This is a genomic window from Streptomyces sp. NPDC026575, from assembly GCF_055567415.1.
Genome location: NZ_JBVHQM010000004.1, coordinates 342702 through 395772, shown reverse-complemented (window position 1 = coordinate 395772; position 53071 = coordinate 342702). Strand labels below are relative to the sequence as shown.

The following is a 53071-nucleotide window of genomic DNA, read 5'->3' as shown; positions in this document are numbered from 1 at the left end:
CGGGGAATGCTTTCCCGGAGGGGCATCGGGGTTGGGGGGGGGGGGGCCGGGGGCCGCCCGCCCCCACCACCGGGACAGGTCTTCGGTCGGGGCTCGGCGGGCTCAGCCGCGGATGATCGCCAGGGCCTCGTCGCGGGCCCGTTCGGCGGTCGCGGCATCGCGGGCCTCGACGTTCAGGCGGAGCAGCGGTTCGGTGTTCGAGGGCCGTACGTTGAACCACCAGTCGTCGGCGGTGACGGTCAGGCCGTCCAGCTCGTCGAGGGTGACGCCGGGGCGGCCTTCGTAGGCTGCCTTGATCGCGGCGAGGCGGCCGGCCTGGTCGTCGACGGTGCTGTTGATCTCGCCGGAGGCCGCGTACCGGTCGTACTGGGCGACCAGCTGGGAGAGCGGCCCGTCCTGGCCGCCGAGGGCCGCCAGGACGTGCAGGGCGGCGAGCATGCCGGTGTCGGCGTTCCAGAAGTCGCGGAAGTAGTAGTGCGCGGAGTGCTCGCCGCCGAAGATCGCGCCGGTCTTGGCCATCTCCTCCTTGATGAAGGAGTGTCCGACGCGGGTGCGGACCGGTGCGCCGCCGTTCTCCTTGACGACCTCGGGGACGGACCAGGAGGTGATGCAGTTGTGGATGATCGTCCCGCCGGGGTGCTTGGCCAGTTCGCGGGCGGCGACCAGGGCGGTGATCGCGGACGGGGAGACGGGGTCGCCGTTCTCGTCGATGACGAAGCAGCGGTCCGCGTCGCCGTCGAAGGCCAGGCCCAGGTCGGCACCGACCTCGCGGACCCGCGCCTGGAGGTCGACGATGTTCGCGGGGTCCAGCGGGTTGGCCTCGTGGTGGGGGAACGAGCCGTCCAACTCGAAGTACATGGCGTCGAGTTCGAGGGGCAGCCCGTCGAAGACGGTGGGGACGGTGTGGCCGCCCATGCCGTTGCCGGCGTCGACCACGACCTTCAGGGGGCGGATGCCGGACAGGTCGACGAGGGTGCGCAGATGGGCCGCGTAGTCGCCGAGGACGTCGCGCCGGGTGACCGTGCCGGGCGTCGCGGCCGGCTCGGGGGCGCCCGCGGCGGACCAGCGCTCGACCAGTGCGCGGATGTCGGCGAGGCCGGAGTCCTGGCCGACGGGGGCGGCGCCGGCCCGGCACATCTTGATGCCGTTGTACTGGGCCGGGTTGTGCGAGGCGGTGAACATCGCGCCGGGGAGGTTCAGGGCGCCGCTGGCGAAGTACAGCTCGTCGGTCGAGCACAGGCCGATCTCGGTGACGTCGGCGCCGCGGGCCGCCGCGCCGCGGGCGAAGGCGCCCGACAGGCCGGGCGAGGAGGGCCGCATGTCGTGCCCGGTCACGATCGCGTCCGCGCCGGTGACCTCGACGAAGGCCGCGCCGAACAGCTCCGCGAGCGCTTCGTCCCACTGGTCGGGGACCACACCGCGCACGTCGTACGCCTTCACGATCTGCGACAGATCAGTCACAGCCAACCCTCCTGTGGAGTCTTTGGGGTGGCTCCAACCTACCGGGCGGGCCGGTGCGGGGGCCGGGGATCCCCTCGCGTGACGCGGGGGCGGCCGGGCGGCTCAGGAGTCCGGTGAGCGCAGCACCCGCAGATGGCCGCGGCGGGCGACCTCCATGGGGCGGCCGTCGCGGTCGCCGGGGGGCGGTGAGCCGTCGCCGGCGGCGCGTTCCTGGGGGCGGGCCGCCTCGCGGACGGCGTTGGCCAGGGCTTCGAGGTCGTCGCCGCTGGGGCGGGCCGGGCCGGAGTCGATGGCGAGGCGGACGACCTCCCAGCCACGGGGCGCGGTCAGCCGCTCGGAGTGCTCGGCGCACAGGTCATAGCAGTGCGGTTCGGCGTAGGTGGCGAGCGGTCCGAGCACGGCGGTCGAGTCCGCATAGACGTACGTCAGCGTTGCGACGGCGGGGCGGCCGCACGCAGTGCGCGAACAGCGACGTACAGGGCTCACGACGTTGGACGGTACCGCACTCTTGAGCGGGCCGCGACGACTCTCCCCCGGCTCACCCAACCGTGTCGTCCCGCTTCGTCCGATGCGTCTGACCTGCACCCGCTCGACCTGACCTGGGTCGGGCGGGCCGCGGTGGGCGGCAGGCGGCGATGAAAGCCGTCACCACTCCATGCATTTCCGGCCATTCCGGGCGAGTTCCGCGATCCGATGCGGGGACGTAAACGAAACCGACACGCATCGGTCCGGTCAGTGGACGACGGCAGCTTCTTGCCGCGGATCGTCGCGCTCTGCCGTGCCGTCAGGCCCGTGACGGCTACGCTCGATGCTGATGGACAGCCCCGTACCTCACCGACCGTCGGAGCCGCGGCTCCGCCGCCGCGACCGCCACGGCCGTGGCATGCGCGGCCCCATCGCGCCGCCCCAGGTGCCGCTGTCGGTGACCCGCGCCGACGCCTTCGTGGATCTTGTGTACGACTCCCGGGACCGGCTGGAGCGGCGCTGGCCGCAGCTCTCCCAGGTCGACTTCATGATCTTGGAGGTGCCCGGTTTCGGCCCGGACGACGGGCCGGACGCGGACGACGGCGAGCTGACCGTCCCGCTGGGGCGGGTGCTGCCCGCGGCCGGCGGACATCGCGACCGGATCGTGATCTACCGCAGACCGGTGGAGATCCGCACGAAGAACCGCGACGAGCGCGCGCTGCTGGTCCACGAGGTGGTGGTCGAGCAGGTCGCCGAGCTGCTGGGGCTCGCGCCGGAGTCGGTGGATCCGCGCTATGGCCAGGAGTAGCTGGTACGTCGTGGATACCCGGGGCGGAGCCGTTGTCGGTTGCGGTTCACGTTGTGCCCATGGTGGGACCTTCAGCGGAATCGGCCCAGGCCCTAGCTGGTACGTCGTGGTTACCCGGGGCGGAGCCGTTGTCGGTTGCGGTTCACGTTGTGCCCACGGTGGGGCCTTCGGCGGAATCGGGGGCCCGGGCCGTAGCCAGTACGTCGTGGATACCCGGGGCGGAGCCGTTGTCGGTTGCGGTTCACGTTGTGCCAACGGTGAGACCTTCGGCGGAATCGCGGGCCCAGGCCGTAGCCAGTACGTCGTGGATACCCGGGGCGGAGCCGTTGTCGGTTGCGGTTCACGTTGTGCCAACGGTGAGACCTGCGGCGGAATCGGCCCAGGCCCTAGCTGGTACGTCGTGGATACCCGGGGCGGAGCCGTTGTCGGTTGCGGTTCACGTTGTGCCCACGGTGGGGCCTTCGGCGGAATCGGGGGCCCGGGCCCGCGCCGTAGGGCCTGTCCCGGGTCGGCGGGACAGGCTCCCTGGCGCGGATCGGGTGACGCCGGTCAGTCCGTGAGCACCGACAGGTCCTGGCCGGCGGTCGGGACGAGGACCGAGCCCCGGTCGTCGGGCATCGGCTGGATGGTGAAGGCCGGCAGCCCGCCCTGGGGCCGGGCCAGCATCCGGGCCGCGTAGACGGGTCCGCTGTCCGCTTCGGGCTCCACGGTCAGCGCGTAGGTGCCCTTGAGGCCCTGGGGGCGGGGCGGATCGACGTCCAGGGCGGTGCCGCCCTTGACCGTGTAGGTCTTCGTGACGGGGATGCCGCCGCCGCTGCCCGCCGACGCGGTGACCTTCACCTTGGCGTCCTTGCCCTTCTCGGGCGCGACCAGCGACAGGGTGCCGCCCTTGTCGCGGTTGTCGGCGACGGTGGCGCGCTTGTCGACCGGGCGGGTCGCGGGGACGAACGCCATCTCCTGTGCGGCGCCCTTGCCGCGGGTCACCCGCAGGGCTGCCGCGACCGGGGCCTTGGAGCCGCCGTCGGCGGGCGTGAGGACCAGCGAGCCGGCCTCGCCCTTGGTGACGTCCTTGAGGTCCACCGCCGTGGTCATCCCGCTCTTGACGTGCAGGGTCTCCAGGCCGGCCGGGGTGATCAGCCCGGTCGGGGTGGCCAGCTGCACCTTCAGGTCGGCGTCGGACTCGCCGGGGGCGATGGCGACCAGCCGGACGGAGGTGGCGTCCTTCGGGATGCCGGGCAGCACCGCGCTCGGCGACGGGTCGGCGGCGGCCGGCAGCCAGTCGCTGCCCAGCTTGCCGTCGCTTGCCTGGACGGCGGCGCCGACCCGGCCCTCCCGGGCGACGACGTGCAGGGAGGCGTTGGTGGTGGGGGTGGTGGTCAGGGTGGAGAGCAGCACCGCGACGGTGGCGTGCGGGGGGACGGTGATGTCCTCGCCGGCGGCGCCGCCCAGCGAGCCGTCCTTGCCGTGCAGTTCGAGGTCGACGACGGCCGGGGTGGCGTCGGGGTTGGTGAGGTGGACGTAGTCCCGGCGGTCGGTGTCGGTGCTGACGCCGGGGAACCAGAACGTGGTGTCGGGGGTGGTGCAACTCAGGCCGAGCAGACCGCGCCCGGAGCCGGCCGCGACGGCGGTGGTCTGCTGCACGGTCCAGCCGGGGGCGAGGGTGCCGTCCGCGGCACCCACGAGGGCGGGGGCGTCGGCGCGGTCGGTGGTGGTGGTGACCGGCTTCCCGGCCTCCTGAAGGGGGAGGACGGGCTTGGTGTCGCGGGGCGGGACGGTGAGGCTGCCGGAGCCTGCCGCGGCGGTCTTGTCGCCGGCCCCGCCCCCCTTGCCGTCCTTCTTGCCCTTGCCGCCGCCGCGGTCGTCGCTGCCGGCGTCCTTGACGGTCGCGGCGGGCACCAGCCGGGCGGTGCCCTTCTTGGTGCCGGCGCCGGCGGCGGCACCCTTGGGGGCGAAGGCGGTGTAGGCGGTCTCGCCGACCTCGGAGGAGGTCGGGGCGGGGCACAGCAGCGCGGAGCGCTGGACGGGCAGCCGGGTGCCGCTGCCGGCGGTGTCCTGGCTGCCGCCCCCGGGGGCCGCGACGGCGGCGACGCCGGTGACGGCGGCCAGCGCGACGGCCACGCCGGCCAGGGACATCATGGTGCGCTTCACTGCGGGTCGCTCCCGTCACGGCGCGGCTCGCGGTAGGAGCCGGAGTACCCGGGGTACTCGGTGCCGTCGTCGTAGGGCTGCTGCTGGGGCTGCGGCGGTGGGTCGGCGTACTGCTGACCGCCGTAGCCGTACGGGTCGTAGGCGCCGGTCTGGTAGGGGTCGGCGGCGTAGTTTCCGGCGTTTCCGGCCCCGTAGAGGTCGGCGGCGCTCTGCCCCTGCTGCGCGTACTGCTGGCCGTAGGGGTCCGCCTGGTAGGGGTCGGCGGCCGGGTAGGGCTGCTGCTCGCCGGCCTGCGCCGGTGGGGCGGCCGGTGCGAGCGGGGCGCCCTGCTGGGCGGTCTGCCAGTCCTCGTAGGGCTGCTGCTGCGGCGCCGCCGCATACGGGTCGCCGGTCCCGGCGGCGTCGTGGACCGGGGCCGGCCCCGCCATCGGGTCCGCCATCGGGTCCGCCATCGGGTCCGCCATCGGGTCCGCCATCGGGTCCGCCGTCTGCTCGCCGGTCCGCGCGGCCGGGATGGTGGGCCCGGCCTGCTCGGCGGTGCCCGCGGCCTCGGCCTGGGCGCGCAGGCGGCGGGCCCGGCGGCCCTCGCCGGTGGCCGCGGCGGTCTGCTCGGGGACGGCGTCCTCGGGGAGGTCGTCGTCGATCTCCCGGCGGCGGCCGGGCAGCGCGAGGACGACCAGGACGACGGCGAGCAGGCCCTGCGCCCACAGCCAGAGGGTGTGGCTGAAGGGGTTGTGGTGGGTGAGGTCGAGCCGGCCGCCGTTCGAGGGCAGCGTGAAGCCCTGCGCCCAGCCGTCGACCGTGACGGGCTTGAGCGGGGTGCCGTCGAGGGTGGCCTGCCAGCCCTCGTCGGCGGTGTCGGCGAGGCGCAGCACCCGCCCGGCGGGCCCGGCGGGGATCTTGGTGTGCGCCTCCACGGGTCCGGACGCGACCGCGACGGGCGCGGCGGCCTCCCCGGCGGCGGTGCCGTCCGCGGCCTGCCCGGACACGATCGAGACCCGCGAGACCCGGCGGTCGACCCGCCACAGGGCGCTGCCGTCCTCCTGGCTGAGCCTGGTCAGGCCCGGGGTGGAGTCCAGCACCCGGCCCATTTCGCGCGGTGCGCCGTCCCTGACCAGGACGTAGCGGACCGCGTAGCCGCCGAGCTGGTTGGTCTGGTCGGCGCCCGATCCGGCGACGAGGTGGGCGACGACGGTGCCGAGCCGCTTGTCCTCGCCCGCCTGGGCGGCCAGGTCGGCGTCACCGAGCCGGGCGCCGGAGCCGCGGACCAGGGTGTAGTCGACGCGGCCGGGCCGGCCGTCGAGGACGAGGGTGCGGGCCCGGTCGGCGCTGCCGGACTCCTCGGCGACGAAGGCCGGGACCTGCTCGGGGTTGCGGCGCTCCAGCGGGCCGGCCGCGCCGGTGATCATCCAGCTGACGGCGGCGTAGAGCGGGGCGAGGACGGACGCCAGCGCGATCAGCACGGCGACCGGTTGCTTCCAGCCGAAGCCGAGGCTGGCCATGCGGGTGCGGATGCCCTCCGCGCCGATCGCGGCGGCGCACAGCAGCGCCAGCCCGTAGACGAGCATCGCGGGCCCGGTCCAGCCGGAGCCGTTGCCGAGCGCCGCACACAGCAGCCCGGTCAGGGCCACGGCCCAGGCGACGCGGATGGCGAGCTGCCGTGCGTCGCGCAGGGTGGCGGCGAGCGCGGCCAGCACGATGCCGAAGAGCAGCACTCCGCCAGCGGCCTTGGGGCCGCCGGGGCTGAGGCCGATGAGGTCGAGGACGGAGGCGGAGCCGGCGCCGTAGCCGAGTCCGACCTCCTGGAAGAAGCGGGAGGGGCTGGTCAGCAGCGACAGCGACCAGGGGGCGAGCACCACGAGCGGGGCGAGCACCACGGCCAGGAAGCGCAGCACGTAGGCGAACAGCTGGTCGCGGTTGCCGCTCCGCTTCGCTCCGCCTCCGCTCGCTTTCGCGTCTTCGGGTGCGGAGCCCAGGAAGCGCAGTACCAGCAGGCCGGCGCCCAGGAGTGCAGCGAGCGGCCAGACGACGGGGGTGAAGGCCGCGGTGAAGGTGATCAGCAGGGCGTAGGCCCAGGTGGCGCGCCAGCTGGGCCGGGTGCCCGCCGGCAGCCGCAGTCCGCTCGCGGCGATCGCGGCGCGCGCGATGAGGGGCAGCAGGATGGCGAGCACCGCGGTGCCCAGGCGGCCGCCCGCCAGCGCGCCGGCGGCCGCGGGCAGGAAGGCGTAGGCGATGCTGCCCCAGGCCCGCAGCAGCCGGGAGGCGACCAGCGGGCGGGAGGCGAAGTAGGCGGTGAAGCCGGCCAGCGGGACGGAGCAGACCAGCAGCAGGGTGAGGGCGAAGCCGGTGGAGCCCGCGAAGACGCTGGAGACCAGGGCGACGACGGCCAGGTAGGGGGGTGCGAAGCCGCTGTCGCCGACGCCGACGGCGTGCCAGCTGTCGAGGTAGGCCGACCACAGGTCGGAGACGCTGCCGGGCGCGGGCAGCAGGGCGCCGCCGGTCAGCGCGCCGGAGCCGAGCAGTCCGCGGCAGGCGACCAGCGAGACCAGCAGCAGGACGAGGAAGAGCACCGGCCCGGGTTTGCGGGCGATCCGCTTGAGCCGGGCGAACTGCTCGATCTCCAGGAAGTCGGCGTCGTCGCCGCCGGGCCCGGACTCGACGGCGCCGTGCCGGCCGGCGGAGGCCACGTCGGGTGCGGCCCGCCCGGCGAGGTTGCCGGCGACCTGTTCGACGGTGGCCCGTACGGTCGCGCCGGGCGGTGGGAAGAGCGACCGCAGTTCGCTCGCTTCCACCGCGGGGCGGCCTCTGCGTTTGCGGGCGGCGAGGATCTTGCCGGGGCGCAGCAGGGTGCCGAAGAGTCCGGCGAGTTCGTCCAGTGCCTGGCCGGGGACCTTGCCGACGAGGTAGGCCAGCACTCTGAGGAAGGTGCCGATCACCAGCCGCAGCAGGACGTACGGGAGGGTCGCGCCGCGGGTGTTGGTGAGCAGGGTGTAGACGGCGCCGGCCTTGTCGACGCGGTGCGGGTTGGCCACCGAGCGGCCGACGCAGTCGATGGGGCGGCGCTCGCGGGCGGCGGCCTCGGCGTGCCGCAGGATGGCGTCCGGCGCGACGAGGACCTGGTGGCCGGCGGCCTGGGCGCGCCAGCACAGGTCGACGTCGTCGCGCATCAGGGGCAGCCGGCGGTCGAAGCCGCCCAACTCCTCGTAGACGTCGCGGCGGATGAGCATGCCGGCGCTGGAGACGGAGAGCACGGGCCGTACCTGGTCGTGCTGGCCCTGGTCCTGCTCGCGGCGGTCCAGGCCGGTCCAACGGCGGCCGCTGCGGGCGATGCTGACCCCGGCTTCGAGCAGCTGGCGGCGGTCGTACCAGCTGCGCAGCTTGGGGCCGACGATGACGGTGGAGGGGCTGGCGTCGGCGACCCGCAGCAGCTCGGCGAGGGCGTCCGGCTCCGGTGCGCAGTCGTCGTGCAGCAGCCACAGCCACTGGACCGGTTCGCCGTGCGGCAACTCCGGCATGTCGTAGGCATCGTCGCGCCAGGTGCGGCTGACCGGGTCCCAGCCGCTGGGGCGGCGCAGGTAGGGCAGGTCGTCGGGGGTGAGCACGGGGGCGGTGCGGACGGCCTCGTCGACGGCGGTGCCGAATCCGGAGCGGCGGGCGAGGTGGAGCACCCGTTGGTCGCCGATCGCTTCGGCGAGGAGCTGGGCGGAGTTGTCCGCGCTGCCGGTGTCGGCGCCGACGACGTTCTGCACCGGGCGCTCCTGGCCGAGCAGGCCGGTGAGCGCGTCGGGCAGCCAGCGGGCACCGTCATGGGAGACGATCACGGCGGTGACCACGTGCCGTGGGAACTCTGGGGTGGCGGCTGCGTGTGAGGCGGCCTGGGCCGCCGACTGGCTGTGCAAGGACATCGAGGTACGGGCCCTCCGGACCCGGGAGTTCGAAGGCCCGCGGCGAAGTCGCTCAAGGCCCCCGCCCCCGGAAGACACTGCGACGGACTACGAGGCGACGCGCGCGCCCGGCGGGGCGGCGGCGCATCTCGGACGGGGCCCCACACTAATGGTTCGTGCCACCGCCCCGGCCGGATCCCCGCACAGCAGTCCGCCTCCGGCGGCCGGGGCGCTGGAGGCGGAGTGTTCGCTATAGGGGGATATGGGGAGTTGGGGCGGTACGGCGGCGTGGTCCACGGGGCCGCGCGCCGTCGGTCCGGACGGCTGCCTGGTCATGGTCAGACGGCGGCCTTCTTGAGCCGGCGCCGCTCGCGCTCGGACAGGCCGCCCCAAATACCGAAGCGCTCGTCGTTGGCGAGTGCGTATTCGAGGCATTCGGACCGGACTTCACAGGCGAGGCAGACCTTCTTGGCCTCGCGGGTGGACCCACCCTTCTCCGGGAAGAAGGACTCGGGGTCGGTCTGGGCGCACAGTGCGCGCTCCTGCCAGCCGAGCTCCTCGTCCGCCTCCTCGACCAGCAATTCCTGGAACAGCTCGGTCATGTGCGCCCCTCGTCTGTCTTTACGTCCCCGTGATCAAGCCGTGATCGATTTCGGCTGAACGACACGAGTGAAATTACAAGTGTGGTGATCCGGGCCAGTCAAGCCGAGATCTGCTATTGAGCCTCTTATTCACTCGGCGGAACCAAGCGGATGCAGAAAGTGTTCAAATCAGTAAAAACCAGGACACTTCCTCGGGCGTACCGCCTGGCACGTCCGCGTCGTCCAGCAAGACGCGATCAGGCGGCGTTCGCGTTGCACCCCGCGCGCCGAAGCGGGGAAGATCACAGACGGATCACAGAGCCGCAACGGCGTTTGTGGGTGCGGATACCGGCCGATGTCTCCGGGGCCGGGACTGCACAAACCTTTCTCCGACCGGAGCAACCGGATGTGGTGAAAGATTCGCGGCAAACCAGACGTCTGGTTGACATCGCGCCCTGAACCCGGTCTCCTTGTCCCCATGCCAGCGACTCCCGCGCCCCGACTGACCCGTGCCTACGGGTCGCTCTGCGCTGCGCAGGCCCGCTGTCGCTGTTCCAGCTGTCGTAGCCACTGAGCTCCAGCTTCTTCGCTCGCACCACCCCCGCAGCACTGCATCGCGACCACCGCGCCGTGCCCCCCACAGGGAACGCCCGCGCCGTGCCGCACCCCTCCCGCGCCGCCCCGGGCGCGCCACCCCAGCACTTGCGCCGAGGAACCCGACACCGATGAACAGCGACGTCCAGATCGCCGGCGACCCCCTCGCCATCCCCCACCTGCTGCCGCCCGTCCCCGCGCACCCGGCCACCGTCGCCGGCTTCGCCGGGCTGGCCCGCTCGATCGCCGCCGACCGCGCCGCGTGGGCCCCGCTGGTCCGCTACGACGCCACCACCCGCTGGTACCACCGGCTGCGCACCGGGCCCGGCTACGAGGTCTGGCTGCTGAGCTGGGTGCCCGGCCAGGGCAGCGGCCGGCACGACCACGGGGCGTCCTCCGGCGTACTGACCGTCCTGGAAGGCGAGTTGACCGAGCGCGTCGGGACCGGGCCGCGCACGCTGGCGGCCGGCGCCCAGCGGGTGTTCGCCCCCGGCTATGTGCACGAGGTCGTCAACGACTCGCTCACCCCGGCCGTCAGCCTGCACGTCTACTTCCCGGGCCTGACCGATATGCCGATGCACCCGAGCCAGGCCGGCGCCGACCGGGCCGCGGCCGCCTCGCCCGAGGTACCGGCCCCCTGACGCACGGTCGCGGGCCCCTGACATCCTGGGGTCATGCGAATCGTGGTTCTGGCCGGCGGTATCGGCGGCGCCCGCTTTCTGCGGGGACTGAAGGCAGCGGCTCCGGACGCGGACATCACCGTCATCGGCAACACCGGCGACGACATCCATCTGTTCGGGCTCAAGGTGTGTCCCGACCTCGACACCGTCATGTACACCCTCGGCGGCGGCATCAACGAGGAGCAGGGCTGGGGCCGTGCCGACGAAACCTTCCGGGTGAAGGAGGAGTTGGCCGCCTACGGCGTCGGCCCCGAGTGGTTCGGGCTCGGCGACCGGGACTTCGCCACCCACATCGTGCGCACCCAGATGCTGGGCGCCGGCTATCCGCTCAGCGCCGTCACCGAGGCGCTGTGCGACCGCTGGCAGCCCGGGGTGCGGCTGCTGCCGATGTCCGACGACCGGATCGAGACCCATGTCGCGGTCGACGAGGGGGGCGAGCGCAGGGCGATCCATTTCCAGGAGTACTGGGTGCGGCTGCGCGCCTCGGTGCCCGCGCACGCCGTGGTGCCGGTCGGCGCCGACCAGGCCAAGCCGGCGCCGGGCGTGCTGGAGGCGATCGCCGAGGCGGACGTGGTGCTCTTCCCGCCGTCCAACCCCGTCGTCAGCGTCGGCACGATCCTGGCGGTGCCGGGCATCCGCGAGGCGATCGCCGAGGCCGGGGTGCCGGTGATCGGCCTCTCCCCGATCGTCGGGGACGCCCCCGTGCGCGGTATGGCCGACAAGGTGCTGGCCGCGGTGGGGGTGGAGTCGACGGCGGCGGCCGTGGCCCGGCATTACGGCGCGGCGCGGCCGCTCCCGGCGCAGGACGGCGGGGAGCGGGGCGCGGGCGGTGCGGGGCTGCTGCACGGCTGGCTGGTCGACTCCGTCGACGCGGGCGCGGTGGAGGAGGTGGCGGCCGCCGGGATCCGCTGCCGCGCCGTACCGCTGATGATGACGGACCTGGACGCCACCGCCGCGATGGCCCGCGAGGCGCTGGCGCTGGCCGAGGAGGTCCGCGCGTCGTGAGCGAGCGAGCCATGGGCGGCCGCGCGCCGCACGCGCGGGGGGCCGGGCGGGGCGAGGTGGCGGTATGAGCGCGGCACGGGTGCCCGGGTATCGGGTGTGGGCGCTGCCGGGGATCCCCGAGGTCCGGCCCGGTGACGACCTGGTCAAGCTGATCGCCGCCGCGGCGACCGCCGACGGACTGCCGCAACTCGCCGACGGCGATGTGCTGTTGGTGACCTCGAAGATCGTCAGCAAGGCCGAGGGCCGGGTGCTGGAGGCCACCGACCGCGAGGCGGCGATCGACCGGGAGACGGTGCGGGTGGTGGCCCGCCGGGGCACGCTGCGGATCGTGCAGAACCGGCAGGGCCTGGTGATGGCGGCGGCCGGCGTCGACGCCTCCAACACGCAGGCCGGGACGGTGCTGTTGCTGCCCGAGGATCCGGACGCCTCGGCCCGCGCCATCCGGGCGGGCCTGCGCACCGCGCTCGGCGTGGACGTCGGGGTGGTCGTCAGCGACACCTCCGGGCGGCCCTGGCGCGCCGGCCTGACCGACATCGCCATCGGGGCGGCCGGTGTGCGGGTGCTGGACGACCTGCGCGGCGGCACGGACGCGTACGGCAATCCGCTCAGCGTGACGGTGGTGGCCACCGCGGACGAACTGGCCGCGGCGGGCGACCTGGTCAAGGGCAAGGCGACCGGGCTGCCGGTCGCGGTGGTGCGGGGGCTGGGGCACGTCGTCGAGGCGGGGGGCGACGGGGCGCGTGCGCTGGTGCGCGGCGCCGAGAGCGACATGTTCCGGCTGGGCACCTCGGAGGCCGTACGTCAGGCGGTGACGCTGCGGCGCACGGTCCGGGCGTTCACCGACGACCCGGTCGATCCCGGGGCGGTGCGCCGGGCGGTGGCGGCGGCGATCACCGCCCCGGCGCCGCACCACACCACGCCGTGGCGGTTCGTGCTGCTGGAGTCGGCCGAGGCGCGGCGGGAGCTGCTGGACGCGATGCGGGAGGCGTGGATCGCCGATCTGCGCGCCGACGGCAAGTCGCCGCAGTCCATCGCCAAGCGGGTGCGGCGCGGCGATGTGCTGCGCAACGCCCCGTATCTGGCGGTGCCGTGCGTGGTCGCGGACGGCGCGCACAGCTACCCCGACGCGCGGCGCGGTGCGGCGGAGCGGGAGATGTTCCTCGTCGCCGGCGGCGCCGGGATCCAGAACTTCCTCGTGGCGCTGGCGGGCGAGCAGCTGGGCTCCGCCTGGGTGTCGTCGACGATGTTCTGCCGGGACGTCGTACGGGACGTCCTCGGGCTGCCGGAGAACTGGGAGCCGATGGGTGCGGTGGCCATCGGGCGCGCGGCCGGGGCGCCGAAGGAGCGGCCGCCGCGCACCGCCGACGACTTCGTCGTGGTGCGCTGAGCCGCACCGTCACAGGCGGGCGATGTCCCCGACCGGGAAGCGCGGCGCCCGCCGCGGCGGGGTGATGCCGCAGAGCAGGATCAGCCGGGCGGCGCGGTGCCGCTGGCCCTCGTAGGGCGCGAGGAGTTCGAGCATCTGCTCGTCGGTGGTGCCGCGGCGGCCGGTGAGCGCATAGCCGATGATCTTCGGCAGATGGAGGTCGCCGACCGTGATCGCGTCCGGGGCACCCAGGGTCCGCTGGAGGGTCTCGGCAGCGGTCCACGGGCCGATGCCCGGTATCGCCGTCAGCCGGCGGGTGGCGTCGGCGAGGTCCATCCGCGCGGCCTCCTCCATCCTGCGCGCGGCCCGTACCGCGCGCAGGATCGCCGAGGAGCGCTTGGCGTCGACGCCGGCGCGGTGCCACTCCCAGGAGGGGATCAGTGCCCAGGCGCGCGGGTCGGGCATCACCCGCATCCGCTCCCAGGGGCCGGGGGCCGGCTCGCCGTGCCGCTGGAGCAGCAGCCGCCAGGCGCGGTATGCCTCGTCGCTGGTGACCTTCTGCTCCAGGACCGAGGGGATCAGCGACTCCAGGACCAGGCCGGTCCGGGCGAGCCGGACGCCGGGGTGGCGGCGGCGCGCCTCGTGCACGATGCGGTGACGGGCGGTCAGCCGCGCGGGGTCGTCGCGCTCGCCCAGCAGGTCGGGCAGCTGCTCCAGCAGCCAGTCGGCGCCCGGGCCCCAGGACTCCACCTCGATCTCGCCGGCGGCCGGGCGGGCGGCCAGGCGCAGGGTGCCGGCCCCCTCGGGGGTGCGGCAGGCCCGCCACAGCTCGCCGCCGCGCACCGCGAACGCGGGGTCGCCCGGGCCGCGCCGCAGCACCCCCAGCGTGCGGTGCAGGTCGAACGGGCCGGTCGGGACCCAGGTACGGGCGGGCATGCGGCCAGCGTAGGCGACGCGCCGGCCGCATGGCGGGGCCGCGGTGGGCTACTGGTCGGAGGAGAACCGCACCGAGCCGGCCGGGATGTCGGCGTCGCACCAGATCCGGATGCCGCCGCGCAGCTCGTTGTCGGCGCCGATCGTCGCGCCGTCGCCGATGACCGCGCCGTCGAGGACCGTGCGGGCGCCGATCCGCGCCCCGGCGCCGATCAGCGAGTCGTGGATCCGGGCGCCCTCTTCGACGACCGCCCCTTCGAGGACGGCGCTGCCGTGGATCCGGGCGCCGGCGCCGACGACGGTGCGCGGGCCGACGACCGTGCCGCCGCTGAGCTTGGCGTCCGCGGCGACCTCGGCGGTCTCCAGGGCCAGGGCCTCGCCGCGGCGGCCGGGCACCGCCGGGGACGGGGCGCGGCCCAGGACCAGGTCGGCGGAGCCGCGGACGAACGCCTGCGGGGTGCCGAGGTCGAGCCAGTAGGTGGAGTCGACCATGCCCTGGAGGTGGGCGCCGTCGGCGAGCAGTCCGGGGAAGGTCTCGCGTTCGACGGAGACCGGGCGGCCGGCCGGGATGGTGTCGATGACCGACCGGTTGAAGACGTAGGCGCCGGCGTTGATCTGGTCGGTGACGATCTCCTCGGGGGTCTGCGGCTTCTCCAGGAAGGCGGTGACCCGGCCGGTGTCGTCGGTGGGCACCAGGCCGAAGGCGCGCGGGTCCTCGACCCGGGTCAGGTGCAGGGAGACGTCGGCGCCGCAGGTGCGGTGGGTGTCGACGAGGGCGGCGATGTCCAGGCCGGTGAGGATGTCGCCGTTGAAGATCAGCACGGGGTCGCCGGGGGCGGAGTGCAGCCGCTCGGCGACGTTGCGGATGGCGCCGCCGGTGCCCAGCGGCTCCTGTTCGGTGACGTACTCCAGGTGCAGGCCGAGCGACGATCCGTCACCGAAGTACGGCTCGAAGACCTCGGCGAGGTAGGAGGTGGCGAGGACGATGTGCTCGACGCCGGCGGCCCGGGCGCGGGCCAGCTGGTGGGTCAGGAACGGCACGCCGGCCGCCGGGACCATGGGCTTGGGCGTGTGCACCGTCAGCGGGCGCAGCCGGGTGCCCTTGCCGCCGACCAGGAGGATCGCTTCTGTCAATGTGTCCTCTGTTCGCTTCGCCGCCCGCTGGGCCCCTCCTGCCCGATGGCGGGCAAGGAGGGAGCGGCGGTACGGCTCTCGTCGTCGACTGCGGCCCGGCGGCCGCACGTGCGACGCTCACCTTGTCTTCTCTGCTTCCTGCCGGGGTCGGCCGGTCGGCCGACCAGTGTAGGCAGACGGCTTTCCGGTCGCCGGAGGCGGGACGCGCAGGGCCGCGGGGCACCTACGTCGTGGTCGTTAAGACGTGCCCACGGCAGAAACGGTTCAGTGGTGACTGAGCAGGTACCTCGGTAGACCCGTGCAAACCCCCGGGTGCCGCCTCGACCGGCTGAAAACGGGTCAGCGGCCCTGAAGGTGCGCGGCGGCGACGCGGGTGGTGGCGAGTTTGTTGTAGAGGTGGGCGCCGGGGCAGTCGGTGTGGAAGCCGTCCCGGTGGCCGGCGATGGTGTGCATCTGGACCTTGGCGCCCTTGGGGTAGCGGTTGCCGCCGCCGGACAGCATCTGGACGGTGCCGCGCGGATCGACGCCGTGGAGGCCGAGTTTCCAGGCCGCCAGCTTGGAGACCGCGTCGACGGCGGGCTTGGGCGGCTCGGTGCCGGTGAACGCGCCGAGGATGGCGATGCCGGTGCTGTCGGTGTTGAAGCCGAGGGTGTGGGCGCCCATGACGGGCTTGGCGACGCCGCCCGCGCGGCCCTCGTAGACCGTGCCGCACTTGTCGACCAGGAAGTTGTAGCCGATGTCGCGCCAGTGGTTGCTCTTGACGTGGAAGCGGTACATGGCGCGGATCAGCGAAGGGGCCTGTGCGCAGGTGTAGTTGTTGCCCGATCCGCTGTGGTGGATGAAGGCGGCGCGCACGGTGCGGGTGTGGATGAAGGTCTTCTCGCGCAGCCGCTCGTCGGCGCCCCAGCCGGCCCGGGTGACGATCCGCGGGCGCGGTCCGACGTGGGTGGGCCCCGGCGGGGAGCCTTCCACGGCGGCGGCGTCGGCCTGGGAGGCGGCCTGGTCGAGGGCGGGGATCTCGGTGGCGCCGAGGGGGGCGAGCGGGGCGTTGGCGGCGGAGGCCGCGGTGGCTTCGGGGGTGAGCGGGGTCGGGGGGTCGGCCTGGGCGCCGCGGTCGGTGCCCGGCCGGGAGCCGGGGTCGACGAGTTCCAGCCGGAGTCCGGCCGGGGCCGCGGACGGCGCGCGGTCACCGGACTCGGGGGCGATGCGCAGTTGGACGCCGTCGGAGTCGCCGACCCACAGGGGCGCGGTGCTGCCCCGTACGCCGCTGTCCCGGCGTTCGGCGGCGCCGGGGTCGGGGACGTCGTCGTTGTGGGTCTGGACGTCCTGCCAGCCGGACCAGGCGCCGCTGCCGGTGGCGCGGGTACGGACCTGGACCCGGCCGTGCAGCGCGGCGCCGGCGTCGTCCCAGACGACCCCGAGGAGGGAGAACGGCCGTACGGTGCGGGCCGGCAGACCGAGTGTCCGGGACGCGGCGGCGGTGTCGCGGTCGGTGCTCTGCGGGGCCACCGCGCCGAGCGCCGCCACCGGTAGGGACTGGGTGCTGCCCGGCAGATCGCCGGCGCGCACCGCGGTCGGGGAGGGCGGCCGGCCGGCGGCGGCTCCGGCGTCCGGCGCGAAGGGCAGGGCGATGGCGGCGGTGCACGCCGCGCCGAGGCAGCTCGCGAGGAAGGGGCGCATGGGCACCATCGTGAACACGGCCGGACAGAACGCGCCAACGGGGATCTGACGGCGCATCGGCCGATCCGGTGGCCCGCGCCCGCGGCGCCCGGCCCGTCGCCGGCGGTGTGCCGCGCGTACTCTGGCGGCGATGAACGCCACCGATCGCACCCCCGCCGACCTGCTGGGTTCCGCGCTCGCCGCGGACCCGGCCCGCCCGCTGGTGACCTTCTACGACGACGCCACCGGCGAGCGCGTGGAACTGTCCGTCGCGACCTTCGCCAATTGGGTGGCCAAGACCGCCAACTACCTCCAGGGCGATCTGGCCGCCGAGCCCGGCGACCGGCTCGCGCTGCTGCTGCCCGCGCACTGGCAGACCGCCGTATGGCTGCTGGCCTGTTCGTCGGTGGGCGTGGTCGCGGACGTGGGCGGCGACCCGGCGGCCGCCGACCTCGTCGTCGCCGGACCCGACCGGCTCGACGCCGCACGGGCGTGCTCCGGGGAGCGGGTGGCGCTGGCGCTGCGCCCGCTGGGCGGCCGCTTCCCCCAGCCTCCCGAGGGCTTCGCCGACTACGCGGTGGAGGTGCCCGGCCAGGGCGACCGCTTCACGCCGTTCGTGCCGGTGGACCCGGGCGCGGTGGCGCTGTCCGTCGGCGGCGAGGAGCTGACCGGCGCCGGGATCGGGGCGCGCGCGCTGGCCGACGCGGGCGCGGCCGGGCTGCCGGAGGCGCCGCGGGTGCTGTCGGGGCTGGGGTACGACACCTGGCAGGGCCTGTCGTACGGGCTGTACGCGCCGCTGGCGACCGGCGGCTCGGTGGTGCTGTGCCGCCATCTCGACCGGCTGGGCGCCGAGGCCGCGGCGACCCGCGAGGCCAGCGAGAAGATCACGTTCAGGGCGCCGCTCCCGGCGGCCTGAGGGCTCCCCCTTCCTCCCCCGCGCCCCCTCCCGCGTCCTCCGGACGGGGGAGGGACCCCGCACCTTGCGGGACGGTACGGCCGTTTCGGTCCATGATCTTAAGTTACGTACCACCATGCGGGGTTTGTCCGTCTGCTGTTCCGCCCGAGCCCCGCGGGCGGGCGCGATGCCGACTCCGTGAGGGATGGACGCCAGGTGACCGACACCCCCGAGCCCCCCAGGTTCGACGGCCGGGCCCGGCACCCGGCCGGGGGGCCGGAACCGGACCGGCCGGGGCCGCCCCGCCGCAGGCGCTGGCGGCGCTGGGCCGCGGCGGGGGCGGCCGGGCTCGTACTGGCCGGGGCTGGCGCCGGCTGGGCGCTGTACGCCAAGCTCAGCAGCAATATCCACACCGACAGCGCCACCGAGCGGGAGCTGCGCAAGTGGGAGTCCGAGCGGCCTCCCGCGGGCCCGCCGAACGCGCAGAACCTGCTGCTGATCGGTTCGGACAGCCGCCAGGGCGGCAACGGCAAATACGGCCGCAGCCGCGGCCAGCGCTCGGACACCACGATCCTGCTGCACCTGGCGGCGGACCGGAAGAGCGCCACCGCGGTCAGCATCCCGCGCGATCTGATGGTGACGGTGCCGCACTGCAAGCGCGCCGACGGCACGGAGTCCGCACCGCAGACCGCCCAGTTCAACTCGGCGTTCGCCTTCGGCGGCGCGGCCTGCGCGATCCGTACGGCCGAGCAGGCGACCCGGATCCGGATCGACCACTACATGATCATCGACTTCGTCGGCTTCAAGAGGATGGTGGACGCGGTGGACGGCGTGGAGGTCTGCCTGCCGCAGCCCGTGCGCGACGACGAGGCGCATCTCAGCCTGCCCGCGGGCCGGCAGACGCTGCACGGCGAGGCCGCGCTGGGATACGTACGGGCGCGAAAGAGTCTGGGCAACGGCAGTGACACGCAGCGCATGGAGAGACAACAGCGATTTCTTGGTGCTCTCGTGAAGAAAGTGCAGAGCAATGGTGTCCTGCTCAATCCGACCCGGCTGTATCCGGTGCTGGATGCCGCGACGAGTTCTCTGACCACGGATCCCGGGCTGGCCTCCCTGCGGGGGCTGTACGAATTGGTGCGCAGCACCCGCGGCATTCCCACCGAGCGGGTCCAGTTCCTGACCGTGCCACGTCAGGAGTACCGCTATGACCCCAACCGCGATGAGCTGGTGCAACCGGATGCCGGCCGGCTCTTCGGGCAGCTGCGCAGCGATCTTCCGGTCACGGTGCAGCCCACGCGGGACGCCGGAGAGGAGCCCCTGCGCGCCGGGAGCGGATCATCGGACGACAGGCCGGCGGCCTCCCCCGCGCCGTCGGCGAGTTCGGGCCCGACCTTTCCCGGGAGGACCGCGGAACACGGGATCTGCGAATAAAGATGCCGCAAAGTACGCCCGGGTACTCGAATGGATTGGGCGGATTGCCCAGTTGTAGGTCAGTGGAATTTGTCACGCGCGTCGCGGGGCGCTGAACTGGGCGGATAGTGTGAGCGATCCGGTCCGCACGTTTGGCTGACCGACGACCATGCACCATTGACATGCACTGCACGATCGACCTACCGAGCGCCTTGAGGGGATGGCGCCGCGTGGCACCGACGGAGGACTCAAGGCACCGTGGACGCGCAAGGCCGTGGGCGGGCGGGCGACGACAACGTCGACCCCGCCGATCAGTGGGTGTTCGATCCGAACACCGGCAATTACGAGCTGCGGCTTGACCCCGCCGGTCAAGCCCCCGCTCGGCCTGCCGACCGCAAGGCGCCCGGTTCCAGACGCGCCGCGCGGCAGCAGCGCGCTGAGGTCGGCGACACCGACACCCGCCCGCTGCCGACCCAGCGCGGCCGCCGCGGCGAGCGCCCCGAGGACGGCGCGGGCGAGCGCCCCGCCGGCGGCAGGGCCGCGGCGCGCCGGGCGGCCGGCCGTACGGCGACCGCCTCGCCGTCCGCGGCGGGCCCGGCCGGGCGGCGCAAGCGCAAGCCGAAGGCGTCGGGCAAGAAGAAGGCGCTGTACTGGACGTCCGGCGTGCTGGGCTTCGTGCTCGTCGCCGTCGGCGGTGGCGCGTTCTACCTCTACCAGCAGCTGAACGGCAACATCTCCAAGGTCGACGTCGGCGTGGAGAACGACGCGGTGTCCGACGGGCCGGTGAACCTGCTGATCATCGGGACGGACGCCCGCTCCGGCAAGGGCAACTCCGGCTACGGCGACGCCGGCAGCGTCGGGCACGCGGACACCACGATCCTGATGCACATCTCCAAGGACCGGTCGAACGCCACCGCGCTGAGCATCCCGCGCGACCTGATCACCGACATCCCGGACTGCACCACACGGCGCGAGGACGGCTCGAAGAAGGACATCCCCGGTGAGCACGGGGTGCGCTTCAACACCAGCCTGGGGCAGGAGGGCCGGGACCCCGGCTGCACCTGGCGCACCGTCGAGAAGCTGACCGGACTGAAGATCAACCACTTCATGATGGCCGACTTCAACGCGGTCAAGGAGCTGACCGACGCGGTGGACGGCGTGGAGGTCTGCGCCGCCAAGAACATCGACGACCCCAAGTCGCATCTGCGCCTGAAGGCGGGCCGGCACGTCGTCAAGGGCGAGCAGGCGCTGGCGTTCGTCCGCACCCGGCACGCCATCGGGTACGGCAGCGACCTGGACCGGATCAAGATGCAGCAGCAGTTCCTCAGCTCGCTGATCCGCAAGCTGAAGTCCGACGCGTTCTCCAGCCCCGGCAAGCTCTACGACGTCAGCCAGGCGGCGACCAAGGCGCTGACCGTCGACACCGGTATCGGCACCGCGAACAAGCTGCTGGACTTCGGCACCGACCTCAAGAAGGTCGACATCGACAAGGTCACCTTCGCCACCGTGCCGGTGCTGGACAACCCCAACGACCCGGCCACCGTCATCCTGGACCAGGCCAAGGCCGACCCGCTGTTCGCGATGGTGCGGGCCGACCACACCCTGGCCAAGCACAAGAAGGGCAAGAAGGGGCCGGTCAAGAAGGCCCCGCCGGAGCTCGTCCGGGTCGATGTGACCAATGGCGGCGGACCGATCGGCGCGGCGCAGGAGACCGTGGACTGGCTGCAGAACACCAAGGCCGCCAAGCTCTCCACCAACGCCGGCAACGCCCCCGCCAAGCTGGCCGCCACCCGTCTGGAATACGGCCCCAACCAGGCCGACCAGGCCGCGACCCTGGCCGACTGGATGGGCCTGCCCAAGAGCGCGCTGAAGAAGTCCTCGCAGGACGCCGGCGCCCGGGAGCCGATGAAGCTCGTCCTCGGCAAGGACTTCAAGGCGCCGGGCACGCCGATCGAGGCACCGACGGAAACCCCTGACGGGGTGCAGAACGTCAATGCGGATGACAAGAACGTCTGCGCGAAGTGACCGGAGCGGAATCCGGCCGCCGGTGACGGCGCCGAGCGCACCGCCGAACTGACAACGGGGAGAGGGCCCAATTGCGGCAGAGCAGTGTGCGTGGCGACAGATCACGGCGGCGCCGGCGCGAGCCGGACGCACAGGAGTTGGGCTGGGACGACAGCCTCTACGAGGACAAGGGGCTGCCTCCGGACGCCCCCGGCTGGACTCCCGCCGAGGGCGGCGACGTACCGGCCGGTGACGGGGATGCGCCGGCGGAGGGCGGCGGCCACCGCAAGGGGGGCCGGCCGCGCCGCGGCAAGGGCCGCAAGGCGCTGCGCTGGACCGCCCTGAGCCTCGCCGTGCTCATAGTGGGCGCGGCGGGCGCCGGCTACTGGTACTACGAGCACCTCAACGGCAACCTCCGCAAGGCACCCCGGTCCCTGGGCGGCGGCGGCCTGAAGAAGCCGGACCCCAACGCCTTCGGGCAGAGCCCGCTGAACATCCTGCTGCTGGGCTCGGACGGCCGCAACAGCGAGAAGAACATCGAGCTCGGCGGCGCCCGGCAGGACGCGGACCGCAAGCCGCTGGCGGATGTGCAGATGCTGCTGCACGTCTCCGCCGACCGCAGCAACATGTCGGTGATCTCCATCCCCCGGGACACCCGGGTGACGATCCCCAAGTGCACCGACCCCAAGACCCACGAGGTCTACCCGCAGACCACCAGTGCCATCAACGAGTCGCTCCAGCACGGCGGTCCGGGCTGCACGCTGGCCACCTGGCAGGAGCTGACCGGCATCTACATCGACCACTTCATGATGGTCGACTTCTCCGGCGTGGTGTCCATGGCGGACGCCATCGGCGGGGTCCCGGTCTGCGTGGACAACAACGTCTACTCGCACGACAGCAAGGGGCACGGCAGCGGGCTGCGGCTCACCAAGGGCACCCACCCCGTCAAGGGCGTCCAGGCACTGCAGTGGCTGCGCACCCGTTACGGCTTCGAGGACAACACCGACATCGGCCGGGCCAAGGCCCAGCACATGTACATGAACTCGATGGTCCGCCAGCTGAAGTCGGACGCCAAGCTCACCAACCCCGGGGAGCTGCGCGATCTGGCGGAGGCGGCGACCAAGGCGCTGGTCGTCGACGACGGCCTCGACACCGTCAAGAAGCTCTACGACCTGGGCGGTGACCTGAGCCGGGTGCCGACCAAGCGCATCACGATGGTGACCATGCCCTGGCAGTACGGCCCCGGCGAGTCGTACGTCGTACCCAAGCCGGGCGACGCGGAGACGACCTTCGCGATGCTGCGCAGCGACACCGCGCTGGACGGCAAGGGCCAGAAGAAGAAGGCGACGCCGGACCCGAAGCCGTCAACTGCCAAGGGCCAGCTGGACGTTGTGGTGCAGAACGGCACCGGCAGCACGGTGAACGGACCGGCCTCCGGCCGCGCCTTTGACATCCAGCAGCGGCTGGCGGGCCTCGGCTACACCGCGGCCTCCACCAACTCCGTCCTGACCAGCCAGGCCGACACCACGATCACCTACCACGACGCGTCCCGGCGGGGTGACGCACTGGCCGTGGCCAAGGCGCTCGGCCTGCCCAAGAGCGCCGTCCGGGAGTCGAGTTCGGCCACCGGTATGCGGCTGGTGATCGGCAACGACTGGCGCGCCGGCTCCACGTACCCGAAGAAGCCCGGCGGCAAGGCCACCGACAAGGCCCCGGAGAGCGCGGACGCCCTCAACGGCGAGAACACCAAGGCATGCATGAAGGTGAATCCGCAGTACACCTTCTAGGGGTGCCGCCCGGCGTCGTCACGGGCCCGGAGCCGAGCCGGGGCGCACCTGCGGGCCGCCCCGGCGGGACCGGCTACTGCTGCGCCCCGGTCGCCGGCCGCACGACCGCCGGGCGGCGGCTGGCGATGACCCGCCTGGCCAGGGAGCGGGGGCTGGTCAGGAAGCCGACGCCCCAGGACATGTGCATGGTGGCCAGCGCCACCGGGATCTGGGCGCGGGCCTTGAGCGAGCGTCCCTTGCCGGCGGGCAGCGAGCCCGCGGTGATGGCCGCCAGATAGCCGGCCGGGACGGCGAAGCCCCAGGGCGTGAGGGTCGCGCCGACCAGGACGCCCGCTGCGATGGCGCCGACCGCGGTCGGCGGCGCCAGGTAGCGCAGGTTGATCGAGCCGGAGTGGTAGCGGGCGACGACATGGCGCCACTTGCCGTAGTCCTTGTACTGCTTGGCCAGCGCCCTGATGCTCGGCCGGGGGCGGTACTGGACCTTCAGCTCCGGCGAGAACCAGATCTGGCCGCCGGCCTCGCGGATGCGGAAGTTCAGCTCCCAGTCCTGGGCGCGGATGAACTCCTCGTTGTAGCCGCCCTGCTGCTCCAGGGCCTCCCGGCGGAAGACGCCGAGGTAGACCGTCTCGGCGGGGCCGGCCTGGCCGCCCGTGTGGAAGGCGGCGTTGCCGACACCGATCTTGGAGGTCATCGCGGCGGCGACCGCCTCCTCCCAGGCGTTCTCGCCCTCGGCGTGCATGATGCCGCCGACGTTCGCCGCGCCGGTCTCCTCCAGGAGGCGCACGGCGGTGGCGATGTAGTTGGGCGAGAGCATGCCGTGGCCGTCGACGCGTACGACGATGGGGTGGCGGGATGCCTTGATGGCGGCGTTGAGCGCGGCGGGGGTGCGGCCGGTCGGGTTCGGCACGGTGTGCACCCGGGCGTCCTCGGCCACCAGCTCGGCGGCGATCTCGTCGGTGCGGTCCGTGGACGGGCCGAGGGCGATCACCACCTCCATCTCGCCGGCGTACTCCTGCTCCAGGATGTGCCGGACCGAATTGCGCAGGTGACGTTCCTCATTGAGCACCGGCATGATCACGGAGACGGCCGGGGGCTGCTGCTGCGGCATGGTTCCTCGGGGGTACGGCCCGTGACGGAGCCGCCAGGGACGGCGGCGCCCGCCGGGTGACTGCGGTATCGCGCCTCACGTTACCGCGAATGGCGGACCGGGTCGGACGCGGTCGGGTGGCCGGGCGGTCGATGACCGGCGTGTGGCGCTTTGCAGCAGATCATATTGACCTACGGTGTTCTCTCCAGATTCATCCCTGTTCGTCACTCGCCACTACCCCGACCGCTCCCCCGCCGGGCGCCGATCACGCCCGGCCAGCCGCGGAGGTGTCCCCCGTGACCGCGCCGTTCCGCTCCCCCCGCCCGGCCGGGCGACGCCGGTCCGCCCGGGCGGCCGCGTCCCGGCGGCCGTCCGGCCCCCGGTGGGGACTGCGGAGCAGCGCCGTCGCGTCCGTGCTGCTGCTGGCCGCGAGCGGCGTCGGGCACGCGATGGTGACCGGCGTGGAACGCGGCATCGGGCGGGTGGACGCCTTCACCGGGATGAGCAACCGGCCGGGCGGCGGCGACGGGCTGAACTTCCTGGTCGTGGGCACCGACGGCCGCGACCGGCTCACCCCGCAGGAGAAGGCGAAGTACCGGCTGGGCGGTGCGCCCTGCCACTGCACCGACACGCTGATGCTGGTGCACCTCTCCGCCGACCGCGACCGCGCCAGCGTCGTCAGCCTGCCGCGCGACTCCTACGCCGAGGTGCCCGCCCACCAGGACGCCGCCACCGGCCGGCAGCGCGCCCAGCACGCCATCAAGCTGAACGCGGCGTACGCGGAGGGCGGCCCCAACCTGACCGTGCGGACCGTCGAGCACATGACGGGGGTGCATATCGACCACTACCTGGAGGTCGACTTCACCAGCTTCATGCACGGCGTGGACGCGGTGGGCGGGGTGGAGATCTGCACCGCACGTCCGCTGCGCGACAGCTATACGGGGCTGGATCTGCCGGTCGGCAAGTCGCAGCTCAACGGCGGCCGGGCGCTGCAGTACGTGCGCTCGCGGCATATCGACGGCTCCGCCGACCTCGGCCGGATGCAGCGCCAGCAGCGCTTCCTGGCCGCCCTCATCCACAAGATCACCTCCTCCGGAGTGCTGATGAACCCGATCCGCTTCAAGGACGTCGCCGACACGATGCTCAAGTCCGTACGCGCCGACTCGGGCTTCGGGGCCAACGACCTGGTCGACCTCGGGCAGGCGATGCGCGGCTTCACCCCGTCGTCCTCGGAGTTCACCTCCGTACCGCTGGCCGATCTGGCGCAGCCGGTGCCGGGGGTCGGCTCGACGGTGCGGTGGGATCCGGTGCGGGCGCCGAAGCTGTTCCAGGCGATCCGCGAGGACCGGCCGATCGCGGTGCACCGCGAGCACAAGGAGCCGCGCGCCACGGCCGTGGAGGTACCGCCGGACCAGGTGAAGGTGAAGGTCTACGACGGCAGCGACCGGGCGGGGCGGGGGACCTCGGTGGCCGGCGCGCTGCGGGCCACCGGGTTCGCCGTCACCGGCGCCCCCACCCGCTCCCCCGGCGCGGTGGCCCGTACGGTCATCGCCTACGACCCGCGCTGGGACCGCTCGGCCCGTTCGCTGCTCGCCGCGCTGCCGGGCGCGCGGCTGCGCCCGGTGGCCGGGCAGGGGCCGGTGATGCGGGTGACGGTCGGCCGGCAGCACCACACGGTGCGGCGGGTGCGGGCCGAGGAGCCGGGGCAGCGGCCGGGCGGGATCTCGGCGATCACCGGCGATGAGGCCGTGTGCCCATGAGCGGACGACGTGAGCTCATGGGCGAGAGGTGCGGGTTTCGCGGCGGCGACGAGCGGAGCGAGGGTCCGGCATGAGTGTCCCCGCGCCCCGCCGCACCGCGCCCAGGCCGCCCGCGAGCCGTCCCGACGCGCGCCGCTCCGCGCGCCGGGTGTCGGTGGCCGTCGCGGCGATGTGCCTGGTCGTGGCCACCGCCGCGGCGGCTCCCCCGGCGCCCGCCGCCCCGACCGGCTGCGGGGACCTGGTCCGCGGCCAGCTGTGTCTGCGCGGCCCGGTGGGGGCCGACGGCATGTACACCGCGACCTACCGCCGGCAGGGGGCGGCGACCGGCCTGGGCGAGCTCTCCGTGCGGCTCGGCTATCAGCGCAAGAACGCCCGTATCACCGCCTTCCCCGGCTGGTTCGGCACCGGGCGGACACGGGGCGGCGCGGTCACGCTGAGCGGCCGGGTGGAGATGCTCTCGGACGAATGCATCCGGGGCGTCATGGAGCACGGGGAGACGGTCTACGTCACAAAATGGAGCTGCAGCTGACGTCCGGTATGCCCGGACTTTCGTGAAAGGTGCGCGTCGTGTGGCAGGTTGTGCTGGGTGTCACCCCCACCACGGTGACGCTCTTCCTCATCGTGGCGCTGGCCCTGGCGGCCGCCTTCGCCCTGTGGGCCGCCGCCGTCCCCGCGGACGGCCGGCCGCGCACCACCGCCCGGGTGCTGCTGGGCCTCTGGCTGCTGGTGCTCCTGGTGGCGACGCTGGCGCCGACCCAGCCGATCGGCTCCGGGGACGCGACGGTGTGGTGGCGGCCCGGTGAGGGCCTGTTCGAGCTGGGCGCCCAGCTCGAACCCGGCGAGCTGGGCATGCTGGTGCGGCGGCAGGTGGCCAACGCCGCGCTGTTCGTGCCGGTACCGCTGCTGCTGCGGTTCGCCGCGCCGCGCACCCCGCTGGCCGCGGCGTTCCTGCTGGGGGTGGGCCTGTGCCTGGCCATCGAGACGGCGCAGCTGCTGATGCGGGCCGGGCGGATCGCCGATATCGACGATGTGCTGTGCGCGGCGGCCGGCACCGTCGTCGGCGCGGGGCTGACCCTGCTCGGCCAGCTGGCCGCGGCCGTTATGCGCCGTCGAGGCCTTCCGCGGCGCGCCGTTCGCGCAGCTCCTTGATCGCGCGGCGCCGGGCGAGGCGGTGCGTGCGGCGGATCTGCGCCTCCTGGTAGCGGCGCTTGTCCCGCTCGGTCTCGGGGAGCACCGGCGGCACCTGGCGCGGCTTGCCGTGCTCGTCGACGGCGGCGAAGACGAGGTAGGCGGAGCCGACCTGCTGGGCCGGGCTGGACTCGTTCCAGCGCTCGGCCAGGACCCGTACGCCGACCTCCATCGAGGAGCGGCCGGTCCAGTTGACCTGGGCGCGCACATGGACGAGGTCGCCGATCCGGATCGGCTCCAGGAAGGCCATCTCGTCCATGGAGGCGGTCACGGCCGGCCCGCCGGAGTGCCGCCCGGCCACCGCGCCCGCCGCATCGTCGACGAGTTTCATGATCACGCCGCCGTGCACGGTCCCCAGCAGGTTCGTGTCGCCGGCCGTCATGATGTGGCTGAGCGTGATGCGGGACACGGAGGTGGGCTTGCCCACGATCTCACCGTCGGGGTCGTTGGTGACGAGTTCGGTCATGCGGCCAGCCTAAGCGGCGACCGAAGGGCCATCGCCCCGCCTGGTACGTGACACAGGTCTCCTGGTCCCCGCCGGAAACTATCCGGAATAGATGCTTCCGTTCGGCCCCGCCGGAATGGTCACGGCCCCTTCGGGTATGCGGCGGAAGGCCGCCGTGGCTTTGCATCAGCTCTGCAACAGCCCTGACCCGATCCGGCACCCGCCCTATGGGGCACCCCCCTGTGGCATGCACACTTCCCGGTATGAATGAGTGGCCCAATGGGTGGTCCGGCGACCAGAACGGCAACCGGTACGGACGCGGCAGCAGCGGCGATCCGGAAGGCGCGCGCGCCATGCCCCAGGTGAGGCGCGACGCAGGCCCCGGCTATCAGCGGCAGGAGCCCCCGATGCCGCCGTCGATGTCCCCGCGCCGGGGAGCGACCGTGCCGCCGCAGCAGTCCCAGGGCTACGACGACGGTTACAACACCGGCCAGGTCTACGGCGGCGGTCGCGGTGGCGGCGGCGGTGGCTACGACGACGGCTACGGCGGCGGCCGGCCGCGCCCCCAGTGGGGCCGGCGCATCAAGCGGACCCTCATCGCCCTGGTCGCGGTGCTGCTGGTCGCCTCGGTCGCCACATACTTCTGGGCCGACGGCAAGCTCCGCCGCCAGGTCGACCTCAGCAAGGTCATCGAGCGGCCGGAGGAGGGCGACGGCACGAACTACCTGATCGTCGGCTCCGACAGCCGCGAGGGCATGTCCGCCGAGGACAAGAAGAAGCTGCACACCGGCTCCGCCGAGGGCAAGCGGACCGACTCGATGATGATCCTGCACGACGGCAGCAACGGCCCCACGCTGATCTCGCTGCCGCGCGACTCGGACGTCGAGATCCCGTCCTTCGTCGGCTCCGACTCCGGCAAGAAGTACCCGGGCACCGGCCGGCACACCAAGCTCAACGCGGCCTACGCCGAGGACGGGCCGGAGCTGCTGGTGCGCACCGTCGAGTACAACACCAAGCTGCACATCGACCACTACGTCGAGATCGGCTTCGCCGGCTTCGCCAACATCGTGGACGCCATCGGCGGCGTCGAGATGGACATCCCCAAGGGGTTCAAGGACAAGGACTCCGGCGCCGACTTCAAGGCCGGCAAGCAGACCCTCGACGGCCAGCAGGCGCTCGCCTTCGTCCGCACCCGGCACGCCTTCGCGACCCAGGACCTGGAGCGCACCAAGAACCAGCAGAAGTTCCTGGCCACCCTGGCGAGCCAGACCGCCACCCCGGGCACCGTCCTGAACCCCTTCAAGCTCTACCCGACGATGAGCGCCGGCCTGGACACGCTGATCGTCGACAAGGACATGAGCCTGTGGGACCTGGGCCAGATGTTCTTCGCGATGAAGGACGTCACGGGCGGCGACGGCAAGTCGATGAACATGCCGGTCTCCGGCAGCAACGGCGGCAACCTCGTCTGGGACAAGGCCAAGCTCCAGCAGCTGGTCGGCCAGCTGAAGAACGACGAGAAGGTCACCGTCTCCGGCGACTGACCGGCATGACGAAAGGGCCCCGGACCTCGCTCGCGGTCCGGGGCCCTTTCGTCGCGCCCGCTACTGCGGCAGGTTGCGCGCCATCACGATCCGCTGCACCTGGTTCGTGCCCTCGTAGATCTGGGTGATCTTGGCGTCCCGCATCATCCGCTCGACCGGGTAGTCACGGGTGTAGCCGTAGCCGCCGAGCAGCTGGACGGCGTCCGTGGTGATCTCCATGGCCGCGTCGGAGGCGTAGCACTTGGCCGCGGCGCCGAAGAAGGTCAGGTCCTCGCCCTTGCCGCCGGCGGATATCCGCTCGGAGCGGGCGGCCGCGGCGTAGGTGAGCTGACGGGCCGCCTCCAGCTTCATGGCCATGTCGGCGAGCATGAACTGGACGCCCTGGAAGTCGCCGATCGGCTTGCCGAACTGCTTGCGCTCCTGGACGTAGCCCTTGGCGTAGTCCAGGGCGCCCTGGGCGATGCCGAGGGCCTGGGCCGCGATGGTGATGCGGGTGTGGTCCAGGGTCTTCATCGCCGTGGCGAAGCCCGTGCCCTCCGCACCGATCATGCGGTCGGCGGGGATGCGGACGTTGTCCAGGTAGACCTCGCGGGTCGGCGAGCCCTTGATGCCGAGCTTCTTCTCCGGGGCACCGAAGGAGACGCCCTCGTCGCCCTTCTCCACCACGAACGCGCTGATGCCCCTGGAGCGCTTCTCGGGATCGGTCACGGCCATGACCGTGTAGTACTCGCTGACGCCGGCGTTGGTGATCCAGCGCTTGACGCCGTTCAGCACCCAGTAGTCGCCGTCGCGTACGGCCTTGGTCTTCATGCCGGCCGCGTCGGAGCCGGCGTCCGGCTCGCTCAGGCAGTACGAGAACATCGCGTCGCCCTTGGCGAGCGGTCCCAGGTACTTCTTCTTCAGCTCCTCGGAACCGGAGAGGATCACCGGCAGCGAACCGAGCTTGTTGACCGCCGGGATCAGCGAGGACGAGGCGCACACCCGCGCCACCTCCTCGATCACGATGACGGTGGCCAGCGCGTCGGCGCCGGCGCCGCCGTATGCCTCCGGTACGTGGACGGCGTGCAGGTCGTTGGCGACCAGCGCGTCGAGCGCCTCCTGGGGGAAGCGGGCCTCCTCGTCCACCGCGGCGGCGAACGGCGCGATCTTCGCCTCGGCGAGCGAGCGCACCGACTCACGGAGCATGTCGTGCTCCTCCGACGGCCGGTACAGATCGAAATCAGCGGATCCCGCCACTAACTCTCACTCCCCTGTGAGCTCCCGGCAGTGCTAACTACCGTTAAGTAACCCTTTACCTCTCCGGATTCTAGGTGCCGACCCCGGCCTGCGGATACGTGAGGTTGCCGACAGTTACAGAGCTGCTCCCGCGAGGGCTGGAGTCGACCGTTCCAGGCGCGACTATGCTCGGTCAGCGCCGTTTTCCTCAGTATGCGTCTGGAGCATCCATGGCCCTCAAGATCACCGTGATCGGCACCGGCTACCTTGGCGCCACCCACGCCGCGGCCATGGCCGAGCTCGGCTTCGAGGTGCTGGGGCTCGATGTGGTCCCCGAGAAGATCGAGATGCTGCAGCGCGGCGAGGTCCCGATGTACGAGCCGGGCCTGGAGGAGCTGCTGCGCCGCCATGTCGCCGGGATCGAGGGCTCCAGCGGCCGGCTGCGCTTCACCACCTCCTACGAGGAGGTCGGGGCGTTCGGCGATGTGCACTTCGTCTGCGTGAACACCCCGCAGAAGCACGGTGAGTACGCCTGCGACATGAGTTACGTGGAGAGCGCCTTCGACGCGCTGGCGCCGCATCTGACCCGCCCGGCCCTGGTGGTCGGCAAGTCGACGGTCCCGGTGGGCAGCGCCGCCCGGCTCGCGAAGCGGCTGGCGGAGAACGCCCCGGCCGGGGCGGCGGCCGAGCTGGCCTGGAACCCCGAGTTCCTGCGCGAGGGCTTCGCCGTCGACGACACCCTGCACCCGGACCGGATCGTGGCCGGAGTGGGCGGCGAGCGGGCCGAGGAGGTGCTGCGCGAGGTGTACGCCACGCCGATCGCCGAGGGCTCGCCGTTCATCGTCATGGACTACCCGACGGCCGAGCTGGTCAAGACCTCCGCCAACTCCTTCCTGGCGACGAAGATCTCCTTCATCAACGCGATGGCCGAGGTGTGCGAGGCGGCCGACGGCGACGTGGTGAAGCTGGCCGAGGCGATCGGGCACGACGAGCGGATCGGCAACAAGTTCCTGCGCGCCGGCATCGGCTTCGGCGGCGGCTGCCTGCCCAAGGACCTGCGGGCCTTCATGGCGCGCGCCGGCGAGCTCGGCGCCGACCAGGCGCTGACGTTCCTGCGCGAGATCGACTCGATCAACATGCGCCGCCGCGGCCACATGGTCGAGCTGACCCGCGACGCGGTCGGCGGCGGCTTCCTCGGCAAGCGGGTCGCCGTCCTCGGCGCCACCTTCAAGCCCGACTCGGACGACGTACGCGACTCCCCCGCGCTCAACGTCGCCGGCCAGATCCACCTCCAGGGCGGCCAGGTCACCGTCTACGACCCCAAGGGCATGGACAACGCGAGGCGCGTCTTCCCGACGCTGGGGTACGCCGACACCGCCCTGGACGCCGTACGCGGCGCCGACGTCGTGCTCCACCTCACGGAGTGGCGGGAGTTCCGCGAACTGGATCCGGCCGCCCTGGCCGAGGTCGTCGCCGAGCGCCGCATCCTGGACGGCCGCAACGCGCTGGACGCCCAGCTGTGGCGCAAGGCGGGCTGGACGTATCGGGCGCTGGGACGCCCGAAGGCGTAATCCCACGTTGTCGGCTTTCCCGCCGTGGTGGTTTCGCTTGGTTCGCCTGCGGCGGGCGGTTGTTTGTCGGGTGCGGTGACAGCCCTACGGACTCCGTCCTACGGTCTGCCCCCTCCCGTGGGTGGGGGTTGGGGAGGCCGGTGGGGGCGGGCCTCATCTGTCGACCGCGCGCGCACGAAGGCTGACGCACGCCCCTACGCTCTTTTCCCACCCATCCACGGGAGGGGGCGGGCCGGAGGGGTAGGGGTTCCGGACGTAAAGCGCAGCAGTCCGGAACCCCTACCCCTCCGGCCCGACACCGGCACCCGAAAGCCCCGCGCAGCGGCAACAGCCCGCCGCAGGCGAACCCAGAGAAACCCCCACGGCGGGACAGCCGAAAACGTGGGAGGCGGGCCAAGCGCAGCGGACGGGCTAACCGAGCTCCGCGATCGTTGCATGCGACGGCCCCCGTCGCCTCCGCTCCGACCGGGACACGTCCTCCGCCGCGCGGAGCACCCGCACCGCGTTCTGCCAGGTCAGCTTGGCCAGGTCGGACGGGGACCAGTTGCGGTCCAGGAGTTCGGCGAGCAGGTTCGGGTAGCCCGCCACGTCGGCCAGGCCGTCCGGGGTGAAGGCGGTGCCGTCGAAGTCGCCGCCGATGCCGATGTGGTCGACGCCGGCGACCTCGCGCATGTGGTCGAGGTGGTCGGCGACGGTGGCCGCGGTGGCTCGGGGCCGCGGATCGGCGGCCTCGAAGGCCCGTTGGACCGCCATGCCCGCCTCGGTGGTGTCGAGGTGGTGCAGACCGTGGGCGCGCATGTTCTCGTCGGCGCGCAGCGTCCACTCGACGGCCTCGGGCAGCACGAACTTCGGGACGAAGGTGGCCATCGCGACGCCGCCGTTGGCGGGCAGCTGGGCGAGCACGTCGTCGGGGATGTTGCGCGGGTGGTCGCAGACAGCGCGGGCGGAGGAGTGCGAGAAGATCACCGGTGCGGTGCTGACCCGCAGCGCGTCGCGCATGGTGTCGGCCGAGACGTGCGAGAGGTCGACCAGCATCCCGCAGCGGTTCATCTCGCGGACGACCTCCTCGCCGAAGGCGCTCAGGCCCTGGTGGCGCGGCTCGTCGGTGGCGGAGTCCGCCCAGTCGATGGTGCTGTTGTGGGTGAGCGTCATATAGCGCACGCCGAGTCGGTACAGCGCGCGCAGCGTGGCCAGCGAGTTGTTGATGGAGTGGCCGCCCTCGGCGCCCATGAGGGAGGCGATGCGGCCCTCGGCGCGGGCGGCCTCCATCTCGTCGGCGGTGTGCGCCAGCCGCAGTTCGTCCGGGTAGCGGTCGGTCAACTGCCGTACGACGTCGATCTGTTCGAGGGTGGCGCTGACCGCCGTGTCGCCCGCGTAGTCGGCGCGTACGTACACCGACCAGAACTGCGCGCCGACGCCGCCGGCCCGCAGCCGCGGCAGGTCGGTGTGCAGATGCGCGGACTGGTCGGCGGCGATATCGCGCCGGTCGAGGTCGTAGCGGACCTGTTCGCGCAGTGCCCAGGGCAGGTCGTTGTGGCCGTCGACGACGGGCCAGCGGGCGAGCAGGGCCCGGGCCTCCTCCAGCGAGGAGCTCACTTGGCGCCGCCGAAGCCGAAGCCGTTGGGGGTGGCGACCTTGTTGCGCAGCCGCTTGCCCTTCTCGGTGGCCTGCTCGTTCAGCTCCTGCTGGAAGTCGCGCATCCGGGCGAGGAGTTCGGGGTCGTGGGCGGCGAGGATCCGGGCGGCGAGGAGTCCGGCGTTGCGGGCGCCGCCGACCGAGACCGTGGCGACCGGCACACCGGCCGGCATCTGCACGATGGACAGCAGCGAGTCCATCCCGTCGAGGTACTTCAGCGGGACCGGGACGCCGATGACCGGCAGCGGGGTGACCGAGGCGAGCATCCCGGGGAGGTGGGCGGCTCCTCCGGCGCCGGCGATGATCGCTTTCAGGCCACGATCGGCGGCGCCCTCGCCGTACGCGACCATCTCGCGCGGCATGCGGTGGGCCGAGACGACGTCGACCTCGTAGGGGATCTCGAACTCGGCGAGAGCCTGGGCGGCGGCCTCCATCACGGGCCAGTCGGAGTCGGAGCCCATGACGATGCCGATCACGGGGAGATCAGAGGGGCGCGCGTCGGCGCTCGTCGAGGGGCGGCGGTCGGGCGACGGGCGGGATGAAGTCATTCGGTGATCGTTCCTCGCAGGTAGCCGGCGGCGTGTGCGGCGCGCTCGCGCACATCCGCCAGGTCGTCGCCGTAGGTGTTGACGTGTCCGACCTTACGGCCGGGCTTGACGTCCTTGCCGTACATATGGATCTTCAGCTGCGGGTCCCGTGCCATGCAGTGCAGGTACGCGTAGTACATGTCGGGGTAGTCGCCGCCGAGGACGTTGGCCATGACCGTCCAGCGGGCGCGCGGGCGCGGATCGCCGAGCGGGAGGTCGAGCACGGCACGGACGTGGTTGGCGAACTGCGAGGTGATCGCGCCGTCCTGGGTCCAGTGGCCGGAGTTGTGCGGGCGCATGGCCAGCTCGTTGACGAGGATGCGGCCGTCGGCGGTCTCGAAGAGCTCGACGGCGAGGTGGCCGACGACCTCCAGCTCCTTGCCGATCCGCAGCGCCAGCTCCTGGGCCCGGCCGGCCAGCTCGGGGTCGAGGTCGGGTGCCGGCGCGATCACGGTGTCGCAGACGCCGTCGACCTGGATGGACTCCACGACCGGGTAGGCGACGGCCTGGCCGTGCGGTGAGCGGACGATGTTGGCGGCCAGTTCGCGGGCGAATTCCACCTTTTCCTCCGCGAGGACGGGCACCCCCGCACGGAAGGGCTCCTCGGCCTCCTTGGAGGATCGCACGACCCAGACTCCCTTGCCGTCATAGCCGCCGCGGACGGTCTTGAGGACCACCGGGAAGCCGCCCGACCCGTCACCCGGCCACCGCCCCTCATCGAGGCGCTCCGCGCCGCCCCCGCTGATTTCCGCCGCGAAGCGCGCCACGTCCGCGGGGTCGGAGACGATGCGATGGCGCGGGCAGGGGACGCCGATCGCGTCCAGCTTGGCGCGCATCACCCCCTTGTCCTGGGCGTGCACCAGCGCGTCGGGACCGGGCCGGACGGGGATGCCGTCGGCCTCCAGGGCCCGCAAATGCTCGGTGGGGACGTGCTCGTGATCGAAAGTGATCACATCGCAGCCGCGCGCGAAGGAGCGCAGCGTGTCCAGATCGCGGTAGTCGCCGATGACGACTTCGCTGACCACCTGGGCCGCCGAATCCTGCGGAGTGTCGCTGAGAAGCTTGAACTTGATGCCGAGGGGGATACCCGCCTCGTGGGTCATACGGGCGAGCTGACCGCCGCCGACCATGCCGACTACCGGGAACGTCACGCCCCCCAGGGTATCCGCCCCGCGCTGCTGCCCCGACCCCGGCTTGGATGATCCTCCGAGTTCGCGCGTTCGAAGATCGCCGGTGAAGATCGACATCGGCCATTAGTCTCGGGCACGGGTGTGCGACCGGTGCCGGGCTGCGGCCCGGCCAAGGGGAGGCCGGATGGAAAGCAGTGGCATATCGAGGGGCGCCCGGGCGCTGGTGATCGGCGTGGCGATCGCCGCGCTGGTGGTCGCCGTGCACTCCGTGGTCAGTCAGCTGTCCGCACCGAAGGTCTTCGACGCGGACGACACCGAGATCGCGATCGAGGCCGGCGACCGCTTCAGCGTACGGGTCGAGGACGACCCGGCCGGCCGCTACCACTGGATCATCGCCCCGCCCCGCCCCGACCCCGGCATCCTCGAAGCGGCCGGTGCCCGCGAGGCCCCCGACGACGCCGCGCCGTCCGGCGGCGGCCCCGCCCGCTACCTCGACTTCGAGGCGGTCCGTGCGGGCCGTACGGACTTACGGCTGCTGCGCTGCCGCAGCTGCGCCACCGGCGCCGAGGAGCCGGGCGCCCGCACCCTCAACTTCCGTGTGACCGTCGGCTGACCGCCCGCCCCTGGGGCCGTCCGCACACATTGGCCGGGAGTTGGGCACCGCCGTTCGAGGCGTGGTTAGCATGAGGGAGCGGACCAGGGTTGACGGCCGCGGACACCGCCCACAACGGGGAGCTGAACGACCACCATGAGTGAACGGAGCGCGCTGCGGACGCAGCTGGAGGCGCTCACTCGCGAGCTGGTGAAGTTCGGCGCGGTCGGCGGTGCGGGCGTCGTGGTCAACTTCGCGGTGTTCAACCTCGTACGGCAGCTGACCGAGGTGCCCGTCGTCCGGGCCAGCATCATCGCGACGATCGTGGCGACCGGCACCAACTACCTCGGCTACCGCTACTTCACCTACCGCGACCGCGACAAGCAGGGGCGCACCAAGGAACTGACGCTCTTCCTGCTGTTCAGCGCGATCGGCCTGATCATCGAGAACGGCCTGCTCTACGTCGCGACCTACGGGTTCGGCTGGGACAGCCGGCTGCAGAGCAACGTCTTCAAGTTCCTCGGCATCGGCATCGCCACGCTCTTCCGCTTCTGGTCCTACCGCACCTGGGTCTTCCGCACGCTGCCCGCGCGGGAGGCGATAGAGACCGCCGAGTCCTTCCTCGACGACGCCCACCGCCCGTCGCACCCGCGCAGCGGCTCCCGGAAGTAGCCGGGGCCGCTCACCCCTCGACGGGGTCCGCCTCGCGGGCCAGGAAGAGCGCGAAGACCGGCGGATGCTGCTGGAGCAGCTCCAGCCGCCCGCCGTCCGCCTCCGCGAGGTCCCGGGCGACGGCCAGCCCGAGGCCCGTGGAGTTGCGGCCGGAGACGGTCCGCTCGAAGACCCGCGAGCCGAGGTCCGGCGGGACCCCCGGTCCGGCGTCGGTGACCTCGACGACCGCCTGGTTGCCGGTGACGCGGGTGCGCAGCGCGACCGTACCGTCGCCGTGCATCAGTGAGTTCTCGATCAAAGTGGCCAGCACCTGGGCGACCGCGCCCGGTGTGCCGACGGCCCGCAGGCCCTTCTTGCCGGAGCGGACGATGGCCCGCCCGGCGCTGCGGTAGGCCGGCCGCCACTCCTCGATCTGCTGCTTGACCACCTCGTCGAGGTCGAAGGCGACCGCGGAGCCGCTGCGCGGATCCCGCGAGTTGGTCAGCAGCCGCTGGACGACGTCGGTCAGCCGCTCGACCTGGGCCAGCGCGATGGTGGCCTCTTCCTTCACGGTCTCCGGGTCGTCGGTGACGGTGATCTCCTCCAGCCGCATGGACAGCGCGGTCAGCGGCGTACGCAGCTGATGGGAGGCGTCCGCGGCCAGCCGCCGTTCGGCGGTCAGCATCCGGGCGATGCGTTCGGCGCTGGCGTCGAGCACATCGGCGACCCGGTCCAGCTCCTGGACGCCGTAGCGGCGGTGGCGGGGCCGCGGGTCGCCCGAGCCGAGCCGCTCGGCGGTCTCGGCGAGGTCGGTCAGCGGCGCGGTCAGCCGGCGGCCCTGGCGGACGGCCAGCACGACGGCCGCGAGGATCGCCAGCACCGCCACGGCCAGAATGACCAGCAGCGTCCGGCCGATCTCCGAGCTGATCGTGGAACGCGACTCCTCGACCGTGACGGACTCGCCGCGGTCCCCGCGCACCGTCGACTCGATGACATCGCCCGAGGGCCGCTGCCCGATCTCGATCGGCGCCTTGCCGGGCACCCTGATCTCGGCGTACCGCTTGGCGGTGATCTGCTCGGAGAGCACGTCCGTGGTGATCTTCTCGCCGCCGCCCAGCCGGCTCTCCACGATCCCGACGAGCCGGACGGCTTCGGACGACACGCTCTCCTGGGCACCGGACTGGATCGTGCGGGTCTCGACGATCACCAGCGAGACGCCGAAGACGGCGATCACGACGAGCACCACGGCGAGCGTGGAGTTGATCAGGCGACGGCGCACGGGCCCCTAGCTCTTTTCGAAGCGGAAGCCGACACCGCGGACGGTGGCGATATAGCGGGGGTTGGCGGCGTCGTCCCCGAGCTTCTTGCGCAGCCAGGAGATGTGCATGTCCAGCGTCTTGGTGGACGACCACCACGTGGTGTCCCAGACCTCGCGCATCAGCTGGTCGCGGGTGACGACCCGGCCGGCGTCGCGCACCAGTACCCGCAGCAGGTCGAACTCCTTCGCCGTGAGCTGGAGTTCCTCCTCGCCCATCCAGGCGCGGTGCGACTCGACGTCGATCCGTACGCCGTGGGTGGCGGGCGGCTGCTGGGGTTCGGCGGTGGAGCCGCGGCGCAGCAGGGCCCGGACGCGGGCGAGGAGTTCGGCGAGCCGGAAGGGCTTGGTGACGTAGTCGTCGGCGCCGGCGTCCAGGCCGACGACGGTGTCCACCTCGTCGGCCCGAGCCGTCAGCACCAGGATGGGGAAGGAATGGCCTTCGTTGCGCAGCCGGCGGGCGACCTCCAGGCCGTCCATACCGGGCAGCCCCAGGTCCAGGACGACGAGATCGATATTGCCCTGGAGACCGGCGTCGAGCGCCGTCGGGCCGTCCTCGCGCACCTCGACTTCGTAACCCTCGCGGCGCAGTGCGCGGGCGAGCGGCTCCGAGATGGACGCGTCATCCTCGGCGAGCAGTACACGGGTCATGGCCCGATGGTAGTCCGATGTATCGCACCCGAGGGGCGGACCAGCGCGGATGGCTCGTGACGGACCGTTTCCGCGGCCATCACGGCCGTGAGCTGCGGACCCTTCGAAAGGGCGGCAAGGGAAGGTTCCCGACCCGAATGTGAGCGTTGTCTCACGGTATACAAACGCGCGTTAACGCGACGTATGGTGGCCGGACGTCCGTCGCACAACTCCGGGACCCTGACTCTTAACGGGAGTCGGCGGTCCCTGTTGTGTGCAGGCTGGCACACCCAGTCCTGAACACAGTGAATGACCTGACGACCGGGTCCGCCGCGCAGCAGCACGGGGGGCGTGGATCCCGGTGCACGACCGTCCTGCCGGAACCGCTTCGCGTGGTGCCGAACCCCCCGGACGTGGGGGCGGGCATGTCTGCACCGGTGCCGGTCAACCCCCACAGGGCGCGTATCGGGGCTCTCGAACGCGTCCCGAGCAGACCAAGGAAACTTCCATGGCGTCAAGCCTGACGAAGGACAACGCCAAGCAGGGCACCCCTGCGGACGGCGGCAAGACCTTCTTCGGCCACCCCCGCGGACTGGCCCCTCTCTTCATGACCGAGATGTGGGAGCGCTTCAGCTATTACGGCATGCGCGCCCTGCTCGTGGTCTATCTGATCTCCGGCGGCCCGGACGCCGAAAAGGGCGCCCAGGGCGGCGGTCTGGCCATGAATGTGGCCACCGCCTCGGCCATCTACTCCATCTATGTGGCGATGGTCTACCTGCTGGCCATGCCCGGCGGCTGGATCGGCGACCGCATCTGGGGCCCGCGCAAGACCGTCGCCATCGCGGCGGCTGTCATCATGACCGGCCACCTGACGCTGGCCATTCCGGGCCAGGCCGGGTTCTTCGCGGGTCTGGCGCTGGTCGCAGTGGGCTCGGGTCTGCTGAAGGCCAACATCTCGACGATGGTCGGCCACCTCTACGACGGTCCTCAGGACCCGCGTCGGGACGGCGGCTTCACGCTCTTCTACATGGGCATCAACATCGGTGCCTTCGCGGCGCCGCTGGTCATCGGCACCGTCGGCCAGAGCGTCAACTGGCACCTGGGCTTCGCGCTCGCGGCGCTGGGTATGGCCCTGGGCCTGGTGTCGTTCCTGATCGGCACCCGCAACCTCAGCCCGAAGTCCAGCGTCGTGCCGAACCCGCTTCAGGCGGAGGAGCGCACCATGTGGCTGCGCAAGGGCCTGATCTGGGTCGCCGTCGCCGCGGTCTTCTACGGCGTGGTCGGCTTCACCGGTCACTTCACCCTGAACTGGGCGGTGATCCCGCTCGCGCTGCTCGGCCTGGTCATTCCGATCACGGTCCTGGCGCGCATCAAGCGCGACAAGGAGCTGACCGACACCGAGCAGACCAAGGTCAGCGGCTACATCTGGTTCTTCGTGGCCGCCGCGGTGTTCTGGATGATCTTCGACCAGGCGGGCTCGACGATGTCCGTCTTCGCGGAGAAGAAGACGAACGGCGAGGTCTTCGGGCTGGGCTTCCCCTCCTCGTGGTTCCAGTCCGTGAACCCGCTGTGGGTCATGGCCCTCGCCCCGGTCTTCGCCTGGCTGTGGCTGCGGCTGGCGCGCCGCGACCGCGAGCCGAGCACCACGGTGAAGTTCTCGATGGCGATGGTCTTCATCGGCGCCTCGTTCGCCGTCTTCATCGTCCCGATGATGATGGCCTCGGACGGTTCGAAGGTCAGCCCGATGTGGCTGCTCTCCATCTACATGATCCAGACCATCGGCGAGCTGTGCCTCTCCCCGGTCGGCCTGTCGGTGACCACCAAGATGGCGCCGCAGAAGTACGCGAGCCAGATGCTGGGCGTGTGGTTCCTGGCCGTCACCGCGGGCGACTGCCTCGTCACCCTGCTGTCCACCGGCGGCGCGGACCTGAGCGGTATCCCGGTACTGGCCGTCGAGGCCGCTATCGCGGTGCTGGCCGGTCTGGCGATCTACGTGAGCCGCAAGCGGATCGTCGCGCTCATGGGCGACGTCCGCTGACGCGACCCGCGACCATGGAAGGGCCCGGTACGCCGCTGCGTACCGGGCCCTTCCGGCGTCCTGGCGGCCGGTGCCCTACCGGTTCAGCCGCCGCCGCGGCGTGCAGGCGAAGACCGCGGCGCCGAGCAGGATGACCGTGCCGGCCACCAGGCCGAGCGCGGTCAGCGCACCGTGATCACTGGCTCCGGTCTCGGCGAGACCGCCGCCGCTGCCGCCCGAGACGCTGGCCGGTCCGGCCGCACCGCCGCCGGAGGCCGCCGCGCCGCCCGACGAACCGCCGGAGGTGCCGCCCGGCTGCGCCGCGGTGTCCAGGGTGAGCGAGGCGCCCGGGTCCTTCTCCGGGGTGCAGGTCGTGGTCGTGCCCAGGGCGTTGACGGTGAGCACGCCCGGGGTCAGCGTGGCCTTGCCGGTGGCACCCGGCTTGTAGGTGCCCTTGAGGTCGGGGATCTCGATCGGGTCGCCGGACTTGATGGGCTCGGGGTTCGTCGGCCCCTCGACCTTCACCGAGCCCTTGTCCGCGCCGCCCACCTTGACGTCCATCGACGGCTTGACCGAGTCCTTGGGGATGTCGGCCGGGCTGTCCATGACGGACTTCTTGAACTGCACCGTCAGGTCGTAGGCGCCGCCCTTCTTCACGGCGTCGATCTGCACCGGCGAGGTCGCCTTCTTGTCCCCGATGGGCGTCTTGCAGGCGTAGGGCACCTTCACCTCTTTGCCCTTGTACGCGGTGCCGTCGGGGTCGCCGCCGGAGCCGCCGGTCGAACCGCCCGTCGAACCGCCGGAGCCGGTCGTCCCGCCCGAGGTGCCGGCGCTGGTGCCGCCGTCGTCGCCCCCGGTGGTGCCGCCGCTCGCGGTGCCCCCGGTGGCGCCGCCGCTGGTGCTGCCGCCGTCGGTGCCGCCGCTCGTGGTGCCTCCGGAGGACGTGCCCCCGGAGTCGCCGCCGCCGTCGGTCACCTTCACCGTGACCGCGGGCTGCACCGCCTCCTTGGCCGAGCACTTGGTGTCCGTGGAGATCGGCTTGTTGACGTTGATGTTGTAGAAGCCGGGCGTGAGGGTGATCTCACCGGGCTTGGTCAGCTTCAGCCTGCCCTTCATGTCGGACAGCTTCATCGCGCCGCCCTTGGGGATCGGCGGGTTCTCCCGCGGCCCCTCCATCGGCAGCTCGCCGGTCTGCGCCCCGGCCACCGTGATCGTGCCGGTGGGCCGGACGGTGTTCTCCCCCAGGTCGAGGATGTCGGGGTTCTTCGACGCGGCCTCGACGGTCTTCCAGACCACCTCGATCTCGTCGCCGACCTTCGCGGTCGCCGGTGCGCTGACGGCCACCTTCGTGGTGCCCTGGATCGGCGGCATCCCCGATATCGGCGGCGGCAGGCACTCCGTCTTGTACGCCACCTCCGCCGCCTGGGCGGTACCGGCCGCGGTCATGACGCCCGCACCCGCGAGCACCAGCGCGGCCGCCGAGGCCACCGCGGCTCTCCTCCGTTGCCTCATCACGCAGAACCTTTCGACGTCGGTCGTTCGGTTGATGTGGTGGTGGACGGTGCGGTGTCCTGGGTGAACCACGGCAGGGCGGCGCCGTCGCCGTCCTCCGCGGCAGCGCTTCTGCCGGTGGTGCGGGCCCTGCGGCCGCCCGCGGTGCGCGCCCTGCGGCGGCCGGTGCCGCGGGCCGTACGGCGCGGACGCACCCGGTCCACGATCGCCATCCCGACGCGGAACACCGCCGTCGGGACCACGACGCACAGCAGCACCCAGAAGAGCGTCACGCCCCAGGGCCTGCCGACCCCCCAGGGCTGCTCGACCAGTACCTTGCCGCCGTACTTGAGCGAGACGAGGTAGTCCCCGTGCGCGCCGGCCGCCAGCTCGACCGGCAGTCTGACCTCGGCCTTCTTCCCGGCGGGGACGGTCCCCCGCCACTGCCGCTCCTCCCACTGGGGCGCGAAGACACCGTGCGAGGTGCCGACTTCGAAGACCGGGTCCCTGGCCGGCGTCGAGCCGAGGTTGCCGACCGTGACGGTCAACTCGCGCTGCGGCGGGGCGCCGAACCAGGTCAGCAGGCCGCTGCTGCCCGACAGCCGCGGCTGGGCGAGCACCGCCAGGCGGCCGCCGGTGCGCTCCTTGGGCAGCGGCGCCACGGGGTGGCCCGCCACTTTGAACGCGGCGTCCGCGGCGGCCGCCGCACCCGTCACCGTCGCCACATGCACCACACAGGGGCAGGGCTTGGGCGGTTCGGCGACCGGGAGGCTCTTGCGGAAGGCGCCGTGGGCGTCCGTTCTGACGGCCCGTCCGTCGCCGTTGGCGCACGCGTCGGTGCCGCCGATCATGTTCTGTCCGCAGATCAGCAGCGTGAGCAGCACCTTGGGCCGCCAGCCGCGGCCGGTCACGGTGAGGGCGCCGCCCTTGCCGGCCTCCTTCTTCGAGAGCCGGACAGTGGGTTCGCCGTCGGCGCGGGCGCGCGCACCGGCCGCGGCGTCCGGCGCCACGGCCAGCGCCAGGGCCGCGCACAGGGCCAGTACGGCCGCCACCCGCCTCGCCCCTGGGGACCGCCGGCCCGCGCCCGCCCTCCGGGGCGCTCCGGCGCCGGCTGCCGCGCCGGCCGTCGACCTGCCCTGCTCGCCGTTCACGATCGCGCTCCTGATCCCGTGTGCGTCAACTGACCTGCCGCGTCGGCCACTTCGCCGCCGGACGGCGGCTGACCGGCGGCGCCCCGCTCGCCCGGCGGCCGGTCCGGGCCCTGGGTGCGGCGCCACCGGACCGCCACCGCACCGCCCGCCCCCGCCGCCACGACGAGGGCCGCCCCCGCGCCGGCGCCCCATGGGAGGGCCGTGTACGACGCCGTGGCGGACGCGTGCGCACCGCCCTCGGCCGTCACCGCGAGCCGTACGTCCACCGCGTCCAGCTCGGGCGGATCCGGCCACTTCTCCGTCAGATCGACGCTCCGACCGGGCTTCAGGGTGAGCGGCAGAGTGCGGGCGGCGCGCCGCAGCACCGGGCCGGACACCCCGTCGGCGCGCACCGCCAGCCGCGGGGTGAGCACCGTGTTGCCGCGGTTGACCAGCGTGTACCGGATGACGGCCGCGCTCCCCCGGCCCCGCACCGCCACGTTCTCGACGGTCAGCGCGGACAGCCGCGGTCCGGTCACCCGCAGATGGACGGGTACGGCGACCCGCCCGCCTTGCCCGCCCGCACCGCCGCCGGTCGCGACGATCGCCCCGGCGTGGTCGCCGGGGAGCGCGTCGCGCGGCACGGTCGCCGAGAACGGGACGCCCGCGCGGGTGTGCGGCGGGACCTTCACCTCGCGCGCGGCGAACGCGATCCACGGTCCGGAGCCGGATCCGGAGCCGCGCAGCCGTACGGTGACGGCGCGGCCGGTGGGGTTGCCGAGGGCGAGCCGGTCGTTCATGACGGTGCCCGGCGCGCCCTCCAGATAGAAGTACGGACGGTCCTGTGCGCTCGGCTCGGCGCCGTCACCGGGCGCGGGCGCGGCGGACCAGCGCGGGTCCGCGGCCGCGGCGGACGGCTGCGCCCCGGCCGCGGTGGGGCACAGCAGCACGGCGGCGGCCGCGAGGATCACCCCGCTGGCCGCGGTGCGCGGACAAGACGGCATCGGCGGCTCCTGGTGCTCGTACGCGTGGGGCGGGACTACCGGAGCGTCAGGCCCGCTGCCGGCGGCGGGTCAGCCAGAGCGCACCGGCCGCGCCGGCCAGCAGCACCGTGCCGCCGAGGGTGCCCAGCGCGATCGCGGAGTCCGCCGGCCCGGTCTGCGGCAGCTGCCCGGAGGAGCCTCCGGCGGCCGCGCCGCCGCTGCCGCCGGAGCCGCCGGACCCCTTCACGTCGAGGGTCAGCGAGGGCTTCGGGTTGTTGCTGGGGGTGCAGGTGGTGGTGGTGCCCAGCGCCTTGATGGTGAGGGTGGCGGCCGTGAAGGTGACCTTGCCGCTGCCCTTGGGCGTGTACGTACCGCTCAAGTCGCTGATCTTGATGGGGGTGTTGGCCGGTATCGGCTGGTCGTTCGGGGGCCCGGCGACCGGCACCGTACCGCTCTCCGCGCCGCCCAGCTTGATCAGCGCGCTGGGCTTCATCGCGCCCTTGCCCAGCTCCACGGGGCTGGAGGAGACGCCCTTCTCGAAGGACATCACCAGCTTGTACGCACCACCACTGGGGGTGCTCTTGATGTTGATGGGCGAGACCGCGCCCTTGTTCCCGATCGGTGTCCTGCACTGGTAGTCGACGTCGACGACCTCGGCGTGGGCGGCCGGCGCGGTGAGCATCACCGCGGACCCCGCCGCCATCGCCACCGCGGCGGCGAGGCCCGCCGCCCGGCGCGGACGCCTGCCGTGCTGTTCGTAGAAGCGGGTCACCTTCCGTTCCCCTTCTCCCGGTGGGCGCACCGCCGCACGTTACTGACGGCACATCAGATTGGCCGCTCAAGGTACGCCGGGGACCTTGTCGAGGGAAGGCAAAGCACAGCCCCGATCCGTACGGCCCGGGGGCGGCGGGGAAAACCGGCCGCGGCGGCGAGCACCGCGGAGACTCCCGCGGCGCAGGGAGCACAGGGGGCGCAGACGACACAGCGCGGGCCCGCAGGCCCGCGCTCGCCACTCTGTCGCCCGATCCGCCCGCCCGTCAGGACGGCGCGGCGAGCTCCGCCCAGACGGTCTTTCCGGCGCCGTCGGCGTTGCGCACCACGCCCCAGTCCAGGCACAGCCGCTGCACGATGAACATGCCGTGCCCACCGGGGCGGCCCGGGCGGTGCGGGCTGCGCGGCGCCGGCGACCCCGCACCGAGGTCGCTGACCTCCAGGCGCAGCACCTTGGCGGTGCAGCGCAGCCGCAGTTCCTCGGGCCCTTCGGCATGCAGGCAGGCGTTGGTGACCAGCTCCGAGACGACCAGCAGCACGTCCTCGGCGGCGGCGCGCTGATCGGCGGTGGCGGCCGGCAGCCAGCCCCAGTCGTGCAGGGCCTGCCGGGCGAAGTCACGACCTCGCGCCACGGCACCTCGGGTGCCCGCCAGGCGCAGCCGGCGGATCTGACCCACCGGCGCAGCGGCGGCCGGAACGGCGGCGGAAGCGCCGGCGCCGCCCGGCTCCGGGCCGAGATCGCCCGGCGGGTACGGCCGGGTGGTGCTCATCAGCGCTTCACCTCACCGATTCGCCTATTCACGGAGAACAGATAACTGACTGGTTGCAACGGATTCAGATGTCTCCTGCCCGACCGGACCGTGAGAACACCCACTTGTTGGGTACGGATGTTGTGACACGTACTACGCGCCCGGAATGCATCATTCCGGGCGCCGTATGCCACGTCAGTCGGCCAGGGCCGCATCGAGGGAGTCGTGCACCGTGAAAACCGCCTCCGCGCCGGTGATCTCGAAGACCCGGGCAACCACGGGCTGCATCTCCACCAAGTGGACCCCGCCCCCTTCGGCCTCGGCTTTCAGGCGCGCGCCGAGGAGCACATTGAGGCCGGTGGAGTCCATGAACTCAAGGCGTGAGCAGTCCACCACCAGGCGTGCATATCCGTCGTCCACACAGCCTTCGAGTGACTCACGCAACAGATCGGCGGTGTGGTGGTCAAGCTCACCCGCGACCGTCACGACCGCGCTGGCGCCGTGATGGCGGATCTCGACGTGAAGCCGACCCCGGCTCGCACTGCCGACCGTCCCGCGGTCCATGCGCGCGCACCCCTTTTGCTGTCTCGACGACGACTGATTGCTGACGACTGCGCTCGTCGAACCCTACGCCTTCCTGACGCCCGCTGGTAGCCGAACAATCCGCATATTGCCCAATATACGGACAACACGCACTTGCCATCTTCAGGCAATCCCAGGTAGGCGTAGTAAGGACACATTCGAAACGGCCGGCTTTGGAGGCGCCGCACACCGCAGCAACACGGAGAGGCATCGGCAGCCATATGCCGAGAACGATGGAGGAGACCATGTCACCCCGGCTCGACGAATTGCGCACCGACGACCACCGGCAGCCCGCATCGTCGACACCCCCGTCCGACCCGACCGGGCTTATCCCTTCCCAGCCGCACCCTGCCGAATCAGACCTGGCGGGAGTGCCTGAGATCGACGGTCTGCCCGAGATCCCGCCGTTCGACGAGGTGGGTCCGGTGGACGCGAGGGCTCTGTCCAAAACCCTCTTCGAGCGGCTTGAGACGCTTGAGGAAGGCACGCACGAATTCGCGTACGTCCGCAACACCCTGGTCGAGCTCAACCTCGCCCTGGTGAAGTTCGCGGCCTCCCGCTTCCGCTCCCGCAGCGAGCCCATGGAGGACATCGTCCAGGTCGGCACGATCGGCCTGATCAAGGCGATAGACCGGTTCGAACTCAGCCGTGGCGTCGAGTTCCCGACATTCGCGATGCCGACCATCGTCGGCGAGATCAAGCGCTTCTTCCGCGACACCAGCTGGTCGGTGCGCGTACCGAGGCGTCTGCAGGAACTGCGCCTGGACCTGGCCAAGGCCGGCGACGAACTGGCGCAGAAGCTGGACCGCGCCCCCACGGTGCACGAACTCGCCGAACGCCTCGGCATCACCAATGACGAGGTCGTCGAGGGGATGGCCGCGAGCAACGCCTACACCGCGAGCTCGCTGGACGCCCAGCCCGAGGAGGACGACAGCGAAGGCGCGCTGGCCGACCGCATCGGCTATGAGGACCACGGCCTGGAGGGCATCGAGTACGTCGAGTCCCTCAAGCCGCTGATCGCCGAACTGCCGCCGCGCGACCGCAAGATCCTCTCGCTGCGCTTCGTGGCCAATATGACGCAGTCCGAGATCGGCGAGGAGCTGGGCATCTCCCAGATGCACGTCTCCCGTCTGCTCTCCCGCACCCTCGTGCGGCTCCGCAAGGGCCTGATGGTCGAGGAGTGAGCGACCCGCGGTCCCTGCCGGCCCGTCGCGGCCGGCAGTCGCCCGCGCGGAGGAGGGCCTGCCCCGAGGCTTACTGGGGGCGGGCCCTCCTTTGCTGTTCGGCCGTCTGACAGCCCGACGGACGAGCCGTCAGACCAGAACTCCCTTGTGCCACACGGCCGATACGAGCGGGACGCCCGGGCGGTAGGCGAGGTGGACGTGCGAGGGCGCGTCCAGCAGGGCGAGGTCAGCGCGGGCGCCGGGGGCGATCCGGCCGACGTCGGTACGGCGCAGGGCGCGGGCGCCGCCCGCGGTGGCCGACCAGACGGCCTCGTCGGGCGTCATCCCCATGTCGCGGACGGCCAGCGCGATGCAGAAGGGCATCGAACTGGTGAAGGACGAGCCGGGGTTGCAGTCCGTGGACAGCGCGACGGTGGCGCCGGCGTCGAGCAGCGGGCGGGCGTCGGGCCACTTGGCGCGGGTGGAGAACTCGGCGCCCGGCAGGAGGGTGGCGACGGTCTCGGACTGGGCCAGGGCGTCGATGTCGGCGTAGCTGAGGTGGGTGCAGTGGTCGGCGGAGGCGGCGCCCAGTTCGACGGCGAGCTGGACGCCGGGTCCGTGGCCGAGCTGGTTGGCGTGCACCCGTGCCGCCAGGCCCTTGGCCTGACCGGCGGTCAGGACGGCGCGGGCCTGGTCGCCGTCGAAGGCGCCCTTCTCGCAGAAGACGTCGATCCAGCGGGCGTGCGGGGCGCAGGCGTCGAGCATCGGGCCGGTGACGAGGTCGACGTAGCCGGCCGGGTCGTCGGCGTAGTCGGGGGAGACGATATGCGCGCCGAGGAAGGTGACCTCGTCGGTGTGCTCGGCGGCGATGCGCAGCGCGCGCGCCTCGTCCTCGACGGTCAGGCCGTAACCGGACTTGGTCTCCTGGGTCGTGGTGCCCTGGCGGAGGCCCTCGGCCAGGTAGCGGGCGACGTTGGCGTGCAGGGCCTCGTCGGTGGCGGCGCGGGTGGCCGCCACGGTCGTGCGGATGCCGCCGGCGGAGTACGGGCGGCCGGACATCCGGGCGTTGAACTCCGCGGTGCGGTCGCCGGCGAAGACCAGGTGCGAGTGGGAGTCCACGAAGCCGGGGATGCCGGCCCGGCCGCCGGCATCGACGGCGTTGTCGGTGGCGGGTGCTTTGCTGGAGGGACCGACCCAGGCGATGCGGTCGCCGTCGATGACGACCGCGGCGTCCTGGATCAGGCCGAGGGGGCCTTCGCCGAGGGAGGGGTCGTTGGTGACGAGCTGGGCGATGTGGGTGATGGCGGTGGTCGGCGCGGAGGTCGTCGTCATCGCGGGGGTGTTCTCCTTCAGCCGCGTACGGCGGCGATGGACTCTGCGAGTGCTGTGGGCACGTCGGGGACAAGAGTGTGCACACCGTCCCGGACGATCTGCCGCCCGCCGACGATGGTGTGTCGCACATCCGCCGCGGAGGCGGCGAATACGGCCGTCTCGGCGGCCAGCCGGGGCAGTGGTCCGGCGGTGCGTACGGAGTCCAGCGCGATCGTGGTGAGGTCGGCGAGCGCGCCGGCTTCGATCCGGCCGGCGTCGTCCCAGCCCAGGGCGGTGTGGCCGTCGGCGGTGGCGGCGCGCAGCAGGGCGGCGGCCGTCCAGTGTCCGCGGGTGCGGGTGCGCAGCCGCTCGTCGAGTTCCATGGCGCGGGCCTCTTCGAGCAGGTCGATGACGGCGTGGCTGTCGCTGCCGAGCGACAGCGGGCTGCCGCGGCCCTGGAGCTGGACGGCCGGGCCGATGCCGTCGGCCAGATCGCGTTCGGTGGTGGGGCACATGCACACCCCGGTGGTGGAGTCGCCGAGCAGCCCGATGTCCTCGCCGGTGAGGTGGGTGGCGTGCACGGCGGTGGTGCGGCGGCCCAGCGCGCCGTGGTCGGACAGCAGCTGCGTGGGGGTGCGGCCGTGTGCCTCCTGGCAGGCGTCGTTCTCGGCGGTCTGCTCGGAGAGGTGGACGTGCAGGGGCGCCTGCCGCTCGCGGGCCCAGTCCGCGACGGTGCCCAACTGCTCGGCGGGGACGGCGCGTACGGAGTGGATGGCGGCGCCGATGCGGGCGTGCTCGCGGCCGCCCTTGAGCGCGTCGGCGCGCTGTGCCCACTGGTCGGCGGTGCCGTCGGAGAAGCGCAGCTGGTGCCGGTTGGGCGGGGTGCCGAAGCCGGCCGAGAGGTAGGCGGTGTCGAGCAGGGTGATGCGGATACCGGCGTCGGCCGCCGCCGCGATCAGCGCCTCGCCCATCGCGTTCGGGTCGCTGTAGCGGGTGCCGCCGGGCGCGTGGTGGAGGTAGTGGAACTCGCCGACGCAGGTGATGCCGGCCAGGGCCATCTCGGCGTAGACGGCGCGGGCGAGGGCGAAGTAGCTGTCCGGGGTGAGCCGGTCGGCGACGCCGTACATCACCTCTCGCCAGGTCCAGAAGGTGCCCGAGCCGACCTGGACGGTGCCGCGCAGCGCGCGGTGGAAGGCGTGCGAATGGGCGTTGGCCAGGCCCGGGATCGTCAGGCCGCGCAGCACGACGGCGCCGGGCGGCGGGGTGTCGGCCCCCTTGCGCACGGCCGTGATCCGCCCGTCCGCGACGTCCACGCTCACGCCCGGCTCGACATGCGTGCCGAGCCAGGCGTGTTCGAGCCAGTAGCTCGCGGGTGTCGTCAGTGGCACGCCAGCCCCTCCAGTACGTCGGCGAGTGCGCTGACCCCGGCGACGCAGTCGTCCTCCTCCGCCGCTTCGGCGGGTGAGTGCGAGACGCCGGTGGGGTTGCGGACGAACAGCATGGCCGTGGGGACGGTGCCGGACAAAATTCCCGCGTCGTGCCCGGCGCCGGTGCCCAGGACGGGCACGGTGCGCCCCTGCGTCTTGCCCAGGATCGCGCTCAGCTCGTCCCGCAGGGCGTGCTGGAACTCCACGACGGGGGTGAAGGATTCGCGCACGACGGTCAGGTCCACGCCGTCGCGGGCGGCACGCTCGGCGGCCGCCTGCTCGATGCCCTGGATCACGGTGTCCAGGGTGTCCTGGTCGGCGGCGCGGGAGTCCAGCCAGCCGCGGACGAGCGAGGGGATGGCGTTGACGCCGTTCGGCTCCACGCTGATCTTGCCGAAGGTGGCCAGGGCGCCGGCCAGCCGGGCCTGCTCGCGGGCGGCGAGCACGGTCGCGGCGTAGCTGAGCATCGGGTCGCGGCGGTCGTCGAGGCGGGTGGTGCCGGCGTGGTTGGCCTCGCCGTGGAAGTCGAACCGCCAGCGGCCGTGCGGCCAGATGGCGGAGGCGATGCCGACCGCGTCGCCCGACAGGTCCAGCGCGCGGCCCTGCTCGACGTGGAGTTCGACGAACGCGCCGATCCTGGCGAGCCGTTCGGGGTCCGGGCCGATGGCCTCGGGGTCGTATCCGGCGCGCTCCATGGCCTGCGGGAGGGTGGTGCCCTCCCCGTCGCGCAGCTGGTGCGCGGCCTCGGCGGTCAGCGCACCGGCGGCGAGCCGGGATCCGACGCAGGCCAGACCGAAGCGGGCACCCTCCTCGTCGCCGAAGTTGACGATCGCCAGCGGCTTGCCGAGTTCGGCTCCCCTGCTGCGCAGTTCGTCGAGCGCGGCGAAGGAGGAGACCACGCCGAGGGGGCCGTCGAAGGCGCCGCCGTCCGGTACGGAGTCCAGGTGGGAGCCGGTGACGACGGCGTCGCCGGGGGCCACGTCCTGGTAGCCGCCGGCGCCGAGCCAGGCCCACTGGTTGCCGTTGCGGTCCAGTTCGTAGGCGAGACCGCGGGCCTCGGCCTGGGCCCGGAACCACGCCCGGCAGTCGGCGTCGGCGCCGGTCCAGGCGTAGCGGCGGTAGCCCCCGGAGGAGGAGTCGCGGCCGATCGGCCGCAACTCCTGCCACATCTGGTGGAACGAGGCGGTCACGCGCCCTCGCCTTCGCCCTCGCGCATCGGGATGCGGACGCCGCGCTCGGCGGCCACCTCGTCGGCGCGCTCGTAGCCCGCGTCGACATGCCGGATGACGCCCATGCCGGGGTCGTTGGTCAGCACCCGGCGGATCTTCTCGCCGGCCAGCGGCGTGCCGTCGGCGACGGTCACCTGGCCCGCGTGGATGGAGCGGCCCATGCCGACGCCGCCGCCGTGGTGCAGCGAGACCCAGGAGGCGCCGGAGGCGACGTTGACCATGGCGTTGAGCAGCGGCCAGTCGGCGATCGCGTCCGAGCCGTCCTTCATGGCCTCGGTCTCGCGGTACGGCGAGGCGACGGAGCCGCAGTCGAGGTGGTCGCGGCCGATGGCCAGCGGCGCCCGCAGCGTGCCGTCGGCGACCATCTCGTTGAACCGCTCGCCGGCCTTGTCCCGCTCGCCGTAGCCGAGCCAGCAGATCCGTGCGGGCAGGCCCTGGAAGTGGACCCGCTCCCCGGCCATCTTGATCCACCGGGCCAGCGACTCGTTCTCCGGGAAGAGGTCGAGGATCGCCTTGTCGGTGGCCGCGATGTCCCGCGCGTCGCCGGACAGCGCCGCCCAGCGGAACGGCCCCTTGCCCTCGGCGAACAGCGGCCGGATGTAGGCGGGCACGAAGCCGGGGAAGGCGAAGGCGCGCTGGTAGCCCGCGAGTTGGGCCTCGCCGCGGATGGAGTTGCCGTAGTCGAAGACCTCGGCGCCGGCGTCCATGAAGCCGACCATCGCCTCGACGTGCTGGGCCATGGACTCGCGGGCGCGGGTGGTGAAGCCGGCCGGGTCCTTGGCGGCGTGGTCGGCCATGTCGGCGAAGTCGATGCCGGTCGGCAGGTACGACAGCGGGTCGTGGGCGCTGGTCTGGTCGGTGACGATGTCGATCGGCGCGCCCTCGGCGAGCATCTGCGGCAGCAGCTCCGCGGCGTTGCCGAGCAGTCCGATGGACAGCGGCTTGCGCTGGTCGCGGGCCTCGACGGCGAGCTGGAGCGCGTGCTGGAGGCTGTCCGCCCGCACGTCCAGGTAGCGGTGCTCGATCCGGCGCTCGATGGCGCGCGGGTCGCAGTCGATGCAGATCGCGACGCCGTCGTTCATGGTGACGGCGAGCGGCTGGGCGCCGCCCATGCCGCCGAGGCCGGCGGTGAGGGTGATCGTCCCGGCGAGCGTGCCGCCGAACTTCTTCGCCGCGACGGCGGCGAAGGTCTCGTACGTGCCCTGAAGGATGCCCTGCGTCCCGATGTAGATCCAGGAGCCGGCCGTCATCTGCCCGTACATGGTCAGGCCCAGGGCCTCCAGGCGGCGGAACTCCTCCCAGTTGGCCCAGTCGCCCACGAGGTTGGAGTTGGCGATCAGGACGCGCGGCGCCCATTCGTGGGTCTGCATCACGCCGACCGGCTTGCCGGACTGGACGAGCATCGTCTCGTCCTGCTTGAGCGTGGTGAGGGTGCGCACCATCGCGTCGAAGGAGCGCCAGTCACGGGCGGCCTTGCCCGTGCCGCCGTAGACGACGAGCTTGTCCGGATGTTCGGCCACCTCCGGATCGAGGTTGTTCTGCAGCATGCGCAGCGCGGCTTCCTGCTGCCATCCCCGAGCACTCAGCTCCGTACCGCGCGCTGCCCGCACGGGTCGCGGTCCCGACATGGGCCGTGCCTCCCTGACTTCGAATGGATTGAGCTATTCACATAGTGGCGCCACTGAATAGCACTAGTCAACAGGGCGCGGTCGACCACCCCGTCCGGGCGTCGCGAACCGGCCGGAGGGGGCGAGGGAACCCGACTGCCGGACGCCGAAGATTTGACTTGCCCAGCAGGAAAGTCTGGGGTAACTTTCCCATCAGGAAAGTAAACGGGGACGAGTCACGGGGACCGCCCGGCCGGACGGTCCGGGCCGCCTTGGGGAGGCGATGACCATGAGCACACAGGTGGATGCCGAGCGGGCCTGGCAGGATCTGCAGCGGATCCGGGTGCCGCAGGAGCGGGTGTACGACGAGGTCGAAAGATGCGCGCAAGGCGACGCCAAGTCGACGTACACCATCGCCGCGATCATGTGGATCTTCATCGCGAGCTGGGG

44 protein-coding genes (1 of these 44 running past the window's edge) are annotated in these 53071 nt (G+C 72.5%); 18 read left to right on the top strand and 26 right to left on the bottom strand.

The window, feature by feature from the left end; genetic code table 11:
* Positions 1-102: 102 nt before the first annotated feature.
* Together ACZ4NB_RS07910 and ACZ4NB_RS07905 are read right to left on the bottom strand one after the other, a co-directional pair.
* Positions 103-1461 (bottom strand): phosphomannomutase/phosphoglucomutase, encoded by a 1359-nt coding sequence (locus tag ACZ4NB_RS07910; protein ID WP_467659157.1) that lies wholly within the window; start codon positions 1459-1461, stop codon positions 103-105.
* Between the two features lie 102 nt (positions 1462-1563).
* The gene (locus ACZ4NB_RS07905) at positions 1564-2007 is read right to left on the bottom strand and encodes a DUF3499 domain-containing protein (protein WP_384433044.1); all 444 of its coding nucleotides are present in this window, start codon (positions 2005-2007) and stop codon (positions 1564-1566) included.
* A 268-nt stretch (positions 2008-2275) separates the two neighbouring features.
* Between ACZ4NB_RS07905 and ACZ4NB_RS07900 the strand changes: the two genes are divergently transcribed.
* A complete protein-coding gene (locus ACZ4NB_RS07900; RefSeq protein ID WP_467659155.1) occupies positions 2276-2734 on the top strand; it encodes a metallopeptidase family protein in 459 nt (152 codons plus the stop codon).
* A gap of 549 nt (positions 2735-3283) precedes the next feature.
* On the opposite strand, the gene ACZ4NB_RS07895 is transcribed toward ACZ4NB_RS07900, so the two are convergent.
* The 3 genes from ACZ4NB_RS07895 to ACZ4NB_RS07885 all read right to left on the bottom strand — a co-directional run bounded on the left by ACZ4NB_RS07895 (position 3284) and on the right by ACZ4NB_RS07885 (position 9368).
* Positions 3284-4882: a DUF5719 family protein gene (locus ACZ4NB_RS07895; RefSeq protein WP_467659153.1), complete on the bottom strand. Its 1599-nt coding sequence runs from the start codon at positions 4880-4882 to the stop codon at positions 3284-3286.
* On the bottom strand, positions 4879-8787 hold the full coding sequence (locus ACZ4NB_RS07890) for a glycosyltransferase family 2 protein (RefSeq protein WP_467659151.1): 3909 nt from the start codon (positions 8785-8787) through the stop codon (positions 4879-4881). The genes ACZ4NB_RS07895 and ACZ4NB_RS07890 overlap by 4 nt, the downstream gene beginning before the upstream one ends.
* 317 nt (positions 8788-9104) lie before the next feature.
* Positions 9105-9368, bottom strand: a complete 264-nt coding sequence (locus tag ACZ4NB_RS07885; RefSeq protein ID WP_003983763.1) for a WhiB family transcriptional regulator — start codon at positions 9366-9368, stop codon at positions 9105-9107.
* A gap of 704 nt (positions 9369-10072) precedes the next feature.
* Here ACZ4NB_RS07885 and ACZ4NB_RS07880 point away from each other — a divergent pair.
* The 3 genes from ACZ4NB_RS07880 (at position 10073) to ACZ4NB_RS07870 (ending at position 13013) form a co-directional block, all read left to right on the top strand.
* Positions 10073-10582: a cysteine dioxygenase gene (locus tag ACZ4NB_RS07880; RefSeq protein WP_467659150.1), complete on the top strand. Its 510-nt coding sequence runs from the start codon at positions 10073-10075 to the stop codon at positions 10580-10582.
* Between the two features lie 33 nt (positions 10583-10615).
* Positions 10616-11626 (top strand): 2-phospho-L-lactate transferase, encoded by a 1011-nt coding sequence (gene cofD, locus ACZ4NB_RS07875; RefSeq protein ID WP_467659148.1) that lies wholly within the window; start codon positions 10616-10618, stop codon positions 11624-11626.
* A 64-nt stretch (positions 11627-11690) separates the two neighbouring features.
* Complete coding sequence (locus ACZ4NB_RS07870) at positions 11691-13013, top strand: coenzyme F420-0:L-glutamate ligase (RefSeq protein WP_467659146.1); 1323 nt, start codon at positions 11691-11693, stop codon at positions 13011-13013.
* A 9-nt stretch (positions 13014-13022) separates the two neighbouring features.
* Here the strand turns inward: ACZ4NB_RS07870 and ACZ4NB_RS07865 are convergent, their stop codons facing one another.
* From ACZ4NB_RS07865 to ACZ4NB_RS07855, 3 genes are all read right to left on the bottom strand, one after another.
* The gene (locus tag ACZ4NB_RS07865; RefSeq protein ID WP_467659144.1) at positions 13023-13928 is read right to left on the bottom strand and encodes a DNA-3-methyladenine glycosylase family protein; all 906 of its coding nucleotides are present in this window, start codon (positions 13926-13928) and stop codon (positions 13023-13025) included.
* A gap of 48 nt (positions 13929-13976) precedes the next feature.
* A complete protein-coding gene (manB, locus tag ACZ4NB_RS07860; RefSeq protein WP_467659142.1) occupies positions 13977-15059 on the bottom strand; it encodes a mannose-1-phosphate guanylyltransferase in 1083 nt (360 codons plus the stop codon).
* A gap of 339 nt (positions 15060-15398) precedes the next feature.
* Entirely contained in the window at positions 15399-16739 is a 1341-nt protein-coding gene (locus tag ACZ4NB_RS07855; RefSeq protein WP_467659140.1) for a peptidoglycan recognition protein family protein, read from the bottom strand.
* A gap of 130 nt (positions 16740-16869) precedes the next feature.
* On the opposite strand from ACZ4NB_RS07855, the gene ACZ4NB_RS07850 reads away from it, so the two are divergent.
* The 4 genes from ACZ4NB_RS07850 to ACZ4NB_RS07835 all read left to right on the top strand — a co-directional run bounded on the left by ACZ4NB_RS07850 (position 16870) and on the right by ACZ4NB_RS07835 (position 22814).
* The gene (locus tag ACZ4NB_RS07850) at positions 16870-17634 is read left to right on the top strand and encodes a TIGR03089 family protein (RefSeq protein ID WP_467659138.1); all 765 of its coding nucleotides are present in this window, start codon (positions 16870-16872) and stop codon (positions 17632-17634) included.
* Positions 17635-17829: 195 nt separating this feature from the next.
* On the top strand, positions 17830-19044 hold the full coding sequence (locus tag ACZ4NB_RS07845) for an LCP family protein (protein ID WP_467659136.1): 1215 nt from the start codon (positions 17830-17832) through the stop codon (positions 19042-19044).
* Between the two features lie 237 nt (positions 19045-19281).
* Entirely contained in the window at positions 19282-21048 is a 1767-nt protein-coding gene (locus ACZ4NB_RS07840) for an LCP family protein (protein ID WP_467659135.1), read from the top strand.
* A gap of 71 nt (positions 21049-21119) precedes the next feature.
* A complete protein-coding gene (locus ACZ4NB_RS07835) occupies positions 21120-22814 on the top strand; it encodes an LCP family protein (RefSeq protein WP_467659133.1) in 1695 nt (564 codons plus the stop codon).
* Positions 22815-22887: 73 nt separating this feature from the next.
* On the opposite strand, the gene ACZ4NB_RS07830 is transcribed toward ACZ4NB_RS07835, so the two are convergent.
* Positions 22888-23922, bottom strand: coding sequence for a glycosyltransferase family 2 protein (locus ACZ4NB_RS07830; RefSeq protein ID WP_467659131.1), 1035 nt, complete (start codon positions 23920-23922; stop codon positions 22888-22890).
* 275 nt (positions 23923-24197) lie between these two features.
* Between ACZ4NB_RS07830 and ACZ4NB_RS07825 the strand changes: the two genes are divergently transcribed.
* The 3 genes from ACZ4NB_RS07825 to ACZ4NB_RS07815 all read left to right on the top strand — a co-directional run bounded on the left by ACZ4NB_RS07825 (position 24198) and on the right by ACZ4NB_RS07815 (position 26810).
* Positions 24198-25661 (top strand): LCP family protein, encoded by a 1464-nt coding sequence (locus ACZ4NB_RS07825; protein WP_467659129.1) that lies wholly within the window; start codon positions 24198-24200, stop codon positions 25659-25661.
* A 70-nt stretch (positions 25662-25731) separates the two neighbouring features.
* Positions 25732-26190, top strand: coding sequence for a hypothetical protein (locus ACZ4NB_RS07820; protein WP_467659127.1), 459 nt, complete (start codon positions 25732-25734; stop codon positions 26188-26190).
* Positions 26191-26228: 38 nt separating this feature from the next.
* Positions 26229-26810, top strand: coding sequence for a VanZ family protein (locus ACZ4NB_RS07815; protein WP_467659125.1), 582 nt, complete (start codon positions 26229-26231; stop codon positions 26808-26810).
* On the opposite strand, the gene ACZ4NB_RS07810 is transcribed toward ACZ4NB_RS07815, so the two are convergent.
* Positions 26761-27315 (bottom strand): acyl-CoA thioesterase, encoded by a 555-nt coding sequence (locus ACZ4NB_RS07810; protein WP_467659123.1) that lies wholly within the window; start codon positions 27313-27315, stop codon positions 26761-26763. The genes ACZ4NB_RS07815 and ACZ4NB_RS07810 overlap by 50 nt on opposite strands.
* 242 nt (positions 27316-27557) lie before the next feature.
* Here ACZ4NB_RS07810 and ACZ4NB_RS07805 point away from each other — a divergent pair, with 242 nt between their 5' ends.
* Positions 27558-28835, top strand: a complete 1278-nt coding sequence (locus tag ACZ4NB_RS07805; protein ID WP_467659121.1) for an LCP family protein — start codon at positions 27558-27560, stop codon at positions 28833-28835.
* Between the two features lie 60 nt (positions 28836-28895).
* On the opposite strand, the gene ACZ4NB_RS07800 is transcribed toward ACZ4NB_RS07805, so the two are convergent.
* Positions 28896-30071: an acyl-CoA dehydrogenase gene (locus tag ACZ4NB_RS07800; protein WP_393499870.1), complete on the bottom strand. Its 1176-nt coding sequence runs from the start codon at positions 30069-30071 to the stop codon at positions 28896-28898.
* Between the two features lie 209 nt (positions 30072-30280).
* On the opposite strand from ACZ4NB_RS07800, the gene ACZ4NB_RS07795 reads away from it, so the two are divergent.
* The gene (locus tag ACZ4NB_RS07795; RefSeq protein WP_467659119.1) at positions 30281-31621 is read left to right on the top strand and encodes a UDP-glucose dehydrogenase family protein; all 1341 of its coding nucleotides are present in this window, start codon (positions 30281-30283) and stop codon (positions 31619-31621) included.
* Between the two features lie 411 nt (positions 31622-32032).
* Here ACZ4NB_RS07795 and ACZ4NB_RS07790 read toward each other — a convergent pair whose 3' ends face one another.
* From ACZ4NB_RS07790 to ACZ4NB_RS07780, 3 genes are read right to left on the bottom strand one after another with little or no spacing between them, the layout of a single operon-like run.
* On the bottom strand, positions 32033-33217 hold the full coding sequence (locus ACZ4NB_RS07790; RefSeq protein ID WP_467659117.1) for a dipeptidase: 1185 nt from the start codon (positions 33215-33217) through the stop codon (positions 32033-32035).
* A complete protein-coding gene (gene purE / locus ACZ4NB_RS07785) occupies positions 33214-33804 on the bottom strand; it encodes a 5-(carboxyamino)imidazole ribonucleotide mutase (protein ID WP_467659116.1) in 591 nt (196 codons plus the stop codon). The genes ACZ4NB_RS07790 and purE overlap by 4 nt, the downstream gene beginning before the upstream one ends.
* Positions 33801-34973 (bottom strand): 5-(carboxyamino)imidazole ribonucleotide synthase, encoded by a 1173-nt coding sequence (locus ACZ4NB_RS07780; protein ID WP_467659198.1) that lies wholly within the window; start codon positions 34971-34973, stop codon positions 33801-33803. Before ACZ4NB_RS07780 ends, purE begins: the two co-directional genes overlap by 4 nt.
* A 184-nt stretch (positions 34974-35157) precedes the next feature.
* On the opposite strand from ACZ4NB_RS07780, the gene ACZ4NB_RS07775 reads away from it, so the two are divergent.
* Both ACZ4NB_RS07775 and ACZ4NB_RS07770 read left to right on the top strand, forming a co-directional pair.
* Positions 35158-35586 (top strand): protease inhibitor I42 family protein, encoded by a 429-nt coding sequence (locus tag ACZ4NB_RS07775; RefSeq protein ID WP_467659114.1) that lies wholly within the window; start codon positions 35158-35160, stop codon positions 35584-35586.
* A gap of 135 nt (positions 35587-35721) precedes the next feature.
* Positions 35722-36237, top strand: a complete 516-nt coding sequence (locus tag ACZ4NB_RS07770; RefSeq protein WP_467659113.1) for a GtrA family protein — start codon at positions 35722-35724, stop codon at positions 36235-36237.
* 10 nt (positions 36238-36247) lie between these two features.
* Here the strand turns inward: ACZ4NB_RS07770 and ACZ4NB_RS07765 are convergent, their stop codons facing one another.
* Positions 36248-37495 (bottom strand): ATP-binding protein, encoded by a 1248-nt coding sequence (locus ACZ4NB_RS07765; RefSeq protein WP_467659111.1) that lies wholly within the window; start codon positions 37493-37495, stop codon positions 36248-36250.
* A gap of 6 nt (positions 37496-37501) precedes the next feature.
* Complete coding sequence (locus tag ACZ4NB_RS07760; protein ID WP_033266590.1) at positions 37502-38182, bottom strand: response regulator transcription factor; 681 nt, start codon at positions 38180-38182, stop codon at positions 37502-37504.
* Between the two features lie 487 nt (positions 38183-38669).
* Between ACZ4NB_RS07760 and ACZ4NB_RS07755 the strand changes: the two genes are divergently transcribed.
* The gene (locus ACZ4NB_RS07755) at positions 38670-40199 is read left to right on the top strand and encodes a peptide MFS transporter (RefSeq protein ID WP_467659109.1); all 1530 of its coding nucleotides are present in this window, start codon (positions 38670-38672) and stop codon (positions 40197-40199) included.
* Positions 40200-40274: 75 nt separating this feature from the next.
* Here ACZ4NB_RS07755 and ACZ4NB_RS07750 read toward each other — a convergent pair whose 3' ends face one another.
* From ACZ4NB_RS07750 to ACZ4NB_RS07725, 6 genes are all read right to left on the bottom strand, one after another.
* Complete coding sequence (locus tag ACZ4NB_RS07750; protein WP_467659108.1) at positions 40275-41690, bottom strand: hypothetical protein; 1416 nt, start codon at positions 41688-41690, stop codon at positions 40275-40277.
* A complete protein-coding gene (locus ACZ4NB_RS07745; RefSeq protein WP_467659107.1) occupies positions 41690-42820 on the bottom strand; it encodes a hypothetical protein in 1131 nt (376 codons plus the stop codon). Before ACZ4NB_RS07745 ends, ACZ4NB_RS07750 begins: the two co-directional genes overlap by 1 nt.
* Positions 42817-43803: a COG1470 family protein gene (locus ACZ4NB_RS07740; protein ID WP_467659106.1), complete on the bottom strand. Its 987-nt coding sequence runs from the start codon at positions 43801-43803 to the stop codon at positions 42817-42819. Before ACZ4NB_RS07740 ends, ACZ4NB_RS07745 begins: the two co-directional genes overlap by 4 nt.
* Before the next feature lie 46 nt (positions 43804-43849).
* Positions 43850-44554: an LPXTG cell wall anchor domain-containing protein gene (locus tag ACZ4NB_RS07735; protein ID WP_467659104.1), complete on the bottom strand. Its 705-nt coding sequence runs from the start codon at positions 44552-44554 to the stop codon at positions 43850-43852.
* A 265-nt stretch (positions 44555-44819) separates the two neighbouring features.
* On the bottom strand, positions 44820-45323 hold the full coding sequence (locus ACZ4NB_RS07730; protein WP_399149734.1) for an ATP-binding protein: 504 nt from the start codon (positions 45321-45323) through the stop codon (positions 44820-44822).
* A gap of 174 nt (positions 45324-45497) precedes the next feature.
* Positions 45498-45866, bottom strand: a complete 369-nt coding sequence (locus ACZ4NB_RS07725; RefSeq protein WP_393499903.1) for an STAS domain-containing protein — start codon at positions 45864-45866, stop codon at positions 45498-45500.
* A gap of 263 nt (positions 45867-46129) precedes the next feature.
* On the opposite strand from ACZ4NB_RS07725, the gene ACZ4NB_RS07720 reads away from it, so the two are divergent.
* Positions 46130-47068: an RNA polymerase sigma factor SigF gene (locus ACZ4NB_RS07720; protein WP_467659102.1), complete on the top strand. Its 939-nt coding sequence runs from the start codon at positions 46130-46132 to the stop codon at positions 47066-47068.
* Positions 47069-47197: 129 nt separating this feature from the next.
* Here ACZ4NB_RS07720 and hutI read toward each other — a convergent pair whose 3' ends face one another.
* Genes hutI through hutU form a run of 4 tightly spaced genes read right to left on the bottom strand, consistent with a single transcriptional unit; the run spans position 47198 to position 52642 of the window.
* Entirely contained in the window at positions 47198-48379 is a 1182-nt protein-coding gene (hutI, locus tag ACZ4NB_RS07715) for an imidazolonepropionase (RefSeq protein ID WP_467659101.1), read from the bottom strand.
* Between the two features lie 17 nt (positions 48380-48396).
* Positions 48397-49746: a formimidoylglutamate deiminase gene (locus ACZ4NB_RS07710; protein WP_467659099.1), complete on the bottom strand. Its 1350-nt coding sequence runs from the start codon at positions 49744-49746 to the stop codon at positions 48397-48399.
* Positions 49737-50975 carry an allantoate amidohydrolase gene (locus ACZ4NB_RS07705; RefSeq protein ID WP_467659098.1) on the bottom strand — a complete coding sequence of 413 codons (1239 nt, stop codon included), beginning with the start codon at positions 50973-50975 and terminating at the stop codon, positions 49737-49739. The genes ACZ4NB_RS07710 and ACZ4NB_RS07705 overlap by 10 nt, the downstream gene beginning before the upstream one ends.
* Positions 50972-52642: a urocanate hydratase gene (gene hutU, locus ACZ4NB_RS07700; RefSeq protein ID WP_467659096.1), complete on the bottom strand. Its 1671-nt coding sequence runs from the start codon at positions 52640-52642 to the stop codon at positions 50972-50974. The genes ACZ4NB_RS07705 and hutU overlap by 4 nt, the downstream gene beginning before the upstream one ends.
* A 268-nt stretch (positions 52643-52910) precedes the next feature.
* Between hutU and ACZ4NB_RS07695 the strand changes: the two genes are divergently transcribed.
* A protein-coding gene (locus ACZ4NB_RS07695) for a hypothetical protein (protein WP_467659094.1) crosses the window boundary here: on the top strand, positions 52911-53071 show its start. Its footprint extends 346 nt past the window's final position; 161 of the gene's 507 nt are visible here — the first part of the coding sequence; it begins with the start codon at positions 52911-52913; its stop codon lies beyond the right edge, outside the window.

Coding starts and splice junctions, on each gene's coding strand:
- ACZ4NB_RS07900 (WP_467659155.1), top strand. CDS start 2,276: ATGGACAGCCCCGTACCTCACCGACCGTCGGAGCCGCGGCTCCGCCGC.
- ACZ4NB_RS07890 (WP_467659151.1), bottom strand. CDS start 8,787: ATGTCCTTGCACAGCCAGTCGGCGGCCCAGGCCGCCTCACACGCAGCC.
- ACZ4NB_RS07885 (WP_003983763.1), bottom strand. CDS start 9,368: ATGACCGAGCTGTTCCAGGAATTGCTGGTCGAGGAGGCGGACGAGGAG.
- ACZ4NB_RS07880 (WP_467659150.1), top strand. CDS start 10,073: ATGAACAGCGACGTCCAGATCGCCGGCGACCCCCTCGCCATCCCCCAC.
- cofD (WP_467659148.1), top strand. CDS start 10,616: ATGCGAATCGTGGTTCTGGCCGGCGGTATCGGCGGCGCCCGCTTTCTG.
- ACZ4NB_RS07870 (WP_467659146.1), top strand. CDS start 11,691: ATGAGCGCGGCACGGGTGCCCGGGTATCGGGTGTGGGCGCTGCCGGGG.
- ACZ4NB_RS07865 (WP_467659144.1), bottom strand. CDS start 13,928: ATGCCCGCCCGTACCTGGGTCCCGACCGGCCCGTTCGACCTGCACCGC.
- ACZ4NB_RS07855 (WP_467659140.1), bottom strand. CDS start 16,739: ATGCGCCCCTTCCTCGCGAGCTGCCTCGGCGCGGCGTGCACCGCCGCC.
- ACZ4NB_RS07850 (WP_467659138.1), top strand. CDS start 16,870: ATGAACGCCACCGATCGCACCCCCGCCGACCTGCTGGGTTCCGCGCTC.
- ACZ4NB_RS07830 (WP_467659131.1), bottom strand. CDS start 23,922: ATGCCGCAGCAGCAGCCCCCGGCCGTCTCCGTGATCATGCCGGTGCTC.
- ACZ4NB_RS07820 (WP_467659127.1), top strand. CDS start 25,732: ATGAGTGTCCCCGCGCCCCGCCGCACCGCGCCCAGGCCGCCCGCGAGC.
- ACZ4NB_RS07810 (WP_467659123.1), bottom strand. CDS start 27,315: ATGACCGAACTCGTCACCAACGACCCCGACGGTGAGATCGTGGGCAAG.
- ACZ4NB_RS07805 (WP_467659121.1), top strand. CDS start 27,558: ATGAATGAGTGGCCCAATGGGTGGTCCGGCGACCAGAACGGCAACCGG.
- ACZ4NB_RS07795 (WP_467659119.1), top strand. CDS start 30,281: ATGGCCCTCAAGATCACCGTGATCGGCACCGGCTACCTTGGCGCCACC.
- purE (WP_467659116.1), bottom strand. CDS start 33,804: ATGACTTCATCCCGCCCGTCGCCCGACCGCCGCCCCTCGACGAGCGCC.
- ACZ4NB_RS07780 (WP_467659198.1), bottom strand. CDS start 34,973: ATGGTCGGCGGCGGTCAGCTCGCCCGTATGACCCACGAGGCGGGTATC.
- ACZ4NB_RS07775 (WP_467659114.1), top strand. CDS start 35,158: ATGGAAAGCAGTGGCATATCGAGGGGCGCCCGGGCGCTGGTGATCGGC.
- ACZ4NB_RS07770 (WP_467659113.1), top strand. CDS start 35,722: ATGAGTGAACGGAGCGCGCTGCGGACGCAGCTGGAGGCGCTCACTCGC.
- ACZ4NB_RS07760 (WP_033266590.1), bottom strand. CDS start 38,182: ATGACCCGTGTACTGCTCGCCGAGGATGACGCGTCCATCTCGGAGCCG.
- ACZ4NB_RS07755 (WP_467659109.1), top strand. CDS start 38,670: ATGGCGTCAAGCCTGACGAAGGACAACGCCAAGCAGGGCACCCCTGCG.
- ACZ4NB_RS07750 (WP_467659108.1), bottom strand. CDS start 41,690: ATGAGGCAACGGAGGAGAGCCGCGGTGGCCTCGGCGGCCGCGCTGGTG.
- ACZ4NB_RS07740 (WP_467659106.1), bottom strand. CDS start 43,803: ATGCCGTCTTGTCCGCGCACCGCGGCCAGCGGGGTGATCCTCGCGGCC.
- ACZ4NB_RS07730 (WP_399149734.1), bottom strand. CDS start 45,323: ATGAGCACCACCCGGCCGTACCCGCCGGGCGATCTCGGCCCGGAGCCG.
- ACZ4NB_RS07725 (WP_393499903.1), bottom strand. CDS start 45,866: ATGGACCGCGGGACGGTCGGCAGTGCGAGCCGGGGTCGGCTTCACGTC.
- ACZ4NB_RS07720 (WP_467659102.1), top strand. CDS start 46,130: ATGTCACCCCGGCTCGACGAATTGCGCACCGACGACCACCGGCAGCCC.
- hutI (WP_467659101.1), bottom strand. CDS start 48,379: ATGACGACGACCTCCGCGCCGACCACCGCCATCACCCACATCGCCCAG.
- hutU (WP_467659096.1), bottom strand. CDS start 52,642: ATGTCGGGACCGCGACCCGTGCGGGCAGCGCGCGGTACGGAGCTGAGT.